Raw genomic sequence first — 57,382 nt, 5'->3', positions numbered from 1 at the left:
CATCGGCTGCACGCGGGTAGATGCGCCGCTTCGTCGGGAAGCGGATCCCCGACACGGTCACATAGTCGCTGACGTAATGCGCGCCCGGCGTGTTGCCTGCGATTTCGACGTCGTAGTCGAGCCGGCGCACGAAACCGTCCGGCCCGACGTAGATGGTCTGCGCTTTGCTGAACACTTCGAGCGTGTCGGGGTAGTGAACGCGAATCCGGCGCCATGCTTCGCCCCGTTCGTTCCAGACGCCGTCTTCTTCGCAATGCACACCGTCCCATGCAAGCACGAACGGCGCGTTCAGGTACGTCCACATCGCGCATCCGGCGAAAAACGCCAGTTGAAGTTCGTCCCACGGCGTCTCGAGCGTATGCCCGTCGAACGACCCGCGCGGCTGCTCGCGCGCCGCGAGCACGTGCCCGGCCGAATCGAGCAGCGCAATGCGCTCGCCGGTGAATTCGCTGCGCGCGGCCAGCGCACCGAACGGCGCATGCGATGCCCATTGGCGATCCGTCGCGACGGTGACCGTGGTGTCGTCGAGCACGCCGGCGTGACCTTTGAGGCCCCACAGCGCACCGCCTTGTACGAGGCGCGCGCGCACCTGCCGAAACTTGCGCCACTGTGCGAGCCCGCCGTGGGCGTCGAGGATGGATTGGGCGATTGCGTTCATGCGGAAGCTCCGTTGGGTACGTAGTTCATGGTCAGTACCGCGCGGAACCGGACGTCCGCGCGCATCATGCGGTCGTATGCCGCCTGCGCCTGCTCGAGCGGAAACGTTTCGATCATCGGCCGCACGTTCTGCAGCCGCGCGAACGCGAGCGTCTCTTCGTTGTCCGTCACCGTTCCCGTCAATGCGCCGACCACGGAGCGGCCGCCGAACACGAGATCGACCGCATTCACGGCGATCGGCTCGCCCGGCACGGCAACGACGATCAGCTTGCCACGCGCGGACAGGCCCGCGACGGTGTCGGCCATGGCCGAGCCGGTCGGCGCCGTGCCGAGCACGACCTTCGCGCCGCCGAGCGCGCGCAGCGCGGCGGCGACGTCCTCGGTCCGCGCGTCGATGTAGCGATGCGCGCCGAGCTGCGCGGCAAGCGCGGCCTTGTCGGCTCCGCGGGCGATCGCGACGGTGTGAAAACCCATCTTGTTCGCGAACTGCACGGCGAGATGGCCGAGCCCGCCGAGGCCATGGATGGCGACCACGTCGCCGGCCCGCGCGCCGGCATTGCGCAGCGCGTTGAACGTGGTGAGCCCCGCGCACAACAGCGGCGCAGCCTCGGCCGCGTCGAGATCGTCCGGCACGCGCACGAGCCCGCGAGCTTCGGCCAGCATGATTTCCGCATAGCCGCCGTCCGTCGTCATCCCGGTGATGACCGGGTTCTCGCAGTTCACGACATCGCCGTGCCGGCACGACGGGCACGTGCGATCTTCGCCGGCGAGAAAGCCGACGCCGACACGTTCGCCGAGCCGCCAGCCGGACACCTCTTCGCCGAGCGCGTCGATTCGGCCGACGACTTCATGCCCCGGTACGCGCGGCGGCGCGCCGTCAGGCGCTTCGCGCTCCACGGTTGCGCTGTCGGAATGGCATACGCCGCAGGCTTCGACGCGAATGCGCACCTGCCCCTGCGCCGGCGCGGGAATCGGCCGCTCGACCAGTTCCAGTTGCCCAGGCGCCTTGACTACCGCCGCGCGGTAAGTCGCTTGATTCGTCATGATTGCCTCGTTACTCGAAACGGAAGTTCGACAGATCGACACCGACGATCAACGGGGCGGGCAGCGCCACGTTCGCGTCGGTGCGCGGATAAATCCGGAAGCGCGTCGGCATCCGGATGCCTTGCACGTCGACGTAGTCGCTGATGTACCGCGCAGCCGCGTTGCGCCCCTGGATGTCGACCTCGTAGTCGTGCCGGCGCAGCAGCCCGTCCGCGTCGAAGTAGAACGTCTGCACGGCGCTATGCGTCGCGATCTCCGGCGCAAACTCGACATGCAGGCGCCGCCACGGCAGCCCGTCGACGATCCATGGCTTGATTTCGCGGCTGCGAACGCCGCCGTGGCGCAGCAGGAACGGCGACGTCAGATACGTCCACATCGTGTAGCCGGCGAAGTACGCCAGCTGTGCGTTGGACCACGGCGTCTCCATTTCGTAGCCGTCGAACGACGCGCGAGGGGCGTCGAGCGTATCCACCACGGTACCGTCGTCACGGCGGATCTCGACGCGCGCGGGCGTGTAGACGGAGTGATCCGTCGTTGGGGCGAAGGGGGCATGCGAGACATGCTGCTCGTGCAGCTGCACCGTCACGCGCGAATCGGTGAGCACGCCGTCGCGCTGCTTCAGCGCCCAGATCGCGCCCATGTGATGCAACTGCGCCGATACGCTGCGAAAGCGCTTGAAGCGCTCCATTCCCCCTGCGGCGCGAATCGCCAAATCAACCAGATCTTCCATTTGTCATCCTAAACGATATGAAACGTCTTCCTCGTTCTTCTGCCGCGCGGCCCGGGCGGCGGCGCGCGCGATTAGCCAGCGTGCACGCCGACGAACGCCGCGATGTGCCTCGCGCAAGCCACCGGATACTCGAGTTGCGGCCCGTGCCCGGTACGCGGCAGCGTCACGAGATGCAGCGTCGGCAGCTGGCCGTTGAGCGCATACCAGTTCTCCACCGGGAACACGATGTCGTGATCGCCGCCAACATGAAGAACCGGAATCGACGTCGAGCGCAGCGCATCGAGCACGGCATCGACCGGGAAGGCCGGGTTCCGCGGGGCGTCTCCGACCTGCTCGCCGGCCCACGCGACCGGTACCGCCGGGCTCAGGTCGACCTTGCGCTGCGCGACACGCGCGGCCGCAAGCTCGGCCGCCGCGCGGCTCGCCGCGGAGGCCGGCTCGAAGAACAGCGTGACGAAATCCTCGAAGTCGTTTTCGCGCTTCGCCATCGTGTAGAACAGCGGTTCGCCGGCCCTGACCAACTGGCCCGGCGGCGTGGTCGCGATCAGCACTGCGTGCGTGACGAGCTGCGGCGCCTTTGCGAGCACGATCTGCGCGGCCATTCCGCCGACCGACCAGCCGCCGATCACCGCCTTGCCGAGCTCGAGCGCGACGATCAGGTCGATCGCGTCCTTGGCGAGCGACGCAGGATGATAGGTTCGCTCGCCGCTCGACTGCCCGAGTCCGCTGTAATCGAAGATCGTGACCTGGAAGCCCTGTTCGACGAGCGTGTCGAGGAACAGCGGATCCCAGGTGTCCATGGTGCCGCGAAAGCGCACGCACAACACGAGCGGCGTACCGCTGCCGAATGTGCGATACGCGAGACGCCGACCGTCGACGTCGACGAACTGCGTGCTGGCGCCGAGACTCGGACTGTCGTTTTCCATAAGTTATCCTGTCGTTCTATACAAAACCGCGTAATGGACATGCCCGGTCGCGATGACGCGGCACGAACGCAGCGTCGCTGCGCCCTTGGCCATCGTGCCGCCCCTTCAGCATCCCGTGAGCGCGCGCATCACCCACTGCACAAGTTCGCGCGGATCGAAGGGCTTCTCCAGCACGCACAATGCGCCGAGCCGTCTCGCCTCGAGCACCCGGCGCGCGCTCGGGTGCGCGGTCACGAAGATGATCGGCACGTCGCAACACCCCCCTCGCAGCACGGCGAGCAGCTCGATACCCGACATCCCGGCCATCTGGATATCGCACACGATGCAGTGCGACGTCCCGCTCGCGCCATGTTCGAGAAACGCCTCGGCCGATGCGTACAGCCTCGCGCGCACGCCCATCGAGCGCACGAGCGATTCCAGCGACTGTCTCATCGCCAATTCATCGTCGATGATGCAAACCGTCTTGTCGTGCACAGAGTGTCTCGCGTGACGCCACGCTCGCTGGCAGGGCCGGGAACGCAACCGGATTTCGGACAGCGTACCGACCGCCCCCGGTGCCGACAATCATGCCGAGGTATGGTGGGGCCGATACCGACCGTACCCGCTCGCGCGTCACCGGCCGTCCGCGCCGGCGGACGGCGCCGGCGCGACTGCCGCGGCATGGATCATCCTGTCCCAGTTGCACGGAACGGTGCGGCCGCGCCCCCGCGGCCGATACACGCGATCGCCCGGCTTGATCGGCGCACCGGTCAGCACGCAGCGCGACGCCGTTCTCGCGGTCACGCAATGCCACAGCTGTTCGCCGAAATGCCCGTACCTCGGGTCGCTCCAGCGCACGCTGACAGCGGTATCCGACAGAATCTCGACGATCCTGATCCGCGAGGCCACCGGCGCGCCGGTCTCGCCCGCGCCGTCATTGCGCTTGCCGCGCACGCGCCGCCGGTGCGAGCCGGGCACGCCCGCCGTTCTCGACGGATCCAGCAGGCCCATCAGCGCGCGTTCGAATACATCGTCGTATGCACACGTTGGCTGCGTCATCTCTACCGTTCCCCTCGCATTGAATGCGCATGCGCGGCTCGCGCGATCAATCCGCCGCACCGACGCATCGCGAACATCGCCGCTTCGCCATCGGCCGCGCCGCGCGCTTCACTCACGTTGGAATCGAGTCTAGAGGAACGGTTTTTTTCGATCCATCAGACCGTGGTCGATGCCTTCCCATACCAAAGTCTGACCGTCGCGCCGGCCTGCATCCGCCCGCGGTCGCGGTCAGCAGCACGCGGCAATCTGCTTTATAGTTGCAGCTACATCGAGGTCGGACGCGCACGTCGTTCATCGTCCCGATGCGTCACTTCCGGTCATCCGGTTTCGCGCCGCGCGCGAACCTCAGCGAGCACCACGTCCCCATGTCCACGTCCGCAGCCCCGACGATCGCCCCGCCTGACGACCCTCATCCAGCGGATAGCGAGCTCTTCCTGTCGGCGCCGATACCGATCCTGATCGAAGACTGGTCACGCGTTTATCGCGCGGTGAAGGAACTGAAGATGGCCGGGGTCTCGGATATCGACCGCTATTTCGACGAGCATCCGCAGGCCGTCGCCCGGCTGCGCGCGCTGCATGCGTTCGTGGCGGCCAACGACGCGGTGGTGCAACTCTTCGACGCCGAATCGAAAGAGCATTTCCTGCAGCACGCGGAGATCCTGTTGCCGGCCGACCGGCTCAGCAACAGCGCGGTGCTGCGCGCGATCTACGAAAACCGGACCGCCTGCCAGGGCGAGCGCACGCTCGTGACGTTCAAGGGGCGCCGCGTACCGATCGTATGGCGCTGCTCGCTGCCGAAGCACGAGGACGGCTACCGGCGCCTGCATTTCTATGCGTTCGACGTGACCGAGCAGAAGGAGAACAGCGACCGGCTCACGGTATTGCGCGCGGAAGCCGCACGCGCGGCCCGCGTGTCGCTGTTTGCGGAGATGTCGGCCTCGATCCTGCATGAGGTCAGCCAGCCGCTGTCGGCCGTCGGTTCGTCGGCCGAAGCGGCGCTGCGCTGGCTCGAGCGCGACGAGCCCGACGTCGCCGAAGCCGCTGCCGCGATCACGCAGGCCGTCCGGTGGGCGCGCGATGCGACGGAAATCTGCCGCAAGATTCGCGGCTTCATCGGCAAGGCGCCGGCGAAGTGCGTCGACTTCGCGGCCGCCGACGCCGTGCACGCTGCGCTGTTCCTGATCGCGCCGGAAGCCGCTGCACGCAACGTTCGCGTCGACAGCGACATCGATGCCGACGCGCGCCTGTTCGCCGATCCCGTGCAGGTCCAGCAGGTGCTCGCGAACCTGATGATGAACGGCATCCAGGCGATCGAAAGCGGCCCGTCGCACGCGCGCACGCTGACGGTCTCGGCCAGGCTGAGCGACGCCGAAGTCGTGTTCGACGTATGCGACACGGGGCCGGGTATCGAACAGCAATCGATCGATCGGCTTTTCGATCCGTTTTTTACGAGCAAATCCGACGGCATGGGAATGGGTCTCACGGTCGCACGCTCGATCGTCGACGCCCATCACGGGCGCATCTGGGCACGCGGCGAACCGGGCGCCGGCTGCTGCTTCTCGTTCACACTGCCGGCCCACCCGCGCACGACCGACCCGGCCGCATGACGCTCGCGGCGCGCGGCGTCATGTCGCCAGTTGCACGCCGATCGCCTCGGACTTGCGCACGAGATCCGCAAGCGACGACGCATTCATCTTGCGCATCACCGCTGCGCGATGCTGCTTGATGGTAATCAGGCTCAATCCGAGATGCGACGCGATCTGCTTGTTCAGCGCGCCGCTGACGACGTACGCAAGCACTTCGCGCTCGCGGCGCGTGAGCAACTCGAACGACTGCCGCAACTCGTCGTGCGTGTCGTTGCGGACTCGCCGTGCCGCATCCAGCGACAGCGCGAGGTTCACGGCGTCGATCAACTCGTGGTCGGTGAACGGCTTCACGAGAAAATCGACCGCGCCGCCCTTCAGCGCCTTGCGACACACTTCGACGTCCGCGAACCCCGTGATGACGACGATCGGGATCGACGGCCGGTCCGACGCCTGCTGAAACACCAGCCCGCTCTCCCCGCGCAGTCGCACATCGAGCAACAGGCAGCTCGTGACATTCTCCCGGTGCGTCGCGCGCAGCTCCGCGGTACTCGCGAAGGTCACGACGCGCAGGCCCAGCGATCGCAACAACGTATCGAGCGATGCGCGTATGGCCGGATCGTCGTCGACGACATATACAACAGCCGACGAGTCGTCTTTCATCGCTGCATCTGACATATCCTGCGCCCCAACCGTCCGTTCAGTTTTCATCATCGCGAACCGCGTGTCGCCCGACACGGCGCCGACGACGCGCGCCGTCCCGGCCACCCGCGAGGCCGACCGCCACCCACGCAGCGCTTCGCCGTTCCACGCCACTTCGGCGGTTGCGTCATTCGCGTCGCGCGGCGCGCCGGCACGGCGTGCCTGCACATGCCGGACACGCTTCGCACGTGCGGCAACGCAATCGGCGACCGGGCGCGTCCGTGCGGCACACACGGACGGTTCCAGCCTGGCGACATGACGCGGGCTGCAAGGGACGGTTCGCAAAACCGCGGGCGGACGAGCGTGCGGTCCGCTGTCGACGAGTCTTCGGTTCGGCTTACCCGAGCAGGTACCGCCCGAAGAACATTCTATTGACGATGGGCGCGCATAGAGGGACGCAGTTCCCTCCTTTCGTGCCATGATGTTGCAGCGCGGGACCCGGTATCGGCCGGCCGCGCTCAGTCGGTGTCCGCGTGTTCCGGCTTGCGCTGCCGCCGCAAGACCTGTGGCGGATGGCCAAAAGCACGCACGAACGACCGCCTCATCCGCTCGGTATCCGCATAACCGGTTTCCCGTGCGATCGTGTCGATGGTCCACGACGAACTCGTCACGAAATCCCGGGCCGTTTCGAGCCGGATGCGCTCGACTGCCTTTGCAGGCGTCAGGCCGGTTTCATCCTTGAAGCGGCGCGTAAACTGCCGCTTGCTCATCCTCGCCACGTCGGCGAGCTTGTCGACGGTCAGATCGGTGCCGAGATTCGCCCGGATGTGCGTGATGACGTCGTGGATCCGATTGCTGCGTGCGGGGTGGTCGATCAGCACGGACGACTGCGGCTGCGACCCCGAGCGCCTCCAGCGCTCGAGCACCAGGTCTTTCGCGACCTGCAATGCGGCGTCCGGGCCGAGATCCTCTTCGAGCATCGCGAGCGCCATGTCCATGGCCGTGCTCATTCCTGCCGAACTCCACAGCGTGCCGTCGCGCACGAAGATGCAATCCTTCTCCACCGATACCGCGGGATAGCGATCCCTGAACCGATCGAGAAACGCCCAATGCGTCGTTGCGCGGCGCCCGTTCAGCAGGCCCGCCTCGGCCAGCAGAAACGCACCGAGGCAGATCGACGCCATGCGTTCGACCTTGCCGGACAGATCGACCAGCAGTTCGCGCATGCGGTCCGTGAGCGGCGGCGTCGACAGTGAAGCGCCGACGAATACCGTGTGCAATTCCGACAGCCGCGCCGGTTGCGTTGATGCGTACATGCCGAACGACGCCTCCACGGGGCCGCCATCCTCCGAGATCACGCTCACTTCATAGAGCGAGCGGCCCGCGCGGAGATTGGCGATGTCGAACACGGACAACGCGAGCAGGCTCATTACCTGAAACTGAGGAACGAGGACAAGCCCAATGCGACGCATATTGACCTCATGCGAATCGACCCCGCCGGCGCATGGCGGCGGGTTCACAACAAACGGAAAAGCGGGCATGCGGCTGTGATCGCGGCATGCCAACCGGCACTCCGGCGATGCTACAAGATTTTCGAGACAGGAAAGAATGGCCATGCTGCGCACATGGCCGCGCGTTCGGGCCGGCCCGTCGCACGACGACTGCCGGCAGGCGCGTGCCGGCGGCCTTCATCTCGCCCGAGCCCGATATACCCCACCGCGCGATCGAGTTGCGCGCGATCGGCGATCGCATCGATCGTCTCCGACGGATCGAGCGGATGCCCGGATGCGAAACGCCACGACGCGCCGGCGCCCGCGCGAGGCGCCGGCTCGTTGCGCGCACACCCATCGCCGCGCCACCTCATAACGATCCGACAATTTATTGGTTCCCTCGCCGATACGCCGTCCGTATCGTTCACCGATTCGTCAGACCAATCGACCAACGGGGGAATCCAACCATGAAACAGATCCGGTCATTCGCGCTGTTCGCCCTGCCGGCCGCGCTCGTCGCCGCCGGCGCCCACGCACAAAGCAGCGTCACGCTGTACGGCATCGCCGACGCGGGCATCGCGTACGTCCACAACGCGCAGAACGCGAACGGCAGCAACGCGTCGAGCCTCGTGAAGTTCAGCAGCGGCAACCTGTCGGGCAGCCGCTGGGGGCTGCGCGGCATCGAGGATCTCGGCAGCGGCCTGTCCGCGCTGTTCCAGCTCGAGAACGGCTTCAACATCGGCACCGGCGCGCTCGGCCAGGGCCAGCGCGAATTCGGCCGCAAGGCCGTCGTCGGTCTCGCGAGCAGCACGTACGGCACCGTGACGCTCGGCCGCCAGTACGATCCGGTCGTCGATCTCGTGCAGGGCCTCACGCAGGACAACTACTTCGGCGGCGTGTTCGCGACGCCGGGCGATCTCGACAACTACGACAACAGCCTGCGCGTCAGCAACTCGGTGAAATACACGAGCCCGCTGATCGCCGGCTTCCAGTTCGCGGCGCTGTACGGCTTCGGCGGCGTCGCCGGCGCGACCGGCAGCGGCCGCACGTACAGCTTCGGCGCGAGCTACGCGAACGGCCCGCTGTCGCTCGGCGCCGGCTTCTTCTACGCGAACGGCGGCACGACGGTCGCGAACGGCGTGCGCACGTGGTCGAGCAGCTCGGACACGCTCTTCAACACCGTGATCAACCAGGGCTTCTCGAGCGCGAAGTCGATCCAGATCGTGCGCGTGGCCGGCCAGTACGTGGCCGGGCCGGCGACCTTCGGCCTCGCGTATTCGAACACGCAGTACGGCGCGGACACGCTGTCGGCATTCAGCCAGAACGCGAAGTTCAACAACGGCTCGGCGTTCTTCAACTGGCAGTTCTCGCCGGCGCTGCGCGCGGGCGTCGGCTACAACTACACGTCGCTGACGGGCCCGGCTTCCGCGCACTACAACCAGGTCAACCTCGGCGCGGATTACGCGCTGTCGAAGCGCACCGACCTGTATGCGCTGTTCGGCTATCAGAAAGCGAGCGGCAACACGCTCAACGCGAACGGGGCGACCGTTAAAGCGGCCGCGTCGGTCGGCTCGTACGGCGTGAACTCGGGCACCGATACGCAGGAACTCGCGATCGTCGGCATCCGCCACAAGTTCTGATCGTCGCGTCGCACGACGATCGTTCCGACAGGCGCGCACCGCCGTGCGCGCCATACCGCAACGCAGCAGGTTCGAAGCCATTACGCCGATTCGCGTCGGGCCGCATAGTAGACCGCGGCTGCCGTGATCCCGAAGACCAGATGAGCGATCAGCGTGATCGCGCCGCGAACCGGGATGAACCACGGAAAGATCGCCGTGAACCCGTACAGGTTCACGCCGTACAGGAGCAGCCCGAACGCGCCGCCCGCGAACAGCGCGGCCACGCACGACAGACTGCGGACCAGCCGTGCCAGCACGGCCGCATAGACGAGCGAAAGCATCGCATGCACGAGCGTCGCCACGCCCATCACCAGCGGATCGAAGCCGCCGGACGGCCCGAGCACGCTTCGCCCCATCACGATCGCGGTCGTGAGGCGCGCGTCGCGGAACAGATTCTGGATGGCGTCATCGCCGGCGATTGCCCAGAGCAGCAATTCGATGACGGTCGATCCGACCGCCGCGCCAAACGCTGCCCAGAGAATCGACACCACACGCGCTTGCTTCAATGCTCGTCCTCATGGCGGCCCGATCGATGCATCAAGCGAACCGCCGTGCAAACCGGCGTACTACGCCCCTTCGCAGTCCGACCAGTACGCAAACGGGTCGCGATGTTTCGGATAGTGCTCGTCCAGCCATTTCAACAGCGTCGCGCGGGCATTGTCCATGTCGGCCTTCAACGACGACGTCGTCAGTTCGTGCACTTCGACGGACTTTTCCCGATCGATCACGAAGCAGTTCCAGTCGGGGCCGTCGAGATCCGGATCGTCGGATGCCTTCGACGACTTGCTCCAGCCGAAACGCTTGCGCGCATCGATGTAGTAGCGCGGATGCACCTTCAGATACGACATCTCGCCGCCCTGCAGGCTGCTCTCGGCGCGCAGCACGTCGCGTTCGTCGACGATCTGCGTGACTTCCGGCAGCCGGCGCGAGCGCCATCCGGCCGGCAGCGTCGCCACCGCGCGGACGCTGTCGTACGCGCCCCACTCGAGGCCCCACGCTTCGGCCATGCGCTTCATGAACGCGTCGGCGCTCGGATAACCGCGCAGCTGGATGCGGGTCGACAGCGTGACTTCCACCCCGCCGCGGCCGCCGGATGCGCTCGACACCTCGTCGTCCGTTGCGAACGGATTGCCCGGACGCGGCGATTCGCGCTTCGCGTCCGTGGGCGCCAGGCCGGAAAAAAGTTGATCCAGCGCCGCACGCGCTTTCGACGATTTGTCTGGTCTATTCATCGGTTCCCTTTTGTGCAAATTTGAACCCGTACTGTCATGGTTGGTGATTGCCCTGCCGTCGGGCAAAGGCTCGATTCCGCTTCACTGCGGCGATCTCGCCGTATTCCGCGGCTGCATTGTAACGATTCGGCGGCCGCGGCCGAGCGAACGTGACAGGCGGCCCGCCACACGCGTGACGTGCGTGCCGAAGCGGTCGCCTGCGCGAACCGCCGGGTGCGCGCTACCGCAGCGCCTTCACCATCCGCTCCATCAACGCGAGCACCTCCGGCCGACTCTCGCCCTTCGCATGCACGAAGTGATAGCTGAGCAGCGAATCGACCTCGTGGCGGCTCACGCGCACGAGCGCACTGCGCTGCAGATACGCATCCGCCAGCGGCGTTCGCGCAAGCGCCACGCCCAGCCCCGCTTCGGCCGCCGCGAGCACGAGGTTGTAATCCTCGAACCGGCGATCCTGCGCACGCGGCTTGAACGGAATGCCGAGCGCGTCGAACCACGTGCGCCAGCCGGTCACGTCGGAATCGTGCAGCAACGGCATGTCGAGCAGCGCGGCGTCGCCCGTTGCGCGGCGCATCCTGGCCAGTTGCGCGGCGAGCCGCGGATGGGCGACCGGATACAGCCGTTCCGGCATGAACGGCCGGGTGTCGAGCCGACGCCAGTTGCCGCGCCCGTACCGGATCGACAGATCCGCTTCACCGCCGGCGATATCCACGTTGCGCAGCTCGATACCGAGCTCGATGCGCAACGCGGGCGCTTCACGCTCGAGCATCTGCTGGCGCTCCAGCAGCCACAGCTGCGCGAACGCGGGCACCACGCTCATCCGGACCAGCCGCGGCGTGCGCGGCGTGCGCCACTGATCGGCCGCGCTGTCGATGATCGCAAACGCCTGCTCGATCCGGCCGACGAAGCGCTGCCCGTCCGGCGTCAGGCGCACGCCGCGCGCATGCCGCTCGAACAGCGCCATCCCGAGCCAGTTTTCCACGGCGGCCACCCGTCGGCTGATCGCGCCGTGCGTGACGCCGGAGACGTCGGCGGCCGCGAGAAACGAACCTTCGCGCGCCACCGTGCAGACCGTCTCGAGGCTCGCGAGCGGCGGCCGCGGGGCCGGCATCGGCGCGGCGGCCACCGGGCGCACCGGCGCCGGACCGTCGGCCCGCCGTGCCCCCGAGCTGTGAGCCATATTCATATCCGGGTGTTGATCTGTGCGCTAGCTTAGCATCTCGCGACGCCGCACCATGGCTTCATGAATACACTTTCGTCACCGACGTCGCGCGGCGCGCGACAACCGCTCATCGCGGCAGCGGCGGTCGCGTTCACGATCGTCTCGTGGGCGTCCGCGTTCCCGTTCATCCGGATCGGCCTGCACGGCCTCGCGCCGCTGCAGCTCGCGGCCGCGCGCTTCGCGACCGCCGCGTTGTTCGTGATCGCGTGGCTCGCATGGCGACGGCCGCCGCTGCCGACGAAAGCCGACGCGTGGCGCTTTCTCGCGTGCGGCCTGCTCGGCATCGCACTCTACAACGCGCTGCTCAATACCGGCGAACAGACCGTGTCGGCCGGCGCGGCGAGCTTCATCGTGAACACGCTGCCGATCTTCACCGCGTTGCTGGCCGCCGTGTTTCTGCGCGAGCGCTTCAATCGCTGGGGCTGGCTCGGGTCGCTGATCAGCCTGGCCGGCATCGCGGTGATCGCACAAGGGCAGCCCGGCGGCCTCGTGCTCGGCTCGGGGAGCACGCTGATCCTCGGCGCGGCGCTGTGTTCGGCCAGCTATTTCGTGTTGCAGCGGCGGCTGATTCCCGTGTACGGCGCGCTGCCGTGCACCGCGTACACGCTGCTGGCCGGCGCGGTGCTGCTCGCGCCGTGGCTGCCCGGCGCGCTCGTGTCGCTCGGCGGCGGGTCGCGCGACACGGCGTGGGCCGTCGTCGTACTCGGCGTCTTTCCCGCCGCGCTCGGTTACGCGACCTGGACCTTCGCGCTCGGCTACTTCGGCGCGGCGCGCGCGGCCAACTTTCTCTATTTGACACCGGCGGTCGCGACGCTGCTGTCGGTGGTGCTGACGGGCGAGCGGCCCGGCATCGCGACGGCGTGCGGCGGCCTGCTGGCGATCGCGGGGGTGGTCGTCGTCGCGTTGCGCGGGCGGTCGTAGCGTGACGTGCAGCGAATTGCGTGGCCGCCGCGACGATCCGAATGTAGAAGCGACGCCGGCCCCAAAAACGCCCCGGGCTTTGTCGATCCGGATGCGCGGTTCGGCCCGTGCAATCGGCACCCATTCGCGGGCGTCATCGAACTTGACCGTTAGTTGCATTACGGCGGCAATCACGCTTGATGAAGCGCGACCATGAAACCGGCTACGCGATGCGCAACCGACCAAACTGTGCAGACAAATCGACCGAACAGTTCCGGATTGACCGCCCATCAGTGTCCATGGCTTCGCCGTGGCGACCGGTCGAATAATGGATGCAGCCGTAAGGCCTACGACAGCGAACCGCAATCCGCGGGCCGCCGCAGCGCGCCGCAGCACACGGAAGCGGGTTCCGATATATTCATACGAATTGCATGGCGTCAGGCGCTCGCTCCCTCGGCCGGGCGGCAAGTCACCCGGCCCGACGCCATGCAAGCGACGCCCATGACGGGTAGCGAAAACCGTCCGATCGCCCCGGCCCCTGGCCGGCCGGTCGAGACGTCAATAGAAAGACATTCAATTCGGAGATGGCAGATGGAACGAAGCACTGTCGGCATGCGCTGCAAACCCCTGATCACCGTTGCACTGGCTGCCGCCGCGTTCGCGGCCGCGTCGAGCGCGATGGCCGACCAGGTCGTGAAGATCGGCAGCGTCGAACCGACGACGGGTGGCATTTCGCACCTCGGCAAGGACAATGAAAACGGCGCGCGCCTCGCGGTCGAGGAAATCAATGCGAAGGGCCTGACGATCGGCGGCAAGAAGATCACGCTGCAGCTCGACGCGCAGGACGACGCGGCCGATCCGCGCCAGGCGACGCAGGTGGCGCAGAAGCTCGTCGACGACAAGGTCGTCGCCGTCATCGGCCACCTGAACTCGGGCACGTCGATTCCGGCGTCGAAGATCTACAGCGACGCGGGCATCGTGCAGATCTCGCCGTCGGCCACGAACCCGACCTACACGCAGCAGGGCTTCAAGACGACCTACCGCGTGGTCGCGACCGATGCGCAGCAGGGGCCGGCGCTCGCGAGCTATGCGCAGGCGAAGGGCGTGAAGAGCGTCGCGGTGATCGACGATTCGACCGCGTACGGCCAAGGCCTCGCGAACGAGTTCGAGAAGAAGGCGAAGGCGCTCGGCCTGAAGGTGCTGTCGCACGACGCGACCAACGACAAGGCGGTCGACTTCCGCGCGATCCTGACGAAGATCAAGGGCGAGAACCCCGACGCGATCATGTACGGCGGCATGGACGCGACCGGCGGCCCGCTCGCGAAGCAGGCGAAACAGCTCGGCCTACGCGCGAAGATCCTGTCCGGCGACGGCGTGTGCACCGACTCGCTGGCCCAGCTGGCCGGCCCGGCGGCCGACAACGTGCTGTGCTCGCAGGCAGGCGCTGCGCTCGAGAAGATGCCGGGCGGCGCGGACTTCCTCGCGAAGTACCAGAAGCGTTTCAACCAGGGCATCAAGTTCGATGCGCCGTTCGCGTATGACGCGGTCTACATCGCGGTCGACGCGATGAAGCGCGCGAACTCCACCGACCCGGCGAAGATCCTCGCGGCGATGCCGGCGACGAAATACGACGGCGTGATCGGCACGACGACGTTCGACGCGAAGGGCGACCTGACGCACGGGATCATCTCGATCTACGGCTACAAGAGCGGCAAGAAGACCTTCCTCGACCAGGTGAAGATGTAACCCGACGTGGCGCCGGCACGACGGGAACGCCACTCGTCGGCGCCGGCGCCGCGCGGGCCGAATGCTGAATCACGGAGACGAAGCATCATGTGTGCAATGGCGTATGCGGAATTTCAACAGGAGTTGAAGAAGGCGCAGTTGACGGCGCGCGAGTTCGCCCGCCTGATCCGGATGAACGAAAGTTCGATCACCAACTATTCGAGCAAGGGCACCGTCCCTTCCCACCTCGCGGTCATCGCGAAACTGATCGGCACGCTGGCCGCGCACGAGATCGATTTCCGGCGCGTGATCCGGCAAATGCGGATCGAGCCGAAACGGCCGCGCGGCGTCGGCGTGTTTCCCGCAGCGGGAAAACCGCGGTCGCGGAAAGCCGCGAAAGCCGCGAAAGCCGACGCCTGACCAGCGCCGGCAGAGGTCGACAGCGGCACGGGGATGGCCGCCCGACGCGCGATCGACGCCTCGTTACACGCCGCGCGCCCCGTACCGCCCTGTCGTCACCCCACCGCCCGCACGTGATCGAGCAGCGCCTGTAACGGATGGCGCATCTGCTTCGACGACAGGCGCTTCACCTGGCTGCGGCACGAATACCCGGTCGCCAGCGCCTCGCCCTCCGCGTCCGCCCCGTCGACGTGCGCGGCCCACGACTGCGCATAGATCGTCTTCGACGTCGCGAGATTGCGCGCCTCGTGTCCGTACGTGCCCGACATCCCGCAGCACCCGGCCGCCTGAACCTGCAAGCGCAGCCCGCGACGCGCGAACACCTGCACCCATTGCTTGCCGCTGTCCGGCGCATTGGTCTTCTCGGTGCAGTGCGGCAGCAGCCGATACGAAACCGTCGCCCCGCCCGCACCGGCTTCCGGCAGCGCATCCAGCAGCCATTCCTGCGGCAGCGCGACCTTCGGCACATCGGCGAGCCCCGTCACCTTCAGGTATTCCTGCCGATACGTGAGCGTCATTGCCGGATCGAGGCCGACCAGCGCGACACCCGAGCGCGCCAGCGCCGCAAGTTGCGTCGCGTTGCGGATCGCGGCCTGTTCGAATGCGCGAAGAAAGCCCTGCACGTGCAGCGCCTTGCCGTTCGGCGCGAGCGGCGCGAGCCACACCTGAAAGCCCAGGCGCGCCGCCAGCTCGATCAGCGTCGCCAATTGGTCGGTATCGAAATAGCGCGTGAACGTGTCCTGCACGATGACGACGCTGCACGCGCGCTGCGCATCGCTCAGCGCGGCCAGCGCGTGCGGATCGGCCGGCTTCACGTTCCATGAGCGGATCACGGCTGCGAGATCGAAGCGGCTCAGCAGCGGGCTGTCGACCATGCCGACGTGGCGCTCGAGCAGCGTCCGCACCCAGCCGGCGCCCATCAGCCCGTTGTACAGCGTGGGCACGCGCGCCATCCACGGCATCGTGAATTCGAGCGAACCGATCAGGTAGTCGCGCAACGGCCGCAGATAACGCTGGTGATACAGCTCGAGAAAGCGCGAGCGGAACTCGGGCACGTTCACCTTGACCGGGCACTGCCCGGCGCACGACTTGCATGCGAGGCAGCCGGCCATCGCGTCGTACACCTCGTGCGAGAAATCGGCGTCGCCATGACGCGCGTGGCGGCTGTTGCGCCAGCGCTCGACCAGCCCGCGCAGCCACGGCTGACGTTTGCGCCCCGCCGCGACGACGTCGACGCCGGCCTGTCCTTGCAGACGCAACCATTCGCGCATCAGCGACGCGCGCCCCTTCGGCGACTGCACGCGTTCGCGCGTCGCCTTCCACGACGGGCACATCGCGTCGTCCGGATCGAAGTTGTAGCACGCGCCGTTGCCGTTGCAATGCATCGCGGTGCCGTAGCTCTGCCACACGCGCTCGTCGATCTGCCGGTCGTGGTCGCCGCGCGTCGGCACCTCGTCGATCTTCAGCAGCCGCAGCGTCGAATCCGGCGGCGTCGCGATCTTGCCCGGGTTGAACTGGTTGTGCGGATCGAACGCGGCCTTCAGTTGCTGCAGCGACGGATACAGCTCGCCGAAAAACGCCGGCGCATATTCGGAACGCACGCCCTTGCCATGCTCGCCCCATAAAAGGCCACCATGGCGCTGCGTGAGTTCGGCCACCGCGTCCGACACCGGCCGCACCAGCGCGGCCTGCTTCGGGTCCTTCATGTCGAGCGCCGGACGCACGTGCAGCACGCCCGCATCGACGTGGCCGAACATCCCGTACTGCAACCCGTGGCCGTCGAGCAGCGCGCGGAATTCGGCGATGTACGCGGCGAGGTTCTCGGGCGGCACCGCGGTGTCCTCGACGAACGGCTGCGGACGCGCCTCGCCCTGCACGTTGCCGAGTAGCCCGACCGCACGCTTGCGCATCGCATACACGCGCTTGACTGCATCGTCGCCGGTCGCGAGCGTATGGCCGAGACGCTCGACGCTCGTATCGGTGCGCAAATGCTCGACGAACGCGCGCACGCGTGCATCGACGTCGTGTTCGTCGTCGCCGCTGAATTCGATCAGGTTGATGCCGAGCGTCGGACGCGCGTCGTCCTGCGGGAAATACTCGGCCACGCTGCTCCACACGAAGTCCTTCATCGCGAGCATCAGCACCTTCGAGTCGACCGTCTCGATCGACAGCGGCTTGAGTTCGAGCAGCGTGCGTGCGTCGCGCAGCGCGTCCATGAAGCCCGCGTAACGCACGTTGACCAGCACCGAAAACTTCGGGATCGGCAGCACGTTGAGCTTCGCCTCGACGACGAAGCCGAGCGAGCCTTCCGCGCCGCACAGCACGCTGTTCAGGTTGAAGCGGCCGTCCGCTTCGCGCAGGTGCGCGAGGTCATAGCCGGTCAGGCAGCGGTTGAGCTTCGGAAATTTCGCGTCGATCAGCGCGGCCTTGTCGTCGCTGATGCGCCGCGCGGTGCGATACACCTTGCCGACGCGGTCCTGCCGCGCGCAGCGGCGTTCCAGTTCCTCATCGTCGAGCGCGTCGCTGTGCAGCCGCTCGCCGCCCATCAGCACGACATCGAGTTCGAGCACGTGGTCGCGCGTCTTGCCGTACGTGCAGCTGCCCTGTCCGCTCGCGTCGGTGTTGATCATCCCGCCGACGGTCGCGCGGTTCGACGTCGACAGCTCCGGCGCGAAGAAGAGCCCGTGCGGCTTCAGCGCGGCATTCAGCTGATCCTTGACGACACCGGCCTGCACGCGCACCCATCGCTCTTCGGCGTTGATTTCGAGGATCCGGTTCATGTTGCGCGACAGATCGACGACGATGCCGTCGGTCAGCGACTGCCCGTTGGTGCCGGTGCCGCCGCCGCGCGCGGCCACCGCGACGTCACGATGCGCGGGCTCGGCCAGCAGCCGGGCCAGCAGTTGGACATCTTCCGCATGCGCGGGGCAGACCACTGCCTGCGGCAGGCGCTGGTAGATCGAGTTGTCGGTGGCCTGCACGGTCCGGTTCGCGTGGTCCGCATGGATTTCGCCGGCGAAGCCGGCCGCCTGCAGCGCGGCGAGAAAATCGCGGTAAACGTTCGCGGACGGGCTGACGGGACGGGGCAACGGGACGATCGACATGGGGCAAAAGCGCAATGTAGGTGGAGCCAGCCGGTTCGCGCGCCAAAACATGATTTTTTGGCAAGTTTCCGCACAACCGGGAATTCCAGTATCTTTGGACATTCCGCAAGAAACAAACGAATTCTCGCCCCGCGAAACTTGCATAAAACTCATGAATTACCGTCGCCTCACCCCGTCGATGTCGCTGCTGCTCGTATTCGAGGCCGCCGCGCGGCATGAAAGCTACACGCGCGCGGCCGACGAGCTGTCGCTGAGCCAGAGCGCGATCAGCCGGCAAGTGCAGACGCTCGAGGATCAACTCGGCGTGCCGCTGTTCCGGCGCGAGGGCCGCTCGGTCAAGCTGACCGAAGTCGGCCGCCGCTACTTCGCCGAGCTGAGCGGCGCGCTCGGGCGCATTCGCGGCGCGACGCTGCAGGCGATGTCGCATCAGGCGGGCGCCGGCTCGCTGCGGCTGGCCACGCTGCCGACCTTCGGCTCGAAATGGCTGCTGCCGCACCTGCACGGCTTCTACGCCGCGCATCCGGGCGTGACCGTGCACCTGCATTCACGGATCGGCGCGATCGATTTCCTCAACGACGATCTCGATGCGGCGATCACCGTCGGCGCGGGCGACTGGCCGGGCCTGCACGCGCACCGGCTGTACAACGAGTTCCTGGTCGCGATCGCGCCGCCCGACACGGGCCGCGGCCGCCAGGCCGACGCGCGCACGCCGGCCTGGGCCGCGAAGCAGACGCTGCTGGGCGTGACGAGCAATCAGCAGGCCTGGGCCGAGTGGTTCTCGCACTATCGGCTCGATCATCGCCAGATGCGCGTCGGCCCGAGCTTCGAGCTGACGTCGCACCTGATCCAGGCCGTGCGCGCGGGAATGGGGATCGGGCTGGTGCCGAAGGTGCTCGTGGAGGACGAATTGAGCCGCGGCGAGCTCGTGTCGATCGGCGACGCGATTACCAGCCAGCGCAGCTATTACCTCGTCTACCCGCCTGGCAACGACACGCTGCCGTCGCTGGTCGCCTTCCGGGAATGGCTGCTGGCGTCGTGCTGACGCGCTGCCAGTAGGCGGACCTCAGGCGCGCCATTCACCGAGAATCTGCTCGGCGAGGTAGTCGCACGGCGGCCGCGCGGACTGCGCGCTGCGTGCAAGCACGACCTCGAGTTCGCCGAGCGACGGCAGCCCGTGGCTCTCCGACAGCTGCAACAGGTGATCGGGCACGCAGCAGCGCGCGAGCGGCGCGATCGCGAGGCCGGCCTCGACCATGCTGAGCAGCCCGAGAAAGCTCGGGCTTTCATACGACATCCGGAACGGAATCTTCCGCCGGTTCAGCGCCTTGATCGCATGATCGCGCGCCATGCTGCCGTGCGAGAACAGCGCGACCGGCAGCGGCCGCTCTTCCCATACGTTCCGTTTCGCCGATCCCGTCCAGACGATCGGCTCGAGCCGGATCAGCTCGCCGGACACGCCCTTGACGCGGGTCAGGCATGCGAGATCGACCGTGTTGTCCTTCAGCATCGGCACGAGCGCGCTGCTCGGCTGGCCGATCACGCGCACCTCCACGCGCGGATGCATCGCGGCGAACTTGCCGAGCACCTGCGGCAGCAGCGACGAGATGTAATCGTCGGGCACGCCGATCGTCACGCGGCCGCGGATCTCCGGACGCACGACCGACGCCCATGCCTCGTCGCGCATCGCGAGCATCCGGCGGCCGTAGTCGGCCAGCATCCTGCCGTCGTCGGTCGCCGTCACGTTGCGCGTGTCGCGAATGAACAGCGGCTTGCCGAGCGCGTCCTCCAGCGTCTTGATCTGCATGCTCACCGCCGACGGCGACCGGTGCACAACTTGCGCGCCCTGCGCGAACGATCCGGATTCCGCAACGGCCACCACCATCGCGAGCACATCGAGGTCGAGCTTCTTCATGTCGATTCAGAAAAACTGATCAATCGATTCAGTTTATCCCGTTTTACTGTTCGCTTCCAGCGCCGGACAATGAACTCCGTCAGCACTCATTCGATGCAGGAAGCGGAAAACATGCACACGTCCGGATCGCTCTACGGGTTTCTCGTCATCGGCGGCATGCTCGCGGTCACGCCGGGGCCGAACATGGTCTACGTGATGTCGCGCTCGATCGCGCAAGGGCGGGCGGCCGGGCTGGTGTCGCTCGCCGGCGTGATGCTCGGTTACCTGTTCTACATGTTCGCCGCGGCGTTCGGCATCACGACGCTGTTCATGAGCGTGCCCTACGCGGGCAGCGTGCTGGGCGCGGTCGGCGCGACCTATCTGCTGTACCTTGCGTGGCAGGCGGTGCGGCCGGGCGGCCGCTCGCCGTTCGAAGTGAAGACGCTGCCGAACGAGCAGCCGCTGCGGCTGCTCGCGATGGGCGCGACGACCAGCGTGCTGAACCCGAAGCTCGCGATGCTGTTCGTGTCGCTGCTGCCGCAGTTCATCGACTACGGGCAAGGCAGCGTGTTCGGCCAGTCGCTGTTTCTCGGCTCGCTGCTGATCGCCGCGTTCGCGTCGGCCAATGGGATGGTCGCGATCTGCTCGGGCAGCCTCGCGAAGTTCCTGCATGGCCGCCCGACGCTGCTGCTCGCGCAGCGCTGGGCGATGGGCGCGGTGCTCGGCGGCCTCGGCGTGGAGATGATGATCGACGCGTCGAAGTTGGCGGGAATCGCGTAAGCGTCGTGCCGCCGCGCGCGTCCGCACGATCGCGGGCCACGCGCCGGCGGCGGGCGGCGTCACGCAGCGATGGCCTGCCGCTGTGCCTCGAGTTCGCGCACGAGCGGCAACACGCGCTTGCCGAAGTACTCGACTTCCTCGATGAAATGCAGGAACCCGGCCAGCACGAGATCGACGCCGATCGCCTTCAGCGCGACGATCCGCTCGGCGATCTGCTGCGGCGTGCCGATCAGGTTCGTGCGGAAGCCGTCGTTGTACTGCACGAGATCCTCGAACGTCGATTTCGCCCAGTTGCCCTCGCCTTCGGGCGACGCCTTGCCGGCCTGCTTCACCGCATCGCCGAACGCGTGCACGGCCTCGACGTGCGCGTGCCGGATGATGTCGTCGAGCACGGCCTTCGCCTCTTCCTCGGTGTCGCGCGCGATCACGAATGCATTGACGCCGATCCGCACGCGATGGTCGTTCGCGGCCGCCTTCGCGCGAATGTCGTCGATCTGCGCTTTCAGGTTCTCCGGCGTATTGCCGTTCGTGAAATACCAGTCCGACACGCTCGCCGCGTTGTCGCGCGCCGCGCGCGAGCTGCCACCCTGGAAGATTTCCGGATGCGGCTTCTGCACCGGCTTCGGGCTCAGCGTGTAATCGTTGAAGCGGTAGAAGTCGCCCTTGAACGTGAAATTGTCCTGCGTCCAGATGCCCTTCAGCGCCTGGATGAATTCCTTCGAACGTCGATAGCGTTCGTCGTGCTCGAGCCACGGCTCGCCGATCGCGGTGAATTCGCCCTTGAACCAGCCGCTCACGACGTTGATCGCGATGCGCCCGTTCGAGATGTGGTCGATCGTCGCGAGCTGCTTCGCGACCACGGCCGGATGCCACGGCCCCGGCAGGATCGCGGCGAGCACCTTGAGCTTCGTCGTCGCATGCAGCAGCGCCTGGCTGAACGACACCGACTCGTGCTGGTATTCGGCGCCGTAGCCGGCCGTGAAGCGGATCTGGCTCAGCGCGTAGTCGAAGCCGGCCACCTCGGCCGTGCGTGCAAGCTTCTGGTTGTATTCGAGGCTCCAGTCGGTGCGCTGCTCGATCGTGCTGACGACGAGGCCGCCGCTGACGTTCGGCACCCAGTATGCGAATTTGACGCCGTCGGCGGAAGGGTCGGGAAGGCTCATGAAGGTGTCCTGGTCGAAGGGGGAACGAAAAAGCGGCTTACGCGGCCGCGGCGGAAAGCGCGTGCGGGCGCAGTTGCGGCACCGCGCGCGCCACGGCGAGCGCGATGCGCTCGCGCAACGCCGGGTTCGCGATCTGGTACCGATCGAAATCGCTTTCGGACGCGTACACGCCGATCGGCAGCGTGCGCGCCTGAAAGAAGCTGAACAGCGGGCGCAGCTGATGGTCGATCACGAGCGCATGACGCTCGCTGCCGCCGGTGGCCGCGAGCAGCACGGGCACGTCGATGAGCGCGTCGTGGCGCACGAGGTCGAACAGGTGCTTGAAGAGGCCCGTGTACGACGCGCGATACACCGGGCTCGCGACGACGAGCGCGTCCGCCGTCTCGATCGCGCGGATCAGCGCATCGAGATCGGCCGGCACCTGCGCGCGCGTGAGCGCGCCGGCCAGCCGGCTGCCGATCTCGCCGAGTTCGATCAGCCGCGTCTCGATCGGCAGCGCGGCGCCGAGCGCCGCGACGATCGCGTCGGTCAGCGCCAAGGTGCGCGACGGCCGCTGCAGGCTGCCCGATATCGCGACGACGTTCAGGGTGTGGCTCATGCAATGCGTTCCCGTGGTGAAGCCGCGTGCCGTGCGGCGATACCGGTTCGGGTCAGCAAGGAGCGTGCCATCGGTTCGGGTGCGTGACGGAAAGGTCATCTGGATCCCGAAATTTTTCGCCATCGCCCAGCAGAAATGGTGCTCGGCCTCATGCGCGACAGTGACAAGCGTTCCCGTTCGTGCGTCACATCGATATTCCGTCACGCGATGAACACCATGCAGCGGGCCTGCTGATGCGCTGCTGATCAGGCAGCAGCGCATCGCACGCGATAGCACCGAATTCGACGACAAGGCGTCACGACACCGCCGCTCGTCCGCGCCATTGCGGGTTCCGCAGCAATCGCGCTTTGGTTATCAGAAATCGATGCTTTTCGCGCGCGGAGAAACGTTCAACACTCTGCTGACCACGCAGCAGCCGGCCCGCATTGCCCGGCCATCCAACGGTTCATCGCCATGACTTCCATTTCCGCATCGCCGCGCCCGCTCAATCTTCGTGTCGTCAACGCTTCCCGCGACCCGGCCGCGCTTCAGGCCGCGGCGCCCGTGCTCACGCAGCCCGAACGTTACGCGCCGTCACGCGCGCACGCGCAGGTGTTCGCCGATCCGCGCTCGCTCGCGCTGCTCGAACAGGTTCGCCGCGTCGCGCCGAGCGACGCGAACGTGCTGATCGTCGGCGAGACCGGCACCGGCAAGGAATTGATCGCACGCCGCGTGCACGATCTCGGCGCCCGGCGCGAGGGGCCGTTCGTCGCGGTGAACTGCGGCGCCTTCTCCGAAACGCTCGTCGACAGCGAGCTGTTCGGTCACGAGAAAGGCGCGTTTACCGGCGCATTCAGCGCGAAGCCCGGCTGGTTCGAAGCCGCGCACGGCGGCACGCTGTTCCTCGACGAAATCGGCGACCTGCCGCTCGCGATGCAGGTCAAGCTGCTGCGCGTGCTGCAGGAACGCGAGGTCGTGCGGCTCGGGTCACGCACGGGCATTCCGGTCGACGTGCGCGTGGTCGCGGCGACCAACGTCGACTTGCAGCAAGCGGTCGCGGCCGGGCAATTTCGTGGCGACCTGTTCTACCGGCTCAACGTCGTGCAGCTCGCGGTGCCGCCGCTGCGAGACCGGCCGGGCGACATCCTGCCGCTCGCGCGCCACTTCTTCGACATGTACCGTGATCGGCTCGGCGGCGGGCCGCGCCGCATCGATCCGCGTGCCGAGCGCCGGCTCGAGGCCCACGGCTGGCCCGGCAATATCCGCGAACTGGAAAACGTGATCCATCACGCGCTGCTCGTAAGCCGTCACGATGCGCTGCAGGACACCGACCTGCAGATCGCGACGCCGTGCCTGCCGGCCGTTGCCGCGCCTGTGGCCGAGTCGTCCGCCGATGCACAGGCGGCGCTCGAACACGCGCTGCGCGACCTGTTCGACGACGGGCACGGCAATCTCTTCGAACGCATCGAGGACACCGTGATGCGCGTCGCGTTCGAATTCAGCCATCGCAACCAGATCCGCGCCGCGCAGTTGCTCGGCGTCAGTCGTAACGTGCTGCGTGCGCGGCTGATTCGCGCGAAGGCGATCGCCGCGCTGAAATAGCGGCATCCGGCGCGCGCCCCGACGCCATGGCGCCATGACGCCATCGCGCCGCGATCCGTGTCGCAACATCCGAACCTGATGTATCGTGGCGCGAAGCGTACGCTTCGTTGCCCGCGCCGCACCAGGTCGCCGTATACGACCGCCCGTGACCGGCAACAGCACACGCACGATCCTCCGCAACACGAAAGCCGTCCGGCGCCCCGTGCGTGTCCGGCCGAGCCCCGTTCACCCGTCCGGAACCGTCGCCATGAAAAAGCTTGTGAACCGCCCGTCCGACGTCGTGCGAGAAATGCTGGAAGGCATCGCGCGGCAATCGCCGCATCTCGCGATCCTCGGCGACGAGCACGTGCTCGTGCGCCAGCCGCTGGCCGAGCCGTCGCAGCGGCCGGTCGCGATCCTGTCAGGCGGCGGCAGCGGCCACGAGCCCGCGCACGGCGGCTATGTCGGCGAAGGGATGCTGAGCGCGGCCGTGTGCGGCGAAGTGTTCACGTCGCCGTCGACCGACGCCGTGCTCGCCGCGATCCGCGCGAGCGCCGGCCCGAACGGCGCGCTGCTGATCGTGAAGAACTACACCGGCGACCGGCTCAATTTCGGGCTCGCCGCCGAGCTCGCGCGTGCGGAAGGCATTCCGGTCGAAACCGTCATCGTCGCCGACGACGTATCGCTGCGCGGCCGCGTCGAACGCGGCCAGCGACGCGGGATCGCCGGCACCGTGCTGATCCACAAGCTAGCGGGCGCCGCCGCCGCGCGCGGACTGCCGCTTGCCCGCGTCGCGAGCATCGCGCGCGACGCGGCGGCCGAACTCGGCACGATGGGCGTCGCGCTCGACGGCTGCACGATCCCGGGCGCCGACAAGTCGGGCTTCAGCCTCGCCGATCACGAAATCGAGCTGGGCCTCGGCATCCATGGCGAGAAAGGCGTCGAGCGTCGCGCGCCGTTACCGGCCGACGCGCTGGCCGACACGCTGCTGTCGAGCATCGTCGCCGATCTCGTGCTCGAGCGCGACGAGCGCGTCGCGCTGTTCGTCAACGGCCTCGGCGCGACGCCGGACATGGAACTCGCGATCGTGCTGCGCGCCGCATTCGACAACCTGACCCGGCGCGGCATCGTCGTCGCGCGCGCGTGGGCCGGCACGTTCCTGTCCGCGCTGAACATGCCGGGCTGCTCGATCTCGGTGCTGCGGCTGAACGACGAGCGCGCGGCGCTGCTCGACGCGCCGACGCAGGCGCGCGCATGGCCGGGCGGCGGCCTCGTGAACACGCAGATTCGCGTGGCCGCGGCCGCGTCGCAGGACGCGCCGCCGCCGCCGCTCGATGCGGCCGGCCGCGCATGGGCCGCGCGCCTGCAACCGGCGCTGCGCGCGGTCGCGCAAACGCTGATCGATCACGAGCAGACGTTGACGGATCTCGATGCGGCAGCCGGCGACGGCGATCTCGGCGCGAGCATGCGCCGCGCCGCGCAGGCGATCCTCGAACTGCCCGACACCGCGTACGGTACGCCGTCGGGTGCATTGGCAGCGCTCGGCGCCGCGTTGCGCCGCGCGATCGCCGGCAGCTCCGGGCCGTTCTATGCGACCGCGCTGCTGCGCGCGTCGCGCCGGCTGGCCGATATCGCCGAGCCGTCGCCGCGCGACTGGGCTGCGGCGTTCCGCGCGGCGGTGGATTCGATCGGCGAACTCGGCGGCGCGCAGGCCGGCGACCGGACGATGCTCGATGCGCTGGCGCCGGCCGTCGACGCATTCGGCCGCGCGCTCGACAGCGATCGCGATCCCGCGAGCGCATGGACGGCGGCCGTCGACGCGGCCGAGCGAGGCGCGGAGAAAACGACGCGCATGACGCCGCGCGCGGGACGGGCCAGCTATCTCGGCGAGCGTGCGATCGGCACGCCGGATGGCGGTGCGGTGGCCGTCGCGTACTGGCTGCGCGCGCTGCTGCCGCACGTGCGGTAACGGGCGCGCGCGGCCGCGTTCAGACGCCTTCGACCAGCACCGCGCGATAGCGCGCGCCGTTGAAGCGGTGCTGGACGACCGCCTGGTATTCGGGGCCGTGATACCACGCGTGCGCGGCCTCCTTCGACGGGAACTCGACGATCACGACGCCTTCCGGGCCTTCACCCTCGAGGATTTCCTGCGGCCCATAGGCGGCGAGCACCTTCACCGGATGGCCGGCAAGGGTCGCGCCGACCTGGCTCGAGTAGAGGTCGAGCTCCTGCTGGTTCTGCGTGCTTTCCCGTGTAAAGACGATGTAGGTCGCCACGATATGCGCTCCTGATCAAGGGTGAAAAAAGGGACGCCACGCGCGGCACAGTCCGAGAAATCCCGCGTGGCAGCGCGCAGCTTACCGCCGTTCGCCGACCGGCGCCGCGCCGAGCCGGCCACGGCCTCCGCGGGCCGCCCGCCACGGCGCGGGAAAACCCCGATCTCCACATCGTCCTATGACATCGGGCAGCGCTAATTGGCGGGATTACTTTGATCCTCGTCGGCGCCCGCCCGGGCGCACGCTGATAGCGAGGACCCCTCATGCGATACGTGCCATCGTGGACTTCCGTTTCCGCCGCCGCGTCCGTTCCGGACGAGACGGCTTCCCGCGGCGACGAGCCGCATAGCCTGCCGCGGGTCGCGATCACGGCCGCCGCGCTCGGTAACGCGACCGAATGGTTCGATTACGGCATTTACGCGTACGGCCTCGCGTATATTTCCGCCGCGCTGTTTCCCGGCAACACGGCCAGCGCGACGCTGTTCGCGCTCGGCACGTTCGCGATCTCGTTCCTGATCCGCCCGCTCGGCAGCCTGTTCTGGGGCCCGCTCGGCGACCGGCTCGGCCGCAAGCGCGTGCTCGCGCTGACGGTGCTGACGATGTCGGGCGCCACCTTGCTCGTCGGCGTGCTGCCGAGCTATGCGACGGCCGGCTGGCTCGCGCCGGCCGCACTGATCGTGCTGCGCATGGTGCAGGGCTTCTCGACCGGCGGCGAATACGGCGGCGCAGCCACCTTCATCGCCGAATACGCGCCCGATTCGCGGCGCGGCCTGTGCGGCAGCTTCCTCGAATTCGCGACGCTCGCCGGCTTCTCGCTCGGTGCGTTCCTGATGCTCGGCTTCGCGCTGCTGCTCGGCGATTCGGCGATGCATGCGTGGGGCTGGCGCCTGCCGTTCCTGGTCGCCGCGCCGCTCGGCCTGATCGGCTTCTACCTGCGCTCGCGCCTTGAGGAAACGCCGGTGTTCCGCGAGCTCGAGGAACAGGCGCACCGCCGCGAGAAAAGCGTCGCCGCCGCGCTGCCGATCCGGCTGCTGCTGGTGCGCTATGCGAAGCCGCTGCTGCTGCTCGGCGGGCTCGTCGTCGCATTGAACGTCGTCAACTACGTGCTGCTCGCGTACATGCCGACCTACATGCACAAGGAACTCGGCGTCAGCGAGAACATGTCGCTGCTGATTCCGTTGATCGGCATGCTCGCGATGATGGTGCTGCTGCCGTTCGCCGGCTGGCTGTCGGATCGCGTCGGTCGCAAGACGATGTGGTGGTTCTCGCTGGTCGGGCTGTTCGTCGCGGCCGTGCCGATGTTCACGCTGATGACGCACGGTCCGCTCGGCGCCTTCATCGGCTTCGCGGTGCTCGGCGTGCTCTACGTGCCGCAGCTCGCCACCATTTCCGCGATGTTCCCGGCGATGTTCCCGACCCACGTCCGGTATGCGGGCATGGCGATCGCGTACAACGTGTCGACGTCGTTGTTCGGCGGCACCGCGCCGATCGTCAACGACTGGCTGATCGGCAAGACCGGCAACGCGCTGATTCCCGCGTACTACATGATGGCCGCCTGTGCGGTCGGGCTGATCGCGCTGCTGGCGGTGATCGAGACGCGCGGGTGTTCGCTGCGCGGCGACACCCTCCCCGGCCAGCCGGGCTGACCCGCGCCCCGGCGGCGCCCGGCTTCCCATAAACGGCATCCATTGCATCGCCCGCCGTCCGGCAACGGATGGCGGGCGATGTGCATTTCGGGCGGCTGAAGCCGCCGCCGGATTGTTGTCGTCCGGACAACACGATGTGCGCACCTGCGGCGCTGTCGGCATGTATCGGCCGTCACTACAATCGCTCACACGCTCACCCTCAACCGGAATCCGGGCGAACCGAAGCGCGATCTTCACGATCGCGCTCGCGAACCGCGCTGCGCCGCGCAGTGCGGATTACCTCACTCGACGAACAGGATTACTGAACATGAACGCACCCATCCGCAACGTCCAGCCGGTCATCGAACCCCTGGGCAACGAAGCTTCGGGCGAGCTCGTTCCGTCCCGCTACGCCGTACGCATCGGCGATGTCGATGTCGTGCTGATCAGCGACGGCGTGCTGCCGCTGCCGACTTCCACCATGTCCACCAATGTGAGCGAAGCGGATCGCAACGCATGGTTCGACGGCCGTTTCCTGCAACGCGACATGTTCGACTGGGCGCTCAACATCGCGCTCGTGCGCAGCGGCGATCGCCTGATCCTGATCGATTCGGGCGTGGGCGACGGCTTCGAATACTTCACGCGCGCCGGGCGCTCGGTGATGCGTCTGGAATCGGCCGGCATCGACCTGGCTGCGATCACCGATATCGTGATCACGCACATGCACATGGATCACGTCGGCGGGCTGAACGTCGACGGCGTCAAGGCGAAGCTGCGCCCCGACGTACGCATTCACGTATCGGCCGCGGAAGTGGCGTTCTGGAAAAATCCGGACTTCAGCAAGACGGTGATGCCGGAAACCGTTCCGCCCGCGCTGCGCAAGGCGGCCGCGACGTTCGTGGAACTCCATGGCGAAAACATCGTGCCGTTCGACCGGACCGTGGAAGTCGCGGCGGGCGTGTCGGCGCGGGTGACGGGCGGCCATACGCCGGGCCACTGCGTGGTCGACATCGCATCGAAAGGGGAGAAGCTGACGTTCGCGGGCGACGCGATTTTCGAAGTCAACTTCGACAATCCCGACTGGCAAAACGGCTTCGAACACGATCCGGACGCGGCGGTCGACGTGCGTCTCGCACTGTTCAACGAAGCCGCCGACACCGGCGCGCTGCTGGCCGCGGCCCATGTCGCGTTCCCGTCCATCGGGCACGTTGCGCGGCACGGCGACGGGTTCCGTTTCGTTCCGGTCGTGTGGGATTACTGAGTGACGGCCGGTAGCCGACGCGCACCGCAGGCGATGCGCTGACGGTTTCCGCGAACCATACCGGCAAAAAAGACGCCGCCGCACTCGCATGCGGCGGCGTCACCTCACGCGCCGGAGCGCGCATCAGCACCGCTTGATAATCAAGCGACGGTCGAAAGATTCCGCTCCGCGACCTCATCCACCGCGTCCTTCACGATCGCGACGATCTCGTCGGCTTCAGCACGCGTCATCACGAGCGGCGGCGCAAACCCGAGAATGTCGCCATGCGGCATCGCCCGCGCGATCACGCCGCGCTGCAACGCGGCAGCCGACACCTGCGCACCGATCTTCAGCGCGGGATCGAACGGCGTGCGCGCGTCCTTGTCGGCCATGAACTCGAGCGCGGCCAGCATGCCGACGCTGCGCACCTCGCCGACGAGCGGATGCGCGCCGAATGCATCGCGCAGCTTCGCGCCGAAATACGCGCCCACTTCCGCAGCGTTGCCAACGAGGTTCTCGCGCTCCAGGATCGCAAGGTTCGCGAGCGCGGCGGCCGCGCACACCGGGTGCCCCGAATACGTCCAGCCGTGCCCCATCGGCCCGTGTTCCTGCGAGCCGCGCGCGATCACGTCCCACACCTTCTCGCCGACGATCACGCCCGACAGCGGCGCATACGCGCTCGTCAGCCCCTTCGCGACCGTGATCAGGTCGGGCTCGATCCCGAAGTGCTGTGCGCCCATCTTCGAGCCGAGACGCCCGAACCCGCACACGACTTCGTCCGAGATCAGCAGGATGTCGTGCTTGCGCAGCACGGCCTGGATCGCGGGCCAGTAGCCGGCCGGCGGTTCGATGATGCCGCCCGTGCCCATCACCGGCTCCGCGATGAACGCGGCGACCGTGTCGGCGCCCTCGCGCGCGATCAGTTGCTCGAGTTCGTCGACGCAGTACGCGACGAACTGCGCTTCGTTCATGCCGGCCGGCGCCTTTCGATACCAGTGCGGGCACACCGTATGCTTCACGCGGTCGATCGGCAGGTCGAAATGCTGATGGAAGCTCGGCAGGCCCGTGAGGCTGCCCGTCACGATGCCCGAGCCGTGATAGCCGCGCTCGCGCGAGATGATCTTCTTCTTGTTCGGGCGGCCGAGCACGTTGTTGTAGTACCAGACGATCTTGACCTGCGTTTCGTTCGCATCGGAACCCGACATCCCGTAATAGACCTTCTTCATCCCGGCCGGCGACCAGTCGATGATGCGCGACGACAGCTCGATGATCGCGTCCGACGCATGGCCGACGTACGTGTGGTAGTACGCGAGCTGCTTCGCCTGCTCATGCATCGCGTCGGCCACTTCGGTGCGGCCGTAGCCGATGTTCACGCAGTAGAGGCCGGCGAACGCGTCGATATATTGCTTGCCCTGGTGATCCTCGATGCGGATGCCTTCGCCGCCGCGCACGATCTTGCCCGGCAGCGCGCCGGTCTCGTGGTCGTACGCGTGCGTCGACGGGTGCATGAAGTGGGCGCGGTCCTCGCGCAGCAGTACGTCGATCGATTTTGTCATGATGTGCTCCTTTGAATGGGTCAGGCCGTCGCCGCGACAGGCAGGCCGAGATTGCCGAGGCAGAAGTACTTGGTTTCGGTGAACGGCTCGAAGCCTTCGGCGCCGCCTTCGCGCCCGAGTCCCGACGCCTTCATCCCGCCGAACGGGATCGGCGCGCCGGTGAATTTCACGCCGTTGACCGACACCATCGCGAAATCGAGCCGCCGCACGAGCTGGAAGATCGTGTCGATGCGCGTCGCGCATACGTACGCGGCGAGCCCGTACTCGGTGTCGTTGGCCGTTTTTACCGCTTCGTCGAGCGTGTCGAACGCGCAGACGGCCGAGATCGGCGCGAAGTTTTCCTCGTCGACCACGCGCATGCCCGGCGCGGCATCCGCGATCACGGTCGGCTCGTAGAACCAGCCGCCGAGCGCGTGCGGCCGGCCGCCCGCGACGATGCGCGCGCCGCGTGCCCGCGCATCGTCGACGCGTGCGACGGTCGCGTCGAACGCGGCCTGATGCATCAGCGGACCGACGTCGACGCCTTGCTCGAACGCAGGCCCCGTCCTCAGCGCGCGCACCGCGTTCGCATACCGTTCGACGAACGCGTCGTACAGCGGTCGCGCGACGAGAATCCGGTTCGCCGCGCAGCAGTCCTGGCCGGACGTCTGGAACTTCGCGCCGACGGCAATCCGCACCGCCTGGTCGAGATCCGCATCCTCGGTCACGATGAACGGCGCGTTGCCGCCCAGTTCGAGCGCGATCTTGCGGATGCCGGCCTTCGCGGCGGTCTCGGTCACGAGCCGCCCGACCCGCGTCGAGCCGGTGAAGCTGACCGCACGCACACGCGTATCGCCGACCAGCGTTTCCATCGCCATCTGCGGCTCGCCGAGCACCACGTTGAACACGCCGGCCGGGAAGCCGGCCTCGTCGGCGAGCTGCGCGAGCGCGAGCGCCGAGAACGGCGTTTCGTGCGCGGGCTTCACGACCACGGTACAACCGACCGCGATCGCGGCCGCCGCCTTGCGCGTGATCATCGCGGCCGGGAAATTCCACGGCGTGATCAGCGCCGCGACGCCGACCGGCTCCATCACGGTGCCGAGATGCGCGCCGTCGATATGCGTCGGAATCGTGCGGCCCGCGACACGTTTCGCCTCGTTCGCGAACCATTCGACGAAGCTGGCCGCATAGCGGATCTCGCCGCGCGCTTCGGCCAGCGGCTTGCCCTGTTCCAGCGACAGCAGCGCGGCCAGATCGTCGACGTGACGCAGGATCAGCGCATGCCAGCGCAGCAATGCCGCGCTGCGTGCGGCCTGCGGCGTCCAGCGCCACGTGTCGTACGCGCGCTGCGCGGCGTCGACGGCACCGACGATTTGCGCGCGTTCGAGCATCGGCACGTGGCCGATCACGGCCTGATCGGCGGGGTTCACGACGGCGACCGTCGCGGCACTGTCGCTGTGGATCCAGCGACCATCGACGTAGCAGGTCGACTTGAACAGAACGGGGTGTCCGGGCAGCATGCTGCGTCTCCTGGTTGGTGGGCACGAACTTCATTGTGTCGCGCCCGCGCATGCGGAAATTTCGGTTTGCACGGCGGGAAATGCCGGTTTTTTCCGTATTGCCGCGCGCCGGCGCGAACTTTTACAGCCAGTCCGGCGCGCCGCCGGAGCCGCACTTCACGACCTTCGTCACGATGTACGTGAAGTAGCGCTCGATGCCGAGGTCTTCCATCAGCAACGCATCGATGAAGCGCTGGTAATGGTCGATGTCGCGCGCGACCACGTGCAGCACGTAGTCGACGCCACCGCCCGTCGCATAGCACTGCGCGACTTCGGGCGCGGCGGCCACGCGATCCTCGAAGCGCCGCATGTCGGGCGCGGTGTGCCGCGACAGCGTCACTTCGACGACGATGCGGCTGCCGGAGAACGCGCCGATCCAGTCGACGTCCGCGCGATAGCCGCGGATCACGCCGCTTTCCTCGAGCTTGCGCACGCGCTCCCATGCGGGCGAAATCGACAGGTTCACGGCTTCCGCGAGCTTCGACTTCGTGATGCGCCCGTCGCGCTCGAGCAAGTGCAGGATCGCGAGGTCGTATCGGTCGAGCTTGATCACGTCGTGCGCGTCCTTATACGGCGACCGGGATGTTGCGCTCGACGATGTCGGCGACCACCGCGATCGTGTCGCCCGGTTGCACGATGCCCGGGAAGTGCCGGGCCGCGAGCAGCCCGCGCCGCCGTGCGACGTACTCGATGGGCGTGACGCCCGTGCGGTCGATGTCGTGCACGCGCGCGAGCACGTCGCCGGCCTCGACCTCGCTGCCGAGATCGCGGCACATCTCGAGCAGCCCGTGATGCTCGCTCGTCGTGTAGCAAGAGCCGTCCGGCATGTCGAGCAGCGTCGTCGTACGCGGCGCGTTGCCATCGATGACGTCCTTGGCGATCACGCCCGCATGCGCAAGCAATCCATACACGCCGCGCTCGGCGATCGCGACGCTCGTCGCCGTCGACGTGCCGCCGCCGCCCAGCTCGGTCGACACGAACACCTTGCCGGCTTCCTCGGCCGCGCTGTCGTACAGGCCGACGCTGTCGAGTTCCAGCATGCGCATCGAATACGGCGCGCCGAACGCACGCATCGCGCGCTCGCAGCGCGCTTCCTGGTCGCGATCCTGCAGCACGTGAATCGCCGCGAACGGCACGAAGTCGAGCGTGCGCCCGCCCGCGTGAATGTCGAGCACGTGCGTCGCGAGCGGCAGCAGGTGGCGCTGGAAGTAGTCGGCGATCTTCTCGGTCACCGTGCCGTCCGGTCGGCCCGGGAAGCTGCGATTGAGGTTGCCCGCATCGATCGGCGACGTGCGGCAACCGGCGCGGAACGCCGGGTAGTTCATGAACGGCACGACGATCACGCGGCCGGTCACGTCGGCCGCCTTCAGCGAGCCGGCGAGCTTCGACAGCGCGACCGGCCCTTCGTATTCGTCGCCGTGATTGCCGCCGGTCAGCAACACCGTCGGCCCGTCGCCGCGCTTCACGACGGTCACCGGAATCATGATCGCGCCCCACGCGGAATCGTCGCGCGAGTAAGGCAGCTTCAGGAAGCCGTGCTGTTCGCCGTCCGCGTCGAAATCGACGGTCGGCGTGATCGGGGAAGCACGCATCGCCCTACTCCTTTACGAACAGCTTGCGCGGTGCGTTGCAGAACGTCTCGACGCCGGTCTCGGTGATCAGGATGCTCTCCGTGATCTCCAGCCCCCAGTCGTCGAGCCACAGCCCGGGCATGAAATGGAACGTCATGCCGGGTTCCAGCACCGTCCGGTCGCCCGGGCGCAGGCTCATCGTGCGCTCGCCCCAGTCGGGCGGATAGCTCGCGCCGATCGGGTAGCCGCAGCGGCTGTCCTTGTCGATGCCCGCGCGGCGCAGCACCGCGAAGAACGCGTTCGCGATGTCCTCGCATACGTTGCCCGGCTTCGCGGCCGCGAGCCCGGCCTCGATCCCTTCGACCACCGCGCGCTCGCCTTCGATGAAGTGCGCGGGCGGCTTGCCGAGATAGACGGTGCGCGACAGCGGGCAGTGATAACGGCGGTAGCAACCGGCGATCTCGAAGAACGTGCCGGCGCCGCGCGCGAACGTCGAGTCGTCCCACGTCAGGTGCGGCGCGGCCGCGTCGGCGCCGGTCGGCAGCAGCGGGACGATCGCCGGGTAGTCGCCGCCGAAGCCTCCCGCACCGCCGATCCCGGTCGCATAGATCTGCGCGACCAGGTCGCTTTTCTTCATGCCCGGCTCGATCGTCTCGACGATGTGCGCATGCATCCGCTCGACGATGCGCGCGGCCACGCGCATGTACTCGATCTCGCGCGGCGACTTCACCGCGCGCTGCCAGTTGACGAGCGCGGTCGCATCGACCCAGCGCGCGGCCGGCAGATGCTTCTGCAACGACGCGTATGCCGCTGCGCTGAAGTAGTAGTTGTCGAGTTCGACGCCGATGCGCAGCGCGCTCCAGCCGCGCGCGGCGATCACTTCCGTGGACAGGTAGTCCATCGGATGGCAGGCCGTCGACTGCACGTAATGGTCTGGATACCCGACGATGTTCTCGTGCGCCATGAACGCGGTGCGCTTCGCGCCGTTCGCGTCCTGGCCGCGGCCGAACCACACGGGTTCGCCGTCCAGTGCGAGCAGCACGCACTGGTGCACGTAGAACGACCAGCCGTCATAGCCGGTGAGCCAGCCCATGTTGGTCGGGTCGGTGACGATCAGCAGGTCGATGCCGGCCCGCTCCATCGCCGCGCGTGTCTTCGCGATGCGCGCGGCATATTCGCTGCGCGCGAACGCGAGCCGCGGCGCGGCTGTCTGGGTTTCGATGACTGCGGACATCTGTCTCCTCTCAAGTCGTGAGGTCGTTGTGAAAAATCGTGCCCACTTCCGCCGCGCGGGCGCGTTGCAGCGCGAGCACGGCAATCGCGGTGTCCTGCGCGCCGGTGCCGGTCAGGTCGCAGATCGTGACGTCGTCGCGATGCGTGCGGCCGTCTCGGCGGCCGGCGATCACTTCGCCGAGTTCGGGAAACACCGCGTCGGCTGCAACGGCGCCGGCCGCGATCGCATGCGCGAGCTCGCCGGCCACGCGGGTCTGCCGCAGCCGGTCGCAGAAATAGCGCGCGGCGCCGAATACCGACGGCGCGAGTTCGGTCTTGTAATCCGCATCCGAACCCATCGCCGTCACGTGCAGCCCGGGGTGCAGATCTTCCGCGTGCACGAGCGGCGCACGGCTCGGCGTGGTCGTCACCGCGATGTCCGCGTCGGCGAGCGCCGCGTGCACCGAGCGCGCGACGACCGCGTCGATCCCGTGCGCGGCACGCACGTCGGCCGCGAATCGCGCGGCACGTTCGGCATCGCGCGCCCACACCGTCACGTGCGTGATGTCGCGCACGAGCATCAGCGCGGCAAGCTGCAACCGCGCCTGTTCGCCCGCGCCGACGATCGCCGCGCGGCGCGCATCGGCGCGCGCGAGCCGGCGCGCGGCCACGGCGCCGGCGGCCGCGGTGCGCACGGCTGTCAAGTAACCGTTGTCGAGCAGCACGGCCTCGGTCAGGCCGGTACGCGCCGACAGCACGAGCATTAGCCCGTTCAGGCTCGGCAGCCCGAGCGACGGGTTGTCGAAGAAACCGGGGCTGACCTTGATCGCGAAGCTGTCGAAGCGCGGCAGGTACGCCGTCTTCACGTCCACTTCGGCGTGGCGCTCGGGCAGCGCAAGATTCAGGATCGGCGGCATCACGACGGCGTCGGTCGCGAGCGACGCGAACGCGGCCTCGACCTGGTCGATCGCGGCGAGATCGAGTGGCACCAGCGCACGCAGTTGCGCGTGGCCAAGCAACGTGACGGGATGGGCCATGTCAGTTCTCCGAAACGAGCCTGCGATGCACGGCCATGTCGATGTTCGCACCGCTCACGACGACCACGATCGGGCCGCTGCGATCGCGGCGTGCGATCCGTTCATCCAGCAGGGCGGCGAGGCCGACCGCGCCGGCGCCTTCGACGACGAGCCGCTCTTCCCGATACGCATGCGCGATGCCGCGCGCGATCGACGGCTCGTCGAGCAGCACGACGTCGTCGGCCAGCGCGCGCGTCATGTCGAACGTGTAGCGGTTGTCGAGGCCGATGCCGCCGCCGAGCGAATCGGCCAGCGTCGGCTGTTCGTCGACGTCGACCGGGCGACCGGCCGCGAGGCTCGCGTGCATCGCGGCGCCGCGCGTCATCGATACGCCGATCATCTCGATCGGCGGCCGGATCGCCTTCGCGGCAAACGCGACGCCGCTGAACAGGCCGCCGCCCGACAGCGGCACGACCAGCGTCGCCGTATCGGGCAGCGCTTCGAGTATCTCGACGCCGATCGTCGCCTGGCCCGCGATGATGCGCGGATCGTCGAACGGCGGCACGTATGCATAACCTTCGTCGCGCACCAGCCGCCGCGCTTCCACCTGCGCGTCGTCCTGGCTGTCGCCGACGATCACCACGCGCGCGCCGAGCGCCGCGACCGCCTCGACCTTGTTGTCCGGCACGAGCGACGACATGCAGACGGCCGCATCGATGCCGAGCGCGCGTGCCGCATGCGCGACCGCGCGGCCATGATTCCCGGTCGATGCGGTGACCACGCGCGTCACGCGCTGCGCCGCAAGTTCCGCTAGCGCGTTGGTCGCGCCGCGCAGCTTGAAGCTGCCGGTCGGCTGCAGCGTTTCGAGCTTCAGGTAGACCGGGGCGCCGACACGCGCGGACAGCGCGGCGGACGCGACGAGCGGCGTACCGTCGGCGCGCCCGGCGAGACGGCGGCGCGCGCGGTAGACGTCGGACAGCGACAGGGAAGACATGGAATGCGCGCCTCGCGACGAATGTGATGCGATCCAGTCTAATGTTCCAAATCGCGCTTTCGAATGTCCTGATACATTGCGCGCGATGTCGCGGCAGCGCCGCCGGTTCAGTGGAAGTCGTTCAGGTGCGGATACTGTTCGAACACACCCGCGATCGTCTCGAGCGCTGCATTGCACGCCGCATCGGAGGTTTCGGCGCCGATGCACACGCGCACCGCGTTCGGTCGCTCCGTGCCGCCGACGAGAAACGGATCGGGTGACGTCACCGCGATCTTGCGCGTGCGCAGTTCACGCACGATCCGCTCGGCTTGCCAGTAGTCGGGCACGCGCAGCCATGCCGACAGCGCGTTGGGATGCGCACCGAGCACATACGGCCCCAGTGCGGCCCGCACCATCTGCTGACGCACGGCGAGCCGCTGGCGCTGCAGTTCGACGAGCCGCCGCGCGGTGTCGTCGACGATCCAGCGCGTCGCGATTTCGGCGATCGGCGACGTCGCCATCCAGCTGCTCACGCGCAGCACGCTCTCGACGCGCAACGCGAGCCGTCGCGGCATCGCGAGATAGCCGGTGCGCAACCCCGTCAGTACCGATTTCGTCATGCTCGTGCAGTAGAAGCCGAGCTCCGGAATCAGGCTGGCGATCGGCGTGCCCGTCTTCTCGAGCAGCGGACCGTACACGTCGTCCTCGATCACGTATACGCCGTAGCGCGTCGCGATGCGCGCGATCGAGCGGCGCCGCGAATCGGTCATCAGCGACACGGTCGGGTTATTGAGGGTCGGCGTGCAGACGAGCGCGCTGATCCGCTCGCCATCGCACATCTCCTCGAAATGTTCGGGACGGATGCCGTGCTCGTCCATCTCGAGCCCTTTCAGCGTAAACCCGAGCACGTTCGCGGAGCCGATCACGCCGTGATCGGTCAGGCTCTCGCACAACACGGTGTCGCCCGGCCCGACGATCGACGCGAGCGCGAGAAAGATCCCGTGCGCCGCGCCGTTCGTCACCAGCAGCGATTCGCGGTGCACCGGCATGTTCAGCGACGCGAGCCAAGCCGCGCCGGCGTCGCGATGCGCATCGAGGCCGGCGATCGGCCGGAACGAACGGATCCACGGCTGATCGTCGGTGCCGGCCAGCGCCGTGCACACGCTGCGCCATGCCGCGTCGTGCTCCGGCGTGTGCACGATGCGGGCGATCGAGAAGTCGACGAGTTCGCGCTCGGTCGTATCGAGGATGTAGTTCGACATCGATTCGGTCACGCGCGCGGCCACGAAGCTGCCGCGGCCGACCTCGCAGCGGATCAGCCCCTGACGCTCCAGCTCCTTGTACGCGTTGGTGACGGTCTGCACGCTGACACCGAGGCTCGACGCGACGTCGCGCTGCGGCGCGAGCCGCGCGCCCGGCGCGAGCGCGCCGTTCTCGATGTCGCTGGCGATCGCCTTCACGAGCCGCTTGTATTTCGACTCGATGCCGTGCACCGCGCCGAGCGCGTCGCGCCAGCCTGCCGATACCTCGGTCCGTCCCATCTCGATGTCTCCGTCGTGGCTTCCGCATGGTCGCTCAGAAAGACACCCCGAAAATATTGTCCTAGTGCAATCGCGTTCGAAAGCAGGACGTCGTGGGCGAATCGCGCGGTGCAATCGGCGTGCCCGAGCGACCGCGGCCCGCACATTTTCCGGTCGGTCGAAAGTCGCGGGCTACCTACCCGCCCAGCGGGCGGCGCGCGGGCTTGGAATTTGCTTCACATGCACGGCCGTGCTCGTGTGGTCGAACAGTGGTCGTCTGACAATTCAATATCGTCGCCGCGCCCCATGCGACGTGTCATCCCGGCGACGAAAACGATAGTTTGCTATCGAATATTTTTGCCCCTATCATCTCGCCCATGACCAATCTGCACGACCTCCGCCTCGCCGTCAGCAGCCTGCTCGTGCTCACCGCGCGCAAGTGGCGCCGCACCAGCGACGGCGTGCTGACCGCGTACAACGTATCCGAGGCCTGCGCGACGCCGCTCTTGATCGCCGGGCGTCTCGGCGAAGGCGTGCGGCAAGGCACGCTCGCCGAGCACGTGGGCATCGAAGGGCCGTCGCTGGTGCGCCTGCTCGACCAGCTGTGCGCGGCCGGCCTCGCACGCCGCGACGAGGATCCGCACGATCGCCGCGCGAAAACGATCTCGCTGACGGCCGCCGGCCGCGCGGTCACCGCGAAGATGGAGGAAGACCTGCGCGCGCTGCGCGCCCAGGTGCTCAAGGGCGTGTCGCGCGCCGATCTCGAAGCGACGCTGCGCGTGCTGAACGCGTTCAACGCCGCCGACGCGCATCCTCCGGCGTCGCACGCGTCCCACCCCGCCGATTCCGCGTCATGACCTATCCGAGCCTTCGCGACTGGCTGTTCTCGGGCAAGACGTTCGCCGCGTCGATGCTCGCGCTGTACCTCGGCCTGTATTTCCAGTTGCCGCGCCCGTACTGGGCGATGGCGAGCGTCTACATCGTGTCGAACCCGTTCGTCGGCGCGACGCGCTCGAAGGCGCTGTACCGCGCGCTCGGCACCGCGCTCGGCGCGGCCGCCGCGATCTTCTTCGTGCCGCCGTTCGTCGAGACGCCGCTCCTGTTCAGCATCATCGTCGCGACCTGGTGCGGCACGCTGCTATACCTCGCGATCTCGGATCGCACCGCGCGCAGCTACGTGTTCATGCTAGCCGGCTATACGATGCCGCTGGTCGCGCTGCCGACCGTCACCGATCCGTCCACGATATTCGACGTTGCGATCGCGCGCACCGAGGAAATCGTGCTCGGCATCGTGTGCGCGAGCGTGGTCGGCAGCGCCGTGTTCCCGAACCGGCTCGCGCCGACGCTGATCGAGCGCACCGACGCGTGGTTCAAGGACGCCGCGTTCTACGGCCGCGAAACGCTGTCCGGGCACCTGGCCGGCAAGGCGCTGTCCGCATGCCGGCAGCGGCTCGCCGCGACGATCACCGGCCTCGAATTCCTGCTGAGCCAGCTGGGCTACGACCATGCGCATCCGCGCGTGCTTGCGCGCGCGCAGGCGCTCGCGGGCCGGATGCAGCTGTTCCTGCCGCTGATGTCGTCGCTCGCCGACCCGCTGATCGCGCTGATGCGCGACCTGCACGTGCGCCCGCCCGCGCTCGACGCGCTGCTGGCCGACGCCGCGAAATGGTTCGACGCGCCGCTGCCGGCCGTGAAGACCGGTTCCGACGGCGATATGGCGCACGATCCGGTCGCGGACGACCTGCGCGCGCGCATCGCCGCGCTGCAGCCGCCCGACAGCGCGCTGGCGAGCTGGGACGGCGCGTTGCTGTCGAATGCGCTGTGGCGGCTGCGCCAGGTCATCGACATCTGGCAGGACTGCCGCTCGCTGCGCGCGCTGATCGCGAACGAGTCGGGCGTGTGGCAGCCGCGCTACCGGCACTGGCGGCTCGGCGGCACCGAGCGCTTCTTCGATCGCGGGATGATGCTGTTCTCGACGCTGACCGTCGTGTTCGCGATCGTGTTCGCGTGCTGGCTGTGGATCTCGTCCGGCTGGCACGACGGCGCGGCCGCCGTCACGCTCGTGGCCGTGTCGTGCAGCTTCTTCGCCGCGCTCGACGAGCCCGCGCCGCTGGTGTTCAAGTTCTTCCTGTCGACCGCCGCGAGCGTCGTGTTCGCGGGCCTGTATCTGTTCGTCGTGCTGCCGCACGTGCACGATTTCGCGATGCTCGTGCTGATGTTCGCGGGGCCGTTCATCCTGATCGGCACGCTGCTGCCGCGCCCGCAGTTCAACATGGTGACGATGCTCGTCGCGGTCAACACGGCCACCTTCATCAGCATCCAGAGCGCGTACGAGGCCGATTTCTTCGTGTTCCTGAACAGTAATCTCGCGGGCGTCGCCGGGCTGCTGTTCGCGTACGTGTGGACGCGCGCGACGCGGCCGTTCGGCGCGGAACTCGCGGTACGGCGCCTGCTACGCTCGGGCTGGGAGGACGTCGCGCGCTCCGCGTCGACGCAACCGCTCGACGATCAGCGCAACCACGCATCGCGGATGCTCGATCGCGTCACGCAACTGCTGCCGCGCCTCGGCGCGTCCGACGACCACCGCCACCCGTCGATCGAAAGCTTCCGCGACCTGCGCATCGCGCTGAACGCGCTCGACCTGCGTCGCTCGCGGCGCCGGCTGTCGGGCGACGTGCCCGACGCGATCGATCGCGTGCTGGCCGGCGTCACCGATCACTACGCGCGCTGCGCGGCCGCGAACGCGCGCCAGCCCGCGCCGCCCGCCCTGCTCGCGACGATCGACGACGCGCTGCGGCGCGTGGCCAGCCGCAACCTGCCGGGCGCCGCGCCGGCCGACGGCACCGCCGCGCCCGCGGCGCCGGTCACGCACCGCCGGCTGCGCGACACGCTGCATGCGCTTGTCGGCCTGCGCCTGTCGCTGTATCCGGCCGCGGCCGCGCAAGCGCCACAGACGCCGGACGGAGCACGCGCATGAGCCGGCTTTCCACCTTGTCCTTCCGACCGCGACCATGATCGGCGAAATCGATATCTTCGGCGTGTTCGTGCCGGCCCCGCTCGTACTGATGTTGATCGCGTACCTGATCAACATCGTCGTGCGCGCAGTGCTCGAGCGCGTCGGCTTCTACCGCCTCGTCTGGCACCGTTCGATCTTCGACCTCGGCATCTACGTGTTCGTGCTGGCCGCCGTCGTGATCGTGTCCCACCAACTCGTGGCTACCTAACGTGAAAAAAACCTGGCTCTCGGCAGGGCAAGTCCTGCTCACCCTGATCGTCGTCGTCGTGGCCGGCCTCGTGCTGTGGCGCATCATCAACTACTACATGTTCTCGCCGTGGACGCGCGACGGGCACGTGCGGGCCGACGTGATCCAGGTCGCGCCGGACGTGTCGGGCCTCATCACGTCGGTGCAGGTCGCCGACAACCAGGAGGTCAAGCGCGGCCAGGTGCTGTTCGTGATCGACCAGGCGCGCTACGCGCTCGCGGAACGGCTCGCCGAAGCGACGCTCGCGCAGCGCCGCGCGACGCTGGCGCAGGCGAAGCGCGAATACGCGCGCAACCTGCAGCTCGGCAACCTGGTCGCGAGCGAACAGGTCGAGGAAAGCCGCACGCGCGTCGAGCAGGGCGAAGCCAGCGTCGCCGATGCGCAGGTGTCGCTCGACACCGCGAAGCTGAACCTGCAGCGCACGACGATCGTCAGTCCCGTGGACGGCTACCTGAACGACCGCGCCCCGCGCGTCGGCGAATACGTGCCGGCCGGCCGCGCGGTGCTGTCGGTCGTCGACCGCAACTCGTTCCGCGTCGACGGCTACTTCGAGGAAACCAAGCTGCGCGGCATCCATATCGGCCAGCCGGTCGACATCATCGTGATGGGCGAGCCCCATGCGCTGCGCGGCCACGTGCAGAGCATCGTCGCCGCGATCGAGGATCGCGACCGCACGCAGGGCGCGAACCTGCTGCCGAACGTGAACCCGGCGTTCAGCTGGGTGCGGCTCGCGCAGCGCGTGCCGGTGCGCGTCGTGCTCGACGAGGTGCCCGACGATTTCCGGATGATCGCGGGCCGTACCGCGACCGTATCGATGCGCGGCGCCGACACGCACCGCAACGACGACGCGAAGCCGGTGGGCACCGGCGCCGCATCGGCGGCCGCGCCGGTTTCGGCTACGTCAGGTACGGCCGCCAGCGCCGCGGGAGCCTCGCAATGAAGCGGCATGGTCTGCGCGTCGCGGCGACGCTCGCCCCGCTTGCGCTCGCACTCGGTGCGTGCAAGTCGGTCGGCCCCGACTACACGCTGCCGCAACAGGCGTACGTCAACGCGCCGCTCGCGAACCATGCGCTCGACGACGCGAACGGCACGCTGGTGTCGCGCGACGCGGTGCCCGGCAACTGGTGGCAACTGTACGACGACCCGGTACTCAATGGGCTCGTGCGCGATGCGCTGAAGTCGAACACCGACCTGCGCGTCGCCGCGGCGAACCTCGCCCGCTCGCGCGCGGCGCTGGTGGTCGCGAACGAACAGGGCGGCTTCTCCGGCAAAGCCGAAGCGGCCGTGCAGCGCGCGCAGGAATCGGCCGAGCAATACCTGCTCGAAAACAAGCTGCCGGTCGTCAACGAAGGCACGGTCGGCATCAACGTGTCGTACGAGCTCGACCTGTTCGGCAAGCTGCGGCGCGGCGTCGAAGCCGCGCGCGCGGACAGCGAGGCCGTCAAGGCGGCCGGCGACCTCGCGCGCATCACGGTCGTGGCCGACGTCGTACGCGCGTATGTCGAAGCGTGCTCGGCCGGCGACGAACTGGCGATCGCGAAGCAGTCGCTCGCGCTGCAGCAACAGCGCGTCGCGCTGTCGCAGCGGCTGCGCGACGCGGGGCGCGGCAACCAGACCGACGTGACGCGCGGCGTGACGCAGGTGCGCACGCTGTCCGCCGACATTCCGCGCTTCGAAGGCCGCCGCAAGATCGCGCAGTACCAGCTCGCCGCGCTGCTCGCGCGCGCGCCGGCCGACCTGCCGAAAGCCGCCGCCGAATGCGAACGCCTGCCGAAACTGCGTCAGCCGATTCCGATCGGCGACGGCGCCGCGCTGCTGCGCCGCCGCCCCGACGTGCGCGAAGCCGAGCGTCAGCTCGCCGCCGCGACCGCGCGGATCGGCGTGGCAACCGCCGCGCTGTACCCGTCGGTCAGCATCGGCGCATCGGCCGGCTCGGTCGGCGTCGCCGCCGACCTGTTCTCGTCCACCACGAATCGCTGGTCGTTCGGACCGCTGATCAGCTGGTCGTTCCCCGTGAACGGCCAGCGTGCGCGCGTGCGCGAAGCCGAAGCCGCGACGGGCGGCGCACTCGCGCACTTCGACGGGGTCGTGCTGAACGCGCTGCGCGAAACGCAGTCGAGCCTCGCGACCTATGCAGCCGACGTGCAACGCACGGATGCGCTGCGCACCGCGTACGAATCGGCCCGCAGTTCCGCCGCCGAAACCCATCGGCTCTATGCGGCCGGCCGCGAATCGTTCATCGCCGATCTCGACGCGACGCGCACGTTGACGAGCGTGCGGGCGCAGGTCGCGGCGGCCGAAGGGCAGGTCGCGGCCGACCAGGTGCGGCTCTTCCTCGCGCTCGGCGGCGGTTGGGACGGCGACGGTGCGGCAGCCGCCGCGAACGCCGGCTCCGCGGCCACCGCACCTGCGGCCGGCCCGTCGGCGCCGTAGCGACATCGGCTATATCGCATGCGTGACGACACGCCCCGCGGCAACGGGTTGGACTGATTCGCGCGATGGCACTCGCAGGGCCGGCGTTGACGGTACACTGGCCGATGCATTTCCAATCACCTTTTGCCGCAGCCGGCTCTGCCGCGGCAACCACCCGGAGAGTCATCATGCGAACGAGCGCCCGCAACCAATTCGCCGGCGAGATCAGCGCCGTCAAGCCCGGTGCCGTCAACGACGAAATCACGCTGCGCACGCAGGACGGCCTCGAGATCGTCGCCGTGATCACCCATGGCAGCGCGGCGTCGTTGGGCCTCGCGGCCGGCACGAACGCGTTCGCGCTCGTCAAGGCGTCGTCGGTCATCGTGATGGTCGACGTCGACAGCAGCAAGGTGTCGGCTCGCAACTGCGTCGCGGGCACCGTCGCGTCGGTCGCGAAGGGCGCGGTCAATTCGGAGGTCGTGATCAAGGCGGCGAGCGGTGCGGAAATCGTCGCGATCGTCACCAACGACAGCGTCGATCGTCTCGGGCTCGCGAGCGGCGCCGCCGCATCCGCGGTCTTCAAGGCATCGAGCGTGATCGTCGGCGTCGAGTGATCGCGTGACGATCGCACGCAATGTGCGGGCAACCAGCATTCCGGAACCAACGATCGGCTGTTAGCGTTCCCATAAACGGCCACCTTGCAATGCGCAGCGCCCGTCGCTCACGACGCGGTCAGTGTCGATGCCGGTGATGAATATCCGGAAAATGCGCATGACTGTGCGTGATCGGCAGATGCACGTGCGGATGCGTGTGCGGTTCATCGCCGTCATACGGGAAGTCGTGCGCGTGCTGGTGATGGTCGTCGTGCCGATGCCGATGCGTATGCTCGAGCCGCTCGTGCGCATGCGTGTGTTCGTGCCGTTCGCGCACGTGCAGCCAGATGCCGAACGCCATCAGCGCGGCCGCGATCCAGAACGTCGCGGGCGGCAACGCGGGCCAGATCAGCAGCGACAGCACGACCCCGAACAGCGGGGCAATCGAAAAGTACGCGCCGGTGCGCGCGCTGCCCAGATGACGCAGCGCGACGACGAACAACACGAGGCTGATCCCGTAGCCGCCGAGCCCCGTCAGCATCGCCTCGGCCATGACCGGTATCGCAGGTAGCGTCGCGCCGGTCGCCAGCGCGATGCCGATGTTCACCGGCCCCGCGATCAGCCCTTTCACGCCCGCGATCACCATCGCGTCGTTCGCGGCCACCTTGCGGGTCAGGTTGTTGTCGATCGCCCAGCACAGGCATGCGCCGACGATCAGCAGCGCGCCGACCGGCACGCCGGCCCGGCCCGGCGTCCACGACAACAGCGTGCCGCCGGCGACGATCGCCACCATGCCGAGAAATATCTGCGTATCCACGTTCTCGCGAAACACGACCCACGCAATCACGGCCGTCAGCACACCCTCGAGATTGAGCAGCAGCGCGCTCGTCGCCGCCGGCGTGCTCGATAGGCCGAGCATCAACAGAGCCGGGCCAGCCACGCCGCCCGCCGCGATCGCCCCGGCCAGCCACGGCAGATCGGCGCGCTGCAACGGCGCGGCGTCCGCGGCCGGTGCGTGACGGCCGTGCCAGCCGCGCAGCAGCATCCCGATGCCGAGTCCGACGCCACTGCCGAGATAGAAGAGGCCAGCAACCATGAACGGCGACATCGCGCCGATCAGCGCCTTGGCGAGCGGTGTCGCGGCGCCGAACAGCGCGGCAGCGGCGAGCGCGACGAAAATCGCGGAACGTCTCGGGTTCATGGTCCGGGTTGAGTTGGCGTTAACGACGCTGGGCGTGGCTTTGGATCGAGCCGGGCCTGCCTTATTTTTCGAATGACGGTTGTATCGCGGCAATCGGCTTGCCCGCGGGCTGATGATCCAGTCGTGATTATCGCGCGCAATTTTTATCGCGACGAGCAGGCGGGATCGCTCACGCGTCGATCGACGCGTTTCGCTTCATCATTTCGTAACGCGAATTATGCGGTAGGCTCGCCAATTACTCAGGGATACGAATTATCTAAACGTAAGCGGAACAATCAAGATCTCGCGCGTGTCGAGCCCGATCGACGAATGTGAGTCGTCCGGTCGCGTTGTCTGTTCGACGGGGAGGAGATGGACCGGCAGGTTCAGTGCCGGTAGAGGCAGTCCCGACCTGCGTCTGTCGACGCCGGTCGGTCTGTCGTGTCATGCGCCGCCGCGGCTTGCAGCGGGTACGCGGCGCGCGATGTGGATTACTCGTTGCCGGCCGCTTGCTGTTCGACCTGCGGTGCGGCGCCGGTCTGCACCTTCGCTTCCGCTTCGACCCGCGGCGCGGCATCGGTCTGCACCTTCGCTTCGGCTTCGGCTTGCGCCGGTTGCAGTGCAGCAGCGACCTCGGCCTGCTGCTCGGCCTTCGGCTGCTGCGGCGCACCCTTGGCCGATTGTGCCGCGCCCTTGCCGCCGGGGCGACGAGCCTTCAGACGGCGCGCACGCGCCGCGTCGTCGTGCGTCACGCGCCCGGCTTCGTTACCCTGCAGGTCGACGCGCACCGCGTCTTCGACGAGGCAGGACCAGTAGCGGTTGCCGCGGCACCACGTCGACATTGCCTCGCGCAGTTCCGCTTCGCTGAGGCCCACGGCCTGCGCTTCGCGGGCGAGATCGTCCCAGATGCCAACCTTGAGCGGCACTTTAGGGGCCGGATTCTTCGGGAACGCGCGCGGAAACTTCCGCTGCAGTTTGCCGATCGCGACGATGACCGGATCGACCGGCGCCGACGGCTTCGTCGGAGCAGGCTTCGCTCGCTGCTGCGCCTTCGCGCCGGCGCCCGGCTTGGCGCCGCGGGACGGCTGGTCGCCGGACTTCGGCTTCGCGCCGGCGTCCGTCGGCGCCGCCGGCCGCTTCGCGTTGCGCTCCTGCTTGGCCTTCGCTGCGAGCTGCGCCCGCAATTCGGCAAGTTGTTCAAAACCCATAAATTCAATCCACCAGGAATATAAGGTGTGGTTCGTGCGGCCATGCCGCGCGGCGCAAAAGCATCGCCGCCATGCGTGCGGCCGGCCTGCCGCCGGTGCGGAACACTACGGGGCCGCATCGCGCACGCCACTCTGTTTTCAGGCACCCGGCCTCGATGCCGGACAAGGCAGGAGTGGAAGTATACCGGTACGCGGGACGGTCGGTTGACTCGCCGGTCCGCATTTGCCCGAGCCGCGGCGCCGAAAATGCGTCCGCGTGGTCGTGTTGCGCATTATATGGATACGTTTCCGGATGTCACGCCATTCGCGGCCCGGCCGGAAATCGGGCCGGGCGGACGCTCGACTGAATATGCGATCTTCCGCGCGACAGCCGTCGAACAGCGTCGTGCCGCGTCCGCAAAGCGTTGCATTGCATGGCCCCCGACGTCGCCCGACACGCCCGCCCGACCCTCGCTTGCGCCGGCATCGGCGGCCGATTGGTTGCGTCCGCATCGAACGCGTCGCGGACGAAAATATCGGAAAGTGCGTAGTATGGCCGAATCGACTTCGTTGGCAGCACGTCCCGCCGGCTTTTCACCGTACGCCCGATCGGCCGTGCGCGATCCCGTTGCCTGCGAAAAGACCCGGTTTCAAGAGACGGAGCGGATGCATGGTTTCCCAAGACGACACCCCGCACGACGGCATCACGCGCGACGAGATCCACCATCGGCAGATCGACATGCGCGGCTATCGGCGCAGCGACGGCCTGTTCGAAGTAACGGCCTGCCTCGCGGACCGCAAGACCAGCGATTTCACGCCGCCCGGCGGTGCGCGGACGGTCGCGGCGCTGACGCCGCTCCACGAGCTTGGCGTGACGCTCGTCTTCGACGTCGACATGGTCGTGCGCGCCGTATCCACGTTCATCCGTTCGCATCCGTATGCGCAATGTCCGGGCGGCGGCGACTCGCTGCAGGCGCTCGTCGGATTGACCATCGGCGCGGGCTGGAACAGCGAGGTGCGCAAGCGCCTGCCGTCTTGCGATACGTGCACGCACCTGAAGGAATTGCTCGGCCCGATCGCGACGACGGCCTATCAGACGATGGTCGGCATGCGGCGATCGTCGCTCGATTACCGCGACAGCGAAGGCAAGCCGCTCAAGATCGACAGTTGCTATGCCTACGGCGCATCGCGCGATCTCGTCAAACGTCTTTGGCCCGAACATCACCGGCCTTCGGGCACTGCGAAGGGCGGCTGAAGCCCCGGCACGCGGCGGTCCGGCGTTGTTTGCGAAACCGGTATTGCGCGAACGACTGCAGATCCTGCCTGTGTCGATTCGGTAGATCGGCGCTGCCGTATCCGTCCTCAGAACACGCCCAGTGCCAGCCCCGCGGCAAGACCCGCACCCAGTTCTGCGCAGCGCGCGAGCGCGTCATCGTCGATCGTCTTCGTCGCGAGAATACGCTCCGGCGTCTGCGCATGTGTGCAGACGATCAGCCCGGGTGCGACGTTCTTCAGCCGCCATCCGGTCGCAATCCGGTCGATCTGCCGCAACGCGTTCTGTCCGTCGCTGCCCGCGCAGATCATTGCCGCATACGGACGACCGTTCACGCGATCGAGCGCCGCGTAGTAGCAGCGATCGAAGAAATCCTTCATCAGCCCGGACATCGCCGCTAGATTCTCCGGCGTCGCGAACAGGTACGCGTCGGCTGCCAGCACGTCGTCGGCGCTCGTCGCGTCCGCGCGCTGCAGCCTGACGTCGACGCCGGGCTGCTCGCGAGCCGCACCGGCAGCCGCTTCGGCCATCTGCTGCGTGCCTCCGGTCATCGTGTGATAGACGATCAACAGCGTTTTCATGGGTCGTTGCTCGCAGTCGGTTTCGGGTGCGCGGACGTATCGCCGGGTTTGGGCCGGAGGGTCGGTCGGCACAGGGTCGGTGCGATCGTGCGTTCGTTTTCTCCGGATCGGCCAGTTTCGCGCATCGCAGCGATTTCGACCGGCCCGCGCTTCCAGATGCTTGCGGATACGCGTTCAGCCCTGCGTGCGATGCGATGCGGCGCCGTCGTCGTGTCGCGCGTAGTACGCGAGGAACATGTCGGCGGCCGATTCCGCCACTTTCTGCTGCTCCTGCGCCGTCAGCGGCGGCTGGCCCATCGTGATCTGCGGCCAGAACGCGAATGCCTTCATCGCGCCATGCAACTGATGCGCGGCGAACACCGGATCGGTGACCGCCAGCCGGCCGGCCGCCGCGGCCGCACGCACCCAGACCGTGACGTCTTCCTCACGCTCGCCGAGACGTTCGACCATGTCGCGCGCGCGTTCCGGCGAATGGATGGCCGCGCCGATCGCGACGCGCGCCAGCGCGAGAAACGCTTCGTCGTTCATCAACCGCAATTTGCGCTCGAGCAGCGCGAGCAGTTGCTCGCGCAGCGGCACGTCGGCGCGATAGGTCGGCAAGTTGCCGGCCCGGGTCGCATCCCACAGCTTGTTCAGGATCGCGGCGAATAGCGTCTCCTTGCTCGGAAAGTGGTTATAGACCGTGCGTTTCGACACATCGGCGCGCGCGGCGATACGATCCATGCTCGTCGCATCGTAGCCGGCCGCGAGAAATTCCTCGATCGCCGCATCGACGATGGCTGCGCGCTTTCGGTCGGTCAGGCGCTGAGGGGAAGTGCTGGTATCCATACAGAAATTTTACACCGGGCAGTTTACTTATCTCAAAAATAAACTACACTGTTTAGTGTACTTTATTCTTCGGACGAACCGGACATGGCATCGCCTCTCGTTTTGATTCACCGCATTCTGGGCTTTGCGGCGGCCCGCCGCGGCCGGACGCTGTCCGGCGGTTCGCCGCAGCACAACGGCGAGCGCTTTGCCAATGTCGCGCCGCGGCCCGCCGAAGGATTGGGCAAGACGCTGGGCATCGCATGGAACATGCTGGTCAACAAGCCGCGTCATACCGTGCCGGCCGGCGCCCTCCCCGTCGATTCGCTGACCCGCGCGGAACTCGACGCGGCGCCCGATCGCAGCCTGTACCGGCTCGGCCATTCGACGCTGTTGCTGAAGCTGCGTGGCGAATTCTGGCTGACCGATCCGGTGTTCGCCGAGCGCGCGTCGCCGTTTCGGCGCATCGGCCCCAAGCGCTTTCATGCGCCGCCGATCGCGTTGGAAGATCTTCCGCCGCTGCGCGGCGTGATCCTGTCGCACGATCATTACGATCACCTCGATCGCGACACGGTGCTCGCGCTTGCCGCCACCACCGGCGTGTTCGTGACGACGCTGGGTGTCGGCGATCGGTTGATCGAATGGGGCGTCGACGCGGACAAGGTTCGCCAGCTCGACTGGTGGCAAAGCGCGGACGTGGCCGGGCTGACGCTGACGGCTACGCCCGCCCAGCACTTCTCCGGGCGTAGCCTGTTCGACGGTAACAGTACGCTGTGGGCGTCGTGGGTGATCGTCGACGACGACCTGCGCGTATTCTTCAGCGGCGATACGGGTTATTTCGATGGCTTCCGGGAGATCGGCGAGCGCCTCGGGCCGTTCGACGTCACGCTGATCGAAACAGGCGCCTATGATGCGCAATGGCCGTACGTGCACATGCAGCCGGAAGAAACCGTGCAGGCGCACATCGATTTGCGCGGACGCTGGCTGGTCCCGATCCACAACGGCACGTTCGACCTCGCCATGCATCGCTGGCAGGAGCCGTTCGAGCGTGTCACGGCGTTGGCGCTCGTACGCGGCATCGAACTGTCAACACCGAGAATGGGCGAACGCCTCGATCTCGACGCGCCGCATCGTGGCGAGCGCTGGTGGCGCGCGGTCGACGAGCGCGCGGCAGCGCCGGCGGCGAAATCGCGACGCTGGCAGCTTTGCGCATCGCAGGCGACGAAGTAGTCCGCCAGTCGCTGCGCGTGCCTGCCGGGAAGATGACCGTGCCGCGATTCCGGGTGGTGAATGCGTTGCCCGCCTCCCCTGCACGTCGACGGCTGCCTGTCGACCCGATTACCTGAGTAGAGAAGTCATGCATCCGGTACCCGTCCGATACATGCCCGGCCAACGAGACGATGATGTCGCCATCACGGCATTCGACCAGGCAGGCCACCGTTCGACCCGCCGCAGCCGCGAGAACGAATTGCGGCAGGCGCTCGCAGAGCGCGTCGCGAGATGGACCGAAGGTGTCGATCACCTCAACACGGCCATTCCCAATCTGAGCTTTCATCGAAGGGAAGCGCCGACGCTGCCGATGGAATGCATGGTCGAGCCGAGCTTCGGCCTCGTCGTTCAGGGCGCGAAGCGGGTCATACAGAGCGGGGATGCGTATATCTATGACGCCGACCGCTTTCTGATCACGTCGCTCGATCTGCCCGGTTCGACGCAAATCATCGAGGCCAGTCCCGACAAACCGTTTCTCGGGCTCGGCCTCAAGCTCGATTTCCGCGTCATGGCCGAACTGATGATGCAAGTCGCGCCGGATCACGACGATGCGCCGGCTGGCCGCGGACTCGTCGTCGGCGACATGACCGAACCGCTGTACGACGCGCTGAACCGGCTACTCGCGCTGCTGGACGACCCGAACGCGATTGCCGTTCTCGCACCGTATATCGAGCGGGAAATCTACTATCGGCTGCTGACGAGCGACCAGGGCGCGCGCCTGCGCCAGATTGCGTCCACCGGCAGTCAGTGCAACCGCGTGTCGCGCGCGATCCGGTGGTTGCGCGCTCACTACGACGAATCGTTGCGCGTCGATGATCTCGCGGCGCAAGTTCAGATGAGCAGTTCGACCTTCCATCATCACTTCCGTCAGCTCACCGGCATGAGTCCGTTGCAGTATCAGAAATGGATACGACTCAACGAGGCGCGTCGGCTGATGCTGGCGGAGCGGCTCGATGCAGCGTCGGCGGCGTTCAGGGTCGGGTACGCGAGCCCAACGCAGTTCAATCGGGAATATAGTCGGCTGTTCGGTAATTCTCCGCGACGGGATATCGATAGCCTGCGAGGTGGCGCGGACGTCGCTCTGTCGATCGTGGCGAGTTATTGATCGCGAGCGCGGACGGTAGCGATGTACGGGCTTCGATGGGATTCGCAAAGTACGGGGCTGGATTTGTCGCATGCAGTTTAAGGGGACGCGCGCCACTCTGTAAGATCATGTTGTACCGGCGGCGCTCCAGAGTCCTGCTCGACGACTCCCCGGCCTCAGCTTCTCCGCTCCATATTTCGCGATTTCACGAATCTGGGGCTCGGCACATGCGTTGTCACGTGACAACCGGCGCTAAATACCAAGCCCACTTGATGCCGAATTGGCGGCTCGATGCCACACAGTGGTGGAGTGATCCCCCGACACGTCGACAACCTCTAGCTGCGCCCCGCCACAAAACGTCTCATAAACTACAAATCACGTATCGATCAAGACGAATCTACCTGCGATTGGGCCGTTCCCCAACGCCGTCGCACTGAAATAGCATACGCCCCCATTTCCAAGCTTTTTCGCGCTCATTTCGCGTGAAACAGGATGAAGAATGTGGCGCAAGCCATTGCCACACAAGGATTTCCGGCGAGCATCGATTTTCGGCGAATGTTTCACGACCCGATCCGTTTGGGTTGGCACATGTCCCTGGCACATGGATTCATCACCCATTGCGGCCGGTATACGCGGCGATCTCGCGCACGTCGAACCTCTCCAGGGCACGGTGAATTGATACTTGCCACGAGACAGCCTCCCCTGTTAGCCGACACGAGCAGCAACACTAATTTCGCTCCACCGCGTAAATGGGGACACATCATAGTCGCCACGATATCGTCGTGGGGGCGCACCTCAGCAGTTGTTCTGACGCATAGCTTCGACACGTGAGCGTCCATGCGACGATAGCGGAATAACGGCCCGATGATGTCCCGACCACGCTACCGAGACGCTCGTTTGCAACCCTCGCGCGGGACTCTTCCCTTCATATACAGCCCGCCTGCCGCACGAGTCTTCCAGACACCGGCTCCTGTTGTCACGTGACAACTCGCTAGCGATTCAGTGACGAGCCGAGACCGAAAACTGTCGACGATGCCGTTCCTCCCTAGCAATAAGCCCTGTACGCCACGAGCACACGCCAACCACGACGACTCCCTGATGATCGCGGAGTGCCCGTTAGGAGATGCGTCGGAATCCATTTGTCACGTGACAACTCACCTCGGTACCGACGAGGGGTATATGGTCACGCGCCGCGCGCATCGACAATTGAAGTAAGGAAATTTCTGACGTTCCTGCGGAATCCGAGACGCAGCGTATGGAACAGTTCCTCACGGCGTACGGCCCAAGAGAAATCGGAGATCCAGCGACTTGTCACGTGACAACCCTCTGTTTCCCCGTGGCCAACATCATCACCGACATGGATTCGTATCGAATTTCGAATGAGATCTACGCACGCCAAAACGCCAAGTCTCTCCACAAGATCTCGTTATGGACCCCAAAGACCGTCGGCTTCCCTCACATTTGTCGTTCGTTCTTTTGCAACCGAGATCGATGGTTTTTTATCGAATCGCTACTCTCGAATAACGCTTAGCTATTCGGTCTACTTGTCACGTAACAACCACAACGACCAATAAAACATCCATAGCATTGAACACTTTTGTAGACAACCTATGAATAACTGCCTATATTACGTAAAACTCCTAGGAGGAATTCAATGGCTTTCAAGATCGCCGTCAGTAATCAAAAAGGTGGAACTGGAAAGACAACCATCTCCGTCAACATCGCGGCGGCATTCGAAGCCGGCGGCAATAAGGTCGCGCTGATCGATGCCGACCCTCAAGGCACTTCCGTCCGGTGGGTCACAAGTGGCGAGAACACGCTCCCGATGACGGTCCTGTCGCTGGCGCCTGCCGGCCGCGGCATCGGCGGCGAAATCAAGAAACAGGACGCGAACTTCGACGTGATCGTCGTCGACTGCCCCGGCAACCTCGAAGATCCACGTATTGCATCCGTCCTCGAAGTGGCGGACTTCTGCCTGGTGCCGCTTTCGCCGTCGCCGGCCGATCTGTACAGCACGGTTGCAATGATCCGCATGATCGAGTCGATGCGCGCCGTTCGAAATCCTCAACTTTCTTCCGCATTAATGCTGAATAGCGTTAATGGAAAAACTAAAATGCGTGAAGAAATTTTAAAAATTTTACGAGCTGAAGAAATAGGGGAGCATCTGCTCGACAGCCAGATCGCGCAACGCGAGGTCTATCGTCAGACGTTCGCGCTCGGCACCACGATCCATCACCATAATCGATACCTGAAGGGCCTGAAGGAAGCCCGCGCGGAAATCGAAAAACTGGTCACGGAAATGGCCCAATACATCGCGTCGACGCGCGCTACCGGAGCCGCCCATGGCTAAGGACACCTCGAAAGACAAGAAGCCGACCGGCAACCTGCATCTGGCAGCCGGCCTGTTGCGCGGACTCGCGCAGGAAAACGCGGCGCTCGAAACGCGGCTGCCCGAGCCGGCGGCCGCACCGGCTGCCGTCGTCGAAGCGGCGCCCGCCAGTGCGCCGGCCGCAACCGCGCCCGCCGGTGCGCCCGATCTGGGCGCGCCGCAGAAAGTACTGGTCAAGGACTGCATTCCGAACCCGTTCAACCCGCGCGTGTTCTACTCGGAGTCGAGCCTGCACGAACTCGCACTGACGTTGAAACGGGAAGGGCAGATCGAGCCGATCAAGGTCACGCGGCTCCCCGAATTTCCCGGCAAGCTCGTCGTGATCGACGGGCAACGCCGGCTGCGTGCGACGAGCATCAACGGCGACGAGACGATCAATGCGACGTTCCGCACCGATCACACGCCCGAGCAGCTCTATACGATCGCGTACCGCGCGAACCACGATCACGAACGCCAGACGATCTTCGACGATGCGGTCGCGTGGAAACGTCTGCTCGACGAGAAGGTCTTTGCCGACCAGAACACGCTGGCGGAAAAAATCGGCAAGGACAAGGCATCGATCAGCAAGACGCTGTCGCTGAACGCGCTGCCGAACACGCTGCTGGAGCGGATGGCGAGTGCGAACGACGTGGTCGGTCTGCAGGCCGCGTACTTTCTGAAGCTGATCTTCGAACGCCTGGGCGAGCCGACGGCCGACCGGCTGCTGACGGCCGTGATCGACCGGAAAAAATCCGTCCGCGATCTCGAGAATTTCCTGCGTGCGCAAAGCGACGGCGCCAAGAAGCCCGGACGGACGCGCTATAGCGTCCGTCATGACTTCGCACTCGAATCGCGCGCAATCGGTCAGTTGAAGACTTATCCGGACGGACGTCTGGATCTGCAGCTCAAGGGCGTCGACGCATCCCACCAGGAAGCGCTTGCCGACAAGCTCAAGACCGTCATCGACGCGTACGTCGCCGATCTGGCGGCGGCAACGCCAAAGTAACGCGCCACCGGCAAAAGGCCTCGCCTTCGCGCTGCGCCGCGCAGCCGGACCACAACAGGGTCCGGCGCACGGCGCGCACGACGGCGAGGCCTCTTTCAGTTGCCCGCGAGACTGCTTTTCAGCAGGAATTCCAGCAGGTCATCCGAGGTCGGCTCGCCCCACGTATCGAGCGCCAGCCAGCGGAAGAAGCTGGTCTGCGCGAGCTTGCTCGCCTTCTTCTTCGGCGACAGCGTCAGATCCTTCGAACCCGCCACCGTCTCGTTGTAACGCTCGATCAGCCTGGTCTGGTCGTCGATCTCCAGCTCGCGGAAATACGCGCCGGCTTCCTCGACCTTCGCCGCCAGATACTTGTCGCGAATCTGTTCCTGCTTGCTCTGCGCGGATTCCTTCGCCGGTGCGGCCGCTTCGGTTCCCTGCCCGTCGGCCAGCGTGTAACCGTGCGTCAGCGCCTTGCGGAAATACGCGGCGACGTTGTCGACCGGCGCCGCATTTTTCTTCGTGGTCCGATTGAGCGTATAGGCGATCGCCGCCTTGATGCGCTGCACGCCGTATTGCGTGATCAGCCGGCGCGCCTCCGAACGCGGAATGCCGAACTTCGCGACCTCCTCGACCAGCGCTTCGTTCTTGACGTCGCCGTCTTCGACCGTATCGGTGCTCTGCTTGCGTGTCACCTTGAACTGCACGGCTTCCACGCTGCGGCCGGATTTGTGTTCGATCAGCTCGAGCGTGTGATCCGATACTTCGTTCACCTCCTGAATGCACGGCACCAGGACCTTGCTCTTGAACAGCTTGTATTCCTTGTACGACTGCGACGCCTTGTCCTGGCCGAGAATGAGGTCACGGAATTTCGGCAGCGGAATCTTCGCGGTGATGCCGATCCCTTCGTAGCGCACCGTGTTTTCCCACAGCGCGAGCGAGTGCGATCGCCGGAACTCGCGAGCGATCCGCATATCGATCAGCGCGTAGATCTCGGGATTGAGCAGTTCGCTGCGAATCTGGTCGGAGAAGCTGTACTTCAGCACCGATTGCTCGAGCTCCGCGCCGGCGAGCAGGCCCGATGCTTTCCAGACCGTCGAACGGTCCGCGGCCAGGTAGTCCCAGTTGACGACGGTACTGATCAGCGAGTTGACCGTATCCTTCACGTACTTCGTGTTGTTGCTGTTCAGCCCGCTCTCGTGCGACAGCGACGCGATCGAGATCGAGAAGCTCGTCCGGCCCGGTTCGAACGCCTCCTGCCGAAGTGCGTTCTTGATCAACGAGCTGAACATCTTGCGCTGCTGCAGACCGATCTTTCCCGACTTCGGTGCGATATGAATCGCCTGGACCGCCTTGCGCAGCAAGTCGGGCGGCTCGGGTGTCTGAAACAGCGAAACCTGTTTGTCTGAGCCTTTGCTTGCGGGCTTGCGCGGCAT

51 protein-coding genes (1 of these 51 cut by a window edge) are annotated in these 57,382 nt (G+C 66.9%); 22 read left to right on the top strand and 29 right to left on the bottom strand.

Going from position 1 to position 57,382, the window contains the following annotated elements:
* From KR541_RS30270 to KR541_RS30245, 6 genes are all read right to left on the bottom strand, one after another.
* On the bottom strand, window positions 1–658 hold the 5' portion of the coding sequence (locus tag KR541_RS30270; RefSeq protein ID WP_050015605.1) for a hypothetical protein. 62 nt of this gene lie to the left of the window's left edge; the window shows 658 of its 720 coding nt (coding positions 1–658); it begins with the start codon at window positions 656–658; its stop codon lies off the left edge, out of view.
* Window positions 655–1,701, bottom strand: a complete 1,047-nt coding sequence (locus KR541_RS30265; protein WP_050015607.1) for an alcohol dehydrogenase — start codon at window positions 1,699–1,701, stop codon at window positions 655–657. The genes KR541_RS30270 and KR541_RS30265 overlap by 4 nt, the downstream gene beginning before the upstream one ends.
* 10 nt (window positions 1,702–1,711) lie before the next feature.
* Complete coding sequence (locus KR541_RS30260) at window positions 1,712–2,431, bottom strand: hypothetical protein (RefSeq protein ID WP_050015609.1); 720 nt, start codon at window positions 2,429–2,431, stop codon at window positions 1,712–1,714.
* Between the two features lie 71 nt (window positions 2,432–2,502).
* Window positions 2,503–3,357 (bottom strand): alpha/beta fold hydrolase, encoded by an 855-nt coding sequence (locus KR541_RS30255; protein ID WP_050015611.1) that lies wholly within the window; start codon window positions 3,355–3,357, stop codon window positions 2,503–2,505.
* Between the two features lie 105 nt (window positions 3,358–3,462).
* A complete protein-coding gene (locus tag KR541_RS30250; RefSeq protein WP_229699545.1) occupies window positions 3,463–3,789 on the bottom strand; it encodes a response regulator transcription factor in 327 nt (108 codons plus the stop codon).
* A 180-nt stretch (window positions 3,790–3,969) separates the two neighbouring features.
* On the bottom strand, window positions 3,970–4,395 hold the full coding sequence (locus KR541_RS30245; protein WP_050015613.1) for a DUF3331 domain-containing protein: 426 nt from the start codon (window positions 4,393–4,395) through the stop codon (window positions 3,970–3,972).
* Window positions 4,396–4,652: 257 nt separating this feature from the next.
* Here KR541_RS30245 and KR541_RS30240 point away from each other — a divergent pair, with 257 nt between their 5' ends.
* Window positions 4,653–6,002 carry a PAS domain-containing sensor histidine kinase gene (locus tag KR541_RS30240; RefSeq protein ID WP_179233197.1) on the top strand — a complete coding sequence of 450 codons (1,350 nt, stop codon included), beginning with the start codon at window positions 4,653–4,655 and terminating at the stop codon, window positions 6,000–6,002.
* 18 nt (window positions 6,003–6,020) lie between these two features.
* On the opposite strand, the gene KR541_RS30235 is transcribed toward KR541_RS30240, so the two are convergent.
* Entirely contained in the window at window positions 6,021–6,656 is a 636-nt protein-coding gene (locus tag KR541_RS30235) for a response regulator transcription factor (protein ID WP_048988612.1), read from the bottom strand.
* Between the two features lie 482 nt (window positions 6,657–7,138).
* Window positions 7,139–8,092 carry a GlxA family transcriptional regulator gene (locus KR541_RS30230; protein WP_050015617.1) on the bottom strand — a complete coding sequence of 318 codons (954 nt, stop codon included), beginning with the start codon at window positions 8,090–8,092 and terminating at the stop codon, window positions 7,139–7,141.
* Window positions 8,093–8,577: 485 nt separating this feature from the next.
* Here KR541_RS30230 and KR541_RS30225 point away from each other — a divergent pair, with 485 nt between their 5' ends.
* Window positions 8,578–9,750 (top strand): porin, encoded by a 1,173-nt coding sequence (locus tag KR541_RS30225; protein ID WP_216090027.1) that lies wholly within the window; start codon window positions 8,578–8,580, stop codon window positions 9,748–9,750.
* Window positions 9,751–9,830: 80 nt separating this feature from the next.
* Here KR541_RS30225 and KR541_RS30220 read toward each other — a convergent pair whose 3' ends face one another.
* The 3 genes from KR541_RS30220 to KR541_RS30210 all read right to left on the bottom strand — a co-directional run bounded on the left by KR541_RS30220 (window position 9,831) and on the right by KR541_RS30210 (window position 12,204).
* Window positions 9,831–10,295 carry a sodium:proline symporter gene (locus KR541_RS30220; RefSeq protein ID WP_209924177.1) on the bottom strand — a complete coding sequence of 155 codons (465 nt, stop codon included), beginning with the start codon at window positions 10,293–10,295 and terminating at the stop codon, window positions 9,831–9,833.
* A 60-nt stretch (window positions 10,296–10,355) separates the two neighbouring features.
* The gene (locus tag KR541_RS30215) at window positions 10,356–11,021 is read right to left on the bottom strand and encodes a hypothetical protein (RefSeq protein WP_050015628.1); all 666 of its coding nucleotides are present in this window, start codon (window positions 11,019–11,021) and stop codon (window positions 10,356–10,358) included.
* A gap of 220 nt (window positions 11,022–11,241) precedes the next feature.
* On the bottom strand, window positions 11,242–12,204 hold the full coding sequence (locus KR541_RS30210; protein WP_216090026.1) for a LysR substrate-binding domain-containing protein: 963 nt from the start codon (window positions 12,202–12,204) through the stop codon (window positions 11,242–11,244).
* 57 nt (window positions 12,205–12,261) lie between these two features.
* Between KR541_RS30210 and KR541_RS30205 the strand changes: the two genes are divergently transcribed.
* From KR541_RS30205 to KR541_RS30195, 3 genes are all read left to right on the top strand, one after another.
* Window positions 12,262–13,161, top strand: coding sequence for a DMT family transporter (locus KR541_RS30205; protein ID WP_216090025.1), 900 nt, complete (start codon window positions 12,262–12,264; stop codon window positions 13,159–13,161).
* A gap of 570 nt (window positions 13,162–13,731) precedes the next feature.
* Window positions 13,732–14,886: a branched-chain amino acid ABC transporter substrate-binding protein gene (locus KR541_RS30200; protein ID WP_050015633.1), complete on the top strand. Its 1,155-nt coding sequence runs from the start codon at window positions 13,732–13,734 to the stop codon at window positions 14,884–14,886.
* A gap of 87 nt (window positions 14,887–14,973) precedes the next feature.
* A complete protein-coding gene (locus KR541_RS30195; RefSeq protein ID WP_216090024.1) occupies window positions 14,974–15,285 on the top strand; it encodes an XRE family transcriptional regulator in 312 nt (103 codons plus the stop codon).
* 95 nt (window positions 15,286–15,380) lie between these two features.
* Here KR541_RS30195 and ydiJ read toward each other — a convergent pair whose 3' ends face one another.
* Complete coding sequence (gene ydiJ / locus KR541_RS30190) at window positions 15,381–18,428, bottom strand: D-2-hydroxyglutarate dehydrogenase YdiJ (protein WP_050015637.1); 3,048 nt, start codon at window positions 18,426–18,428, stop codon at window positions 15,381–15,383.
* 151 nt (window positions 18,429–18,579) lie between these two features.
* On the opposite strand from ydiJ, the gene KR541_RS30185 reads away from it, so the two are divergent.
* Window positions 18,580–19,470, top strand: coding sequence for a LysR substrate-binding domain-containing protein (locus KR541_RS30185; RefSeq protein WP_050015638.1), 891 nt, complete (start codon window positions 18,580–18,582; stop codon window positions 19,468–19,470).
* A gap of 21 nt (window positions 19,471–19,491) precedes the next feature.
* On the opposite strand, the gene KR541_RS30180 is transcribed toward KR541_RS30185, so the two are convergent.
* A complete protein-coding gene (locus KR541_RS30180; protein WP_050015640.1) occupies window positions 19,492–20,340 on the bottom strand; it encodes a LysR substrate-binding domain-containing protein in 849 nt (282 codons plus the stop codon).
* A gap of 111 nt (window positions 20,341–20,451) precedes the next feature.
* On the opposite strand from KR541_RS30180, the gene KR541_RS30175 reads away from it, so the two are divergent.
* Window positions 20,452–21,099 carry a LysE family translocator gene (locus KR541_RS30175; RefSeq protein ID WP_050015704.1) on the top strand — a complete coding sequence of 216 codons (648 nt, stop codon included), beginning with the start codon at window positions 20,452–20,454 and terminating at the stop codon, window positions 21,097–21,099.
* Window positions 21,100–21,158: 59 nt separating this feature from the next.
* Here the strand turns inward: KR541_RS30175 and sfnG are convergent, their stop codons facing one another.
* Together sfnG and msuE are read right to left on the bottom strand one after the other, a co-directional pair.
* The gene (gene sfnG / locus KR541_RS30170; protein ID WP_216090023.1) at window positions 21,159–22,262 is read right to left on the bottom strand and encodes a dimethylsulfone monooxygenase SfnG; all 1,104 of its coding nucleotides are present in this window, start codon (window positions 22,260–22,262) and stop codon (window positions 21,159–21,161) included.
* A gap of 37 nt (window positions 22,263–22,299) precedes the next feature.
* Window positions 22,300–22,860: an FMN reductase gene (gene msuE, locus KR541_RS30165; protein ID WP_050015644.1), complete on the bottom strand. Its 561-nt coding sequence runs from the start codon at window positions 22,858–22,860 to the stop codon at window positions 22,300–22,302.
* Window positions 22,861–23,313: 453 nt separating this feature from the next.
* Here msuE and KR541_RS30160 point away from each other — a divergent pair, with 453 nt between their 5' ends.
* Together KR541_RS30160 and dhaL are read left to right on the top strand one after the other, a co-directional pair.
* A complete protein-coding gene (locus KR541_RS30160; RefSeq protein ID WP_080334318.1) occupies window positions 23,314–24,441 on the top strand; it encodes a sigma-54 interaction domain-containing protein in 1,128 nt (375 codons plus the stop codon).
* 247 nt (window positions 24,442–24,688) lie between these two features.
* On the top strand, window positions 24,689–26,389 hold the full coding sequence (gene dhaL / locus KR541_RS30155) for a dihydroxyacetone kinase subunit DhaL (RefSeq protein WP_050015646.1): 1,701 nt from the start codon (window positions 24,689–24,691) through the stop codon (window positions 26,387–26,389).
* A gap of 19 nt (window positions 26,390–26,408) precedes the next feature.
* On the opposite strand, the gene KR541_RS30150 is transcribed toward dhaL, so the two are convergent.
* The gene (locus KR541_RS30150) at window positions 26,409–26,696 is read right to left on the bottom strand and encodes a DUF1330 domain-containing protein (RefSeq protein WP_050015648.1); all 288 of its coding nucleotides are present in this window, start codon (window positions 26,694–26,696) and stop codon (window positions 26,409–26,411) included.
* A 263-nt stretch (window positions 26,697–26,959) separates the two neighbouring features.
* On the opposite strand from KR541_RS30150, the gene KR541_RS30145 reads away from it, so the two are divergent.
* Window positions 26,960–28,342, top strand: coding sequence for an MFS transporter (locus KR541_RS30145; protein ID WP_089490151.1), 1,383 nt, complete (start codon window positions 26,960–26,962; stop codon window positions 28,340–28,342).
* A 307-nt stretch (window positions 28,343–28,649) separates the two neighbouring features.
* Window positions 28,650–29,582 (top strand): MBL fold metallo-hydrolase, encoded by a 933-nt coding sequence (locus tag KR541_RS30140; RefSeq protein WP_050015650.1) that lies wholly within the window; start codon window positions 28,650–28,652, stop codon window positions 29,580–29,582.
* Window positions 29,583–29,722: 140 nt separating this feature from the next.
* Here the strand turns inward: KR541_RS30140 and KR541_RS30135 are convergent, their stop codons facing one another.
* The 8 genes from KR541_RS30135 to ehuR form a co-directional block, all read right to left on the bottom strand.
* Complete coding sequence (locus KR541_RS30135) at window positions 29,723–31,117, bottom strand: aspartate aminotransferase family protein (protein WP_216090022.1); 1,395 nt, start codon at window positions 31,115–31,117, stop codon at window positions 29,723–29,725.
* Window positions 31,118–31,137: 20 nt separating this feature from the next.
* Window positions 31,138–32,616, bottom strand: a complete 1,479-nt coding sequence (locus tag KR541_RS30130) for an NAD-dependent succinate-semialdehyde dehydrogenase (protein WP_213346831.1) — start codon at window positions 32,614–32,616, stop codon at window positions 31,138–31,140.
* Window positions 32,617–32,737: 121 nt separating this feature from the next.
* Entirely contained in the window at window positions 32,738–33,208 is a 471-nt protein-coding gene (locus KR541_RS30125; RefSeq protein WP_050015654.1) for an Lrp/AsnC family transcriptional regulator, read from the bottom strand.
* 13 nt (window positions 33,209–33,221) lie between these two features.
* Window positions 33,222–34,247: a N(2)-acetyl-L-2,4-diaminobutanoate deacetylase DoeB gene (gene doeB / locus KR541_RS30120; RefSeq protein WP_089490153.1), complete on the bottom strand. Its 1,026-nt coding sequence runs from the start codon at window positions 34,245–34,247 to the stop codon at window positions 33,222–33,224.
* A gap of 4 nt (window positions 34,248–34,251) precedes the next feature.
* Entirely contained in the window at window positions 34,252–35,460 is a 1,209-nt protein-coding gene (gene doeA / locus KR541_RS30115; RefSeq protein WP_089490154.1) for an ectoine hydrolase DoeA, read from the bottom strand.
* Window positions 35,461–35,470: 10 nt separating this feature from the next.
* Window positions 35,471–36,475, bottom strand: a complete 1,005-nt coding sequence (locus KR541_RS30110; protein ID WP_216090021.1) for a cyclodeaminase — start codon at window positions 36,473–36,475, stop codon at window positions 35,471–35,473.
* A 1-nt stretch (window position 36,476) separates the two neighbouring features.
* Window positions 36,477–37,448, bottom strand: coding sequence for a hydroxyectoine utilization dehydratase EutB (eutB, locus tag KR541_RS30105; RefSeq protein WP_050015658.1), 972 nt, complete (start codon window positions 37,446–37,448; stop codon window positions 36,477–36,479).
* Window positions 37,449–37,555: 107 nt separating this feature from the next.
* Window positions 37,556–38,968: a MocR-like ectoine utilization transcription factor EhuR gene (gene ehuR, locus KR541_RS30100; RefSeq protein WP_050015659.1), complete on the bottom strand. Its 1,413-nt coding sequence runs from the start codon at window positions 38,966–38,968 to the stop codon at window positions 37,556–37,558.
* Window positions 38,969–39,324: 356 nt separating this feature from the next.
* Here ehuR and KR541_RS30095 point away from each other — a divergent pair, with 356 nt between their 5' ends.
* The 6 genes from KR541_RS30095 (at window position 39,325) to KR541_RS30070 (ending at window position 45,236) form a co-directional block, all read left to right on the top strand.
* Complete coding sequence (locus tag KR541_RS30095) at window positions 39,325–39,804, top strand: MarR family winged helix-turn-helix transcriptional regulator (protein ID WP_050015660.1); 480 nt, start codon at window positions 39,325–39,327, stop codon at window positions 39,802–39,804.
* Complete coding sequence (locus KR541_RS30090) at window positions 39,801–41,924, top strand: FUSC family protein (protein WP_050015661.1); 2,124 nt, start codon at window positions 39,801–39,803, stop codon at window positions 41,922–41,924. The genes KR541_RS30095 and KR541_RS30090 overlap by 4 nt, the downstream gene beginning before the upstream one ends.
* 34 nt (window positions 41,925–41,958) lie before the next feature.
* Window positions 41,959–42,171 (top strand): DUF1656 domain-containing protein, encoded by a 213-nt coding sequence (locus tag KR541_RS30085; protein WP_006481008.1) that lies wholly within the window; start codon window positions 41,959–41,961, stop codon window positions 42,169–42,171.
* A 1-nt stretch (window position 42,172) separates the two neighbouring features.
* The gene (locus KR541_RS30080) at window positions 42,173–43,150 is read left to right on the top strand and encodes an efflux RND transporter periplasmic adaptor subunit (protein ID WP_089490157.1); all 978 of its coding nucleotides are present in this window, start codon (window positions 42,173–42,175) and stop codon (window positions 43,148–43,150) included.
* A complete protein-coding gene (locus KR541_RS30075) occupies window positions 43,147–44,643 on the top strand; it encodes an efflux transporter outer membrane subunit (protein ID WP_050015665.1) in 1,497 nt (498 codons plus the stop codon). Before KR541_RS30080 ends, KR541_RS30075 begins: the two co-directional genes overlap by 4 nt.
* Before the next feature lie 167 nt (window positions 44,644–44,810).
* Window positions 44,811–45,236, top strand: a complete 426-nt coding sequence (locus KR541_RS30070) for a TOBE domain-containing protein (RefSeq protein WP_050015667.1) — start codon at window positions 44,811–44,813, stop codon at window positions 45,234–45,236.
* Window positions 45,237–45,354: 118 nt separating this feature from the next.
* On the opposite strand, the gene KR541_RS30065 is transcribed toward KR541_RS30070, so the two are convergent.
* The gene (locus tag KR541_RS30065) at window positions 45,355–46,416 is read right to left on the bottom strand and encodes a DMT family transporter (RefSeq protein ID WP_050015669.1); all 1,062 of its coding nucleotides are present in this window, start codon (window positions 46,414–46,416) and stop codon (window positions 45,355–45,357) included.
* A gap of 470 nt (window positions 46,417–46,886) precedes the next feature.
* Entirely contained in the window at window positions 46,887–47,603 is a 717-nt protein-coding gene (locus KR541_RS30060; protein ID WP_252996700.1) for a ProQ/FINO family protein, read from the bottom strand.
* A gap of 649 nt (window positions 47,604–48,252) precedes the next feature.
* Between KR541_RS30060 and KR541_RS30055 the strand changes: the two genes are divergently transcribed.
* Window positions 48,253–48,837, top strand: a complete 585-nt coding sequence (locus KR541_RS30055; RefSeq protein WP_050015673.1) for a DUF2889 domain-containing protein — start codon at window positions 48,253–48,255, stop codon at window positions 48,835–48,837.
* Between the two features lie 107 nt (window positions 48,838–48,944).
* Here the strand turns inward: KR541_RS30055 and KR541_RS30050 are convergent, their stop codons facing one another.
* Window positions 48,945–49,436, bottom strand: coding sequence for a flavodoxin family protein (locus tag KR541_RS30050; protein ID WP_089490160.1), 492 nt, complete (start codon window positions 49,434–49,436; stop codon window positions 48,945–48,947).
* 174 nt (window positions 49,437–49,610) lie between these two features.
* Complete coding sequence (locus KR541_RS30045) at window positions 49,611–50,264, bottom strand: TetR/AcrR family transcriptional regulator (RefSeq protein ID WP_089490161.1); 654 nt, start codon at window positions 50,262–50,264, stop codon at window positions 49,611–49,613.
* 84 nt (window positions 50,265–50,348) lie between these two features.
* On the opposite strand from KR541_RS30045, the gene KR541_RS30040 reads away from it, so the two are divergent.
* The 4 genes from KR541_RS30040 to KR541_RS30025 all read left to right on the top strand — a co-directional run bounded on the left by KR541_RS30040 (window position 50,349) and on the right by KR541_RS30025 (window position 55,970).
* Window positions 50,349–51,473 carry an MBL fold metallo-hydrolase gene (locus KR541_RS30040; protein ID WP_089490162.1) on the top strand — a complete coding sequence of 375 codons (1,125 nt, stop codon included), beginning with the start codon at window positions 50,349–50,351 and terminating at the stop codon, window positions 51,471–51,473.
* Window positions 51,474–51,600: 127 nt separating this feature from the next.
* Complete coding sequence (locus KR541_RS30035; protein ID WP_050015681.1) at window positions 51,601–52,617, top strand: AraC family transcriptional regulator; 1,017 nt, start codon at window positions 51,601–51,603, stop codon at window positions 52,615–52,617.
* Window positions 52,618–54,250: 1,633 nt separating this feature from the next.
* The gene (locus KR541_RS30030; protein WP_006497839.1) at window positions 54,251–54,946 is read left to right on the top strand and encodes a ParA family protein; all 696 of its coding nucleotides are present in this window, start codon (window positions 54,251–54,253) and stop codon (window positions 54,944–54,946) included.
* Entirely contained in the window at window positions 54,939–55,970 is a 1,032-nt protein-coding gene (locus KR541_RS30025) for a ParB/RepB/Spo0J family partition protein (RefSeq protein WP_124555189.1), read from the top strand. The genes KR541_RS30030 and KR541_RS30025 overlap by 8 nt, the downstream gene beginning before the upstream one ends.
* A gap of 95 nt (window positions 55,971–56,065) precedes the next feature.
* On the opposite strand, the gene KR541_RS30020 is transcribed toward KR541_RS30025, so the two are convergent.
* Window positions 56,066–57,382: a replication initiation protein gene (locus KR541_RS30020; protein WP_050015685.1), complete on the bottom strand. Its 1,317-nt coding sequence runs from the start codon at window positions 57,380–57,382 to the stop codon at window positions 56,066–56,068.

This window comes from Burkholderia sola, from assembly GCF_905400185.1.
GTDB classification, from domain to species: domain Bacteria; phylum Pseudomonadota; class Gammaproteobacteria; order Burkholderiales; family Burkholderiaceae; genus Burkholderia; species Burkholderia sola.
This window is presented reverse-complemented; position numbering and strand designations above follow the sequence as displayed.

Bases quoted from the DNA above. Each gene is read 5' to 3' on its own strand.
- KR541_RS30255 (WP_050015611.1), bottom strand. From the start codon at position 3,357: ATGGAAAACGACAGTCCGAGTCTCGGCGCCAGCACGCAGTTCGTCGAC.
- KR541_RS30025 (WP_124555189.1), top strand. From the start codon at position 54,939: ATGGCTAAGGACACCTCGAAAGACAAGAAGCCGACCGGCAACCTGCAT.
- KR541_RS30045 (WP_089490161.1), bottom strand. From the start codon at position 50,264: ATGGATACCAGCACTTCCCCTCAGCGCCTGACCGACCGAAAGCGCGCA.
- KR541_RS30020 (WP_050015685.1), bottom strand. From the start codon at position 57,382: ATGCCGCGCAAGCCCGCAAGCAAAGGCTCAGACAAACAGGTTTCGCTG.
- KR541_RS30185 (WP_050015638.1), top strand. From the start codon at position 18,580: ATGAATTACCGTCGCCTCACCCCGTCGATGTCGCTGCTGCTCGTATTC.
- KR541_RS30200 (WP_050015633.1), top strand. From the start codon at position 13,732: ATGGAACGAAGCACTGTCGGCATGCGCTGCAAACCCCTGATCACCGTT.
- KR541_RS30235 (WP_048988612.1), bottom strand. From the start codon at position 6,656: ATGTCAGATGCAGCGATGAAAGACGACTCGTCGGCTGTTGTATATGTC.
- KR541_RS30225 (WP_216090027.1), top strand. From the start codon at position 8,578: ATGAAACAGATCCGGTCATTCGCGCTGTTCGCCCTGCCGGCCGCGCTC.
- ehuR (WP_050015659.1), bottom strand. From the start codon at position 38,968: ATGGGACGGACCGAGGTATCGGCAGGCTGGCGCGACGCGCTCGGCGCG.
- KR541_RS30160 (WP_080334318.1), top strand. From the start codon at position 23,314: ATGACTTCCATTTCCGCATCGCCGCGCCCGCTCAATCTTCGTGTCGTC.
- KR541_RS30090 (WP_050015661.1), top strand. From the start codon at position 39,801: ATGACCTATCCGAGCCTTCGCGACTGGCTGTTCTCGGGCAAGACGTTC.
- KR541_RS30135 (WP_216090022.1), bottom strand. From the start codon at position 31,117: ATGACAAAATCGATCGACGTACTGCTGCGCGAGGACCGCGCCCACTTC.
- KR541_RS30205 (WP_216090025.1), top strand. From the start codon at position 12,262: ATGAATACACTTTCGTCACCGACGTCGCGCGGCGCGCGACAACCGCTC.
- KR541_RS30265 (WP_050015607.1), bottom strand. From the start codon at position 1,701: ATGACGAATCAAGCGACTTACCGCGCGGCGGTAGTCAAGGCGCCTGGG.
- KR541_RS30050 (WP_089490160.1), bottom strand. From the start codon at position 49,436: ATGAAAACGCTGTTGATCGTCTATCACACGATGACCGGAGGCACGCAG.
- KR541_RS30060 (WP_252996700.1), bottom strand. From the start codon at position 47,603: ATGGGTTTTGAACAACTTGCCGAATTGCGGGCGCAGCTCGCAGCGAAG.
- dhaL (WP_050015646.1), top strand. From the start codon at position 24,689: ATGAAAAAGCTTGTGAACCGCCCGTCCGACGTCGTGCGAGAAATGCTG.
- KR541_RS30030 (WP_006497839.1), top strand. From the start codon at position 54,251: ATGGCTTTCAAGATCGCCGTCAGTAATCAAAAAGGTGGAACTGGAAAG.
- eutB (WP_050015658.1), bottom strand. From the start codon at position 37,448: ATGTCTTCCCTGTCGCTGTCCGACGTCTACCGCGCGCGCCGCCGTCTC.
- KR541_RS30140 (WP_050015650.1), top strand. From the start codon at position 28,650: ATGAACGCACCCATCCGCAACGTCCAGCCGGTCATCGAACCCCTGGGC.
- KR541_RS30250 (WP_229699545.1), bottom strand. From the start codon at position 3,789: ATGAGACAGTCGCTGGAATCGCTCGTGCGCTCGATGGGCGTGCGCGCG.
- KR541_RS30035 (WP_050015681.1), top strand. From the start codon at position 51,601: ATGCATCCGGTACCCGTCCGATACATGCCCGGCCAACGAGACGATGAT.
- KR541_RS30065 (WP_050015669.1), bottom strand. From the start codon at position 46,416: ATGAACCCGAGACGTTCCGCGATTTTCGTCGCGCTCGCCGCTGCCGCG.
- KR541_RS30070 (WP_050015667.1), top strand. From the start codon at position 44,811: ATGCGAACGAGCGCCCGCAACCAATTCGCCGGCGAGATCAGCGCCGTC.
- KR541_RS30260 (WP_050015609.1), bottom strand. From the start codon at position 2,431: ATGGAAGATCTGGTTGATTTGGCGATTCGCGCCGCAGGGGGAATGGAG.
- KR541_RS30075 (WP_050015665.1), top strand. From the start codon at position 43,147: ATGAAGCGGCATGGTCTGCGCGTCGCGGCGACGCTCGCCCCGCTTGCG.
- KR541_RS30215 (WP_050015628.1), bottom strand. From the start codon at position 11,021: ATGAATAGACCAGACAAATCGTCGAAAGCGCGTGCGGCGCTGGATCAA.
- KR541_RS30195 (WP_216090024.1), top strand. From the start codon at position 14,974: ATGTGTGCAATGGCGTATGCGGAATTTCAACAGGAGTTGAAGAAGGCG.
- sfnG (WP_216090023.1), bottom strand. From the start codon at position 22,262: ATGAGCCTTCCCGACCCTTCCGCCGACGGCGTCAAATTCGCATACTGG.
- KR541_RS30055 (WP_050015673.1), top strand. From the start codon at position 48,253: ATGGTTTCCCAAGACGACACCCCGCACGACGGCATCACGCGCGACGAG.
- ydiJ (WP_050015637.1), bottom strand. From the start codon at position 18,428: ATGTCGATCGTCCCGTTGCCCCGTCCCGTCAGCCCGTCCGCGAACGTT.
- KR541_RS30095 (WP_050015660.1), top strand. From the start codon at position 39,325: ATGACCAATCTGCACGACCTCCGCCTCGCCGTCAGCAGCCTGCTCGTG.
- KR541_RS30040 (WP_089490162.1), top strand. From the start codon at position 50,349: ATGGCATCGCCTCTCGTTTTGATTCACCGCATTCTGGGCTTTGCGGCG.
- KR541_RS30175 (WP_050015704.1), top strand. From the start codon at position 20,452: ATGCACACGTCCGGATCGCTCTACGGGTTTCTCGTCATCGGCGGCATG.
- KR541_RS30180 (WP_050015640.1), bottom strand. From the start codon at position 20,340: ATGAAGAAGCTCGACCTCGATGTGCTCGCGATGGTGGTGGCCGTTGCG.
- KR541_RS30085 (WP_006481008.1), top strand. From the start codon at position 41,959: ATGATCGGCGAAATCGATATCTTCGGCGTGTTCGTGCCGGCCCCGCTC.
- doeA (WP_089490154.1), bottom strand. From the start codon at position 35,460: ATGTCCGCAGTCATCGAAACCCAGACAGCCGCGCCGCGGCTCGCGTTC.
- msuE (WP_050015644.1), bottom strand. From the start codon at position 22,860: ATGAGCCACACCCTGAACGTCGTCGCGATATCGGGCAGCCTGCAGCGG.
- KR541_RS30210 (WP_216090026.1), bottom strand. From the start codon at position 12,204: ATGAATATGGCTCACAGCTCGGGGGCACGGCGGGCCGACGGTCCGGCG.
- KR541_RS30245 (WP_050015613.1), bottom strand. From the start codon at position 4,395: ATGACGCAGCCAACGTGTGCATACGACGATGTATTCGAACGCGCGCTG.
- doeB (WP_089490153.1), bottom strand. From the start codon at position 34,247: ATGCGTGCTTCCCCGATCACGCCGACCGTCGATTTCGACGCGGACGGC.
- KR541_RS30110 (WP_216090021.1), bottom strand. From the start codon at position 36,475: ATGGCCCATCCCGTCACGTTGCTTGGCCACGCGCAACTGCGTGCGCTG.
- KR541_RS30145 (WP_089490151.1), top strand. From the start codon at position 26,960: ATGCGATACGTGCCATCGTGGACTTCCGTTTCCGCCGCCGCGTCCGTT.
- KR541_RS30130 (WP_213346831.1), bottom strand. From the start codon at position 32,616: ATGCTGCCCGGACACCCCGTTCTGTTCAAGTCGACCTGCTACGTCGAT.
- KR541_RS30230 (WP_050015617.1), bottom strand. From the start codon at position 8,092: ATGCGTCGCATTGGGCTTGTCCTCGTTCCTCAGTTTCAGGTAATGAGC.